The organism is Sphingobacteriaceae bacterium (genome assembly GCA_002319075.1).
Taxonomy (GTDB): domain Bacteria; phylum Bacteroidota; class Bacteroidia; order B-17B0; family Aurantibacillaceae; genus Aurantibacillus.
On the sequence record NVQB01000001.1, the window covers coordinates 4,148,580 to 4,206,250 of the forward strand.

Here is a 57,671-nt window from a genome sequence, read left to right on the forward strand (position 1 = left end):
ACGCTCGATAAAAAATCGGGTGAAGGAGGCATAACATTGGCTTTGTATGATTTAACCGGTAAAATCCTTATCAATAAGCTTATAATCACTGACGGAGAAAGAGAAACGTCTGTTAGGCTCGACAACTACGGCATAGAGAAAGGTATTTATATTCTTAAGCTTGACAACGGCACCAATAGTGATTTTAGAAAATTGATCATCCGATAATAGTGTATCGCTTTTTGCAGCGTTCAGGCATTCTCTCTTACTGAATATTATTTTTATTTTTGCAAAGCATACCAATCAGTATCTTTATGAGCAAAGCAGATTCCACCCGTTTAACCATACTTCATAAAGCTTTCGAACTTATTTACAAAAATGGTTACCAGGCTACCAGCATTGACGATATTCTTGCAATGACCAAGGTTACAAAAGGCGCCTTCTTTTACCATTTTAAAAATAAAGATGAAATGGGGCTGGCACTAATTAATGAAGTAATGTACGAGGCGATGTACCCGTCTCTCATTTTTCCTTTATTAGATGCCAAAGATCCACTCAAAGAAATTTACGCGATGATGAAGGAGCTGCTGCTGGCAAATCCATTTATGCAGGTAAAGTATGGATGTCCCGCCAATAACCTCATCCAGGAAATGGCACCCTTGAGTTTACGGTTCAGTAAATCCCTTTCAGTACTGGTAGATCAATGGGAGAAGGCCCTGCAGGCTGCTCTAACGCAGGGTAAAAAAGCAGGACTCGTTCGGAATGACATAAATACAAAACAAGCCGCTAATTTTATCATGTCAGGTTACGGAGGCGTTCGTATTCTTGGACGACTCCATTCAGATAAAAAAACTTACACCGTTTATCTGAAAGAACTGAAGCGTTATTTAGAGGAAATGAAATACTAATTCAATAACATACTAATTGGTATGTTTTGTTTATATTTGTCCGGTAATTAAAATTTCATGTACACCGGACTTTTATTTTTTCATTCGTTAACGCGTTGGTTTTTACTGATAAGCCTTGTGTATGCTATCTTAATAGCATTCAGAGGTTATTTTTTTAACAAAGAATTTTCGAAATGGCATAACGCGATAAGGCACTGGACGGCCACTATTGCGCATATACAGTTAATTTTGGGAGTTATTCTTTTTATTAAAAGTCCTATCATCCAGTATTTTTTTAAGAATTACCAGGACGCAAAGACCAACGAAGAAATTTCCTTTTTTGCCCAAATTCATAGTCTATTGATGTTAAGTGCTGTAGTGCTTATAACCATTGGTTCAGCAGTGGCAAAACGAAAAAATACTGACAAAGCGAAATATAAAACTATGTTAACCTGGTTTTGTATTGCTTTATTTATTATTCTTGTAGCACTACCATGGCCCTTTTCGCCCCTGGCAAGCAGACCTTATTTAAGACCACTTTAAAATGACAGATTTAATTAAAACTCCCTTAGGCCGTTTGCGCATCATCGCTTTTTTAGAAGGCGTATCCTTATTGATACTTGTGTTTATTGCTGTTCCAATGAAGTATGCTTTAAAAAACCCGATTGGTTCTGAAGTAATAGGACCTATACATGGAGCACTATTTTTACTTTTTGTATTTAGTGCCCTAAGTGTTGGTTTAGAGCAAAAGTGGCAGTTCAGAACCACTACCTGGAAAGTTTTATTGGCCTGTGTGGTTCCGTTTGGGACATTTTACATTGACAAGAAAATTCTAAGGAAACTTCCTGAAGAACTTGCTTCGGAGAGGGACTAAACGCCCGGATAGAGGTAAGCGTTGGCGGTCTAATATTTTTATATTAGTTGTATATTTAGCATTACATCCTGGCGCATGAAAAATAAATTCATGAACCAACATTCAAATTAAACATGAGTAAAAAACTAATTTTAATATCCGGAATTTCTCTGATCGTAACTTTATTAAGCTCGTGCTACCGCGTTAAACCTGATGCCGGCGAAGAAAGTGTTTTGGTTTACAAACCTATTATATTTGGTCACGGGGGAGTAGACGATACGCCGGTTTCTACAGGTGCTACGTGGGTTGTATTTACTACAGACCACAAAGAGTTTCCCATAACTCCTATCACCATTACAGAAGATTTCACCAATATGATTCCGTCAGACAATACTCCGGTTTCATTTATGGTGTACTTAAAATGCCAGATCAGGCAGGGGCAGACGCCCATTCTCTATAAAAAATTTGGAGCAGATTGGTACATACATAATTTGCAGGCCAGTTTTCGCACTATGGTGCGCGATAAAGCCAGTGTATTTAAAATGTTTGATCTTGCATCAAAAAGAGAAATCTCATCGCAACTGGAGAAAGATATTTTTAAAGATATTTCCCAGTACGCTGCAAAAATAAATCTGCCGGTAGATATTATGCAGGTTTCGATAGGAGCCGTAACTCCACCAGAGCAGGTGCTTACAGAGACTAAAAATACAGCAGCACAAAATCAAAGCATTCTTACGCAAAAAGCACGGGCAGATGCCGAACTATCAAGAAAACAAGCTGAGATCAATAAAGCTATTGCCGACATGGCGTATCAGAATCAGATGAAAATGACTATCTCAGAATATTTGCATCTCCGTCAGTTAGAAATTGAAAAAGAAAAAGTAGAACTCATAAAGGATAATAAGAATGTTTCTATTATTTTCGGCGGCAATAACCTGCCTATAACTTATCCCGCTAAATAATACTCTAAAAGCGCTGTAATCAAAATCTTTCTTCCAACCAGTACTTTCAAAAATCTGCTACCTTTATGCAGATAAAATTGAAAGCATGATAGATAGCAATAAAAAGATCGCCGTATTAATTGATGGCGATAATGCAGAAGCAAATCTTATAGACCAGATTTTAAATGAAGCATCTAAATTTGGTCGTGTAACCGTGAAGCGGATTTATGCTGATTTCACTATGCCACAAATGAATTCGTGGAAAGACAAATTGAATATTCATGCCATTCGCCCGATTCAAAAATTCGCCTACACCAAAGGGAAAAACTCTACCGACAGCGCTATGATCATTGATGCCATGGATATTATGCATTCAAAAACGGTGGATGGTTTTTGTATTGTATCCAGTGACAGTGACTACACCGGTATAGCGCATCGTGTTAGGGAAGAAGGTTTGTTTGTTATGGGCATCGGTAAATCGCATACGCCTGAGGCTTTTGTTAAAGCTTGTGATAATTTTACCTATACCGAAATTCTTGCGCCAAAACATTCTAAGGCGAATCGTAAAGCGGAAGAAATGCAGAGAGAGGAAAAGCGTCCAGATAAAAAACAAAGTCCAAAAAATATAAAGCAACAAAAATCAACTGCTGAACCAAAAAGATCGGGCTTGACAAATCTCGTTACAAAGGCGCCCATTGATATTGATTTGGTAGACAGTGCTTTTGAGATGGTTTATGATGATATTACCGGCCAGGCTTTAGCCAGTCAACTAGGCGCAGCGCTTAAAAAGGTAGATCCCACTTTTGATATCCGTAATTATGGTCATTCCTCGTTCCGTAAGTTTTTAGAAGCTCTGAAACCTAACTTTGACATTGTTTCCCGCGATGATAAAAACGGGCAGATCTCCGTGAAAAGAGGTCATTCTGGTTAAAGTCTTTTGCAAAAAAAAGTCGAAAGAACACTGATATTGGTCAAGTATACCGTATTTAATAAAAAAAACGCAAATAAAACAACAGGCATTCAAATTGTAAAGTCTTATTTTTGAATGCCGATGAAATTTATCTTTTCGCTTCTCTTTAGTGGGAATAGACTCATTATTTGGATTCAGCACAAACTGAGTCCAAAACAATTCCTGATCTTCAGTGCCATTCTTATTGGTTTAACTGCGGGGTTTGGCGCTGTATTGCTAAAATTGTTCGTGCATTTTTTATTGCAGCACATTGCTGTAATTTCCGGGAACAAACAAATTTACATTGCGATGTTTCCCATTGTGGGTATAAGTTTATGTGTACTTTATATACATTACTTAAACGGCAATAAACTTGGAAAAGGCATTGCGAATATTTTACATGCCATTGCGAAAAAGTCGAGTATTCTTCCCAAAGATCAAACTTACAGTCATATCATTACCAGTGCGCTAACTGTTGGCTTTGGAGGATCATCCGGATTAGAGTCTCCTATTGTTACTACCGGTGCATCTATTGGTTCAAATTTTGGACGCATTTATAAACTAAGCTATAAAGAGCGCACACTGTTATTAGCCTGCGGCGCGGCGGCGGGAATTGCCGGGGCTTTTAATACGCCTATTGCCGGTGTTCTGTTTGCCCTGGAAGTTTTAGTGGTAGAAGCAAATATCACTGCCTTTATCCCTATTCTTATTTCTGCTGCTTCGGGAGCCTTGTGTTCGAAAATTATTTTGCAGGAAGAAATTCTTCTCAACTTTACACTGCGAGAGCCTTTCGATTATAAAAACGTGCCCTTTTATTTAATGCTCGGACTGCTTTGCGGCTTTTTTTCATACTACTACGCGCGTACTTTTTTAGCAACTGAAAAGTACTTTAAGCGCTTTGAAAATAACAAGATTCTTAAGGTGGCTATTGGAGGCACGGGACTTTTCTTTTTGATTTGGCTGGTGCCGCCATTATTTGGTGAAGGGTATAACAACATTAAACTTCTGGCTAACTATGATGCGGTAGATGTATTCAAAAATTCGGGACTTTCTTTTATTCGCTTTACGAAGCCCATTTTATATTTGTCTTTAATTGTAGTGGTACTCCTAAAGCCTGTAGCCACCGCTTTCACGGTAGGAAGCGGAGGCAACGGGGGCAATTTTGCGCCCTCTTTATTTATGGGGGCCTTTGTAGGCTTCCTATTCTCTTCTCTTATTACCGATCTTGGCATTCCTTTACCGGTAAGTAATTTTACCTTGGTGGCGATGGCGGGAATTTTGAGTGGGGTATTTCATGCGCCGCTTACCGGAATTTTTATTATTGCTGAAGTTACCGGTGGCTATGAGCTTATTATTCCTTTAATGATTGTATCGGCTTTAAGTTATGCGGTTTCCATTTATTTTATGCCCATGAGTATCGACATGCAGAAGCTGGTAGAGAAAGAAAAAATTATTACCACAAATATGGATTCCTACCTGTTAAGTAACATCGATCTCGGTCAATTTGTAGAGAGCGATTTTTCGGAGGTGAACGATGGAGCAACCCTACGTGGTCTGGTTGATTTTATAGCCGTTTCGAAGCGAAATATTTTTCCGGTGTTAGATAAAAATTCGGGCTTAAAAGGATTAATCACGGTAGATGATATTCGTGAAGTAATGTTTAAACAAGAGCTTTACGACAAGATAACCGTGAGGGAATTAATGCGCAGGCCTTCTTATATCATCACGGAGAAAGACGACATTCGCTCTGCTATGAAATTATTTGACGAGTCGCATCTCTGGAATATTCCTGTAGTAATTGACGGGGTTTATAAAGGATTTATTTCGAAAAGTACTATTCTTGAAAAATACCGTGAGGTTTTGATTAAAAGTTCTTTAGATTAATAGTGTAACCTTCTTAAAAAAAATGCGTTATTGCAGCACAAATCAGATTATGAAGCTTCTTTTAAAACTCTTACTAATTCTCTTCACTTTAACTTCCTATGAAGGGTATTCACAGGATGGTATGGGGGGAGGAAAGAAAAAACACTTTCGCAGACATAGGAAATATAAGAACTCTTATAATCCATATCTTGAAAAAAAAGGGAAGAATAAACCCAGCGCTAAATTAGCCAGGGAAAACAAAAAAGATCTTCGCAAAAAAAATAAGGCAATCAAAAAACAAAAGCGGCAAAACCGGATCAATACAAAACACGGTAAGCCTGCCAGGAGGCCTTAAAACTACTTAGGCAATTTAGTTTTTCTTTTTTTTAGGTGTGGCGCTTAGTTTACCGCTTCTCCACGCAGAAATAAATTCAGCCCATTTAATTGGATTCAGGAGATTGTTCATGGGTTGTTGTCCCGATGTATATATTTTGGTGTAATAAGCATTCATCACATACTTATAGTTTTCAGAAGCGCTGGCAGTTTGGGTTCTCTCAAGATAAGACAACTCTTCGCGGGTAAGATTTTTGTCTGCGCGGTCTCTATCAGTATCATTCAGATCAAGAGCAAGGAAAGCGCGTTTAAAATCTTCTTTTGATGGCCATGAATAAATTTCAACCATAGGCAAGTCGACTGTATCTTTTGTAAGTACTTGTATGGCGTAGTAATATTTTTGGCGAAGCGTGTCCGAAATTTTATAAGATCTGTTTTTATGCGTGATTGAAGAAAATTCAAGTTCGTCGCCGGGTTTAATTATCATGCTGAAAAAACCATTCACCAAACTTACCGTGCCACGTTCTGTTCCTTTCACAACAATAGAAACAAAAGGAATAGGAGTAAGACTATCCTGGTCAAGAACCATTCCTGAAAATTGAATTAACGGAAGAGTAGAAGTAGCAACAGCTTTGGTTTGCGCCTGACTGATGGACACCATTATACAAAATGTAAGTAATAAATTTAATCCGCTTTTCATTTTAAAATAGTTTTTGTAAGGCTTGGTTTTGTTAGTAGTATGGTGGTATTCTATCGGTGGTTGTTGTTGCTGCTTAGGTGGCCGGTCTGGCTCTTTACGTGCTATAAAAATAATCATAGTTTTGAAGGGGCAAAAACTCTTAACAAATTTTGGGCGCACCCTTTTTTTAGCTTATCTTTAGAGTAACTTTGTAAATAATGTTGAGATTTTTTTTATACCTGGGCTTTATAGTTTTGCTTAAGCAGGGTGTATTTGCGCAGAGTCCTCAGCGCACAGGCAAACCACTTGCCAAACCCCAGTTAAAACCGGCACCAAAAAAACATTCTCGCACCACCAATCTTGCATTTGGTTTGGGCGTTACCCGCAGTGTGGTTTATTTAGCCCGCAATGTAAAACCCGACAACGATGCTACGGGATTGCATAGCTCTGTGCTTTATGGCGGAAAAAAACTGTTCCGTGTCAGTCTGGAATACACGCGTTACAAAACGATTAATATTGAACCTACCTGGTATAATATCAGAGCCAGTGTTATAGAGCTGAACGGGCATTTGCTCGCAAGATTTAAAAGTAATAACGCCTATTTTTATCCCTTGTTCGGCATTAGCTACAATCTTTTTTCAGGAACATATACCGGTATAAATGATTATCTGAACTTAAGTAGTCTTTATGCAAAGAACCAAAAAGTAAACACGCGCTGGTGGGGCTTTAATATTGGAACCGGCTACGAATTTTATTTTAAGCCAGGGAGTTTGTTCCTTGATTATAAAATGCGTGTAGGTATAACAGAAGGCAAAAAACAATTGAATATTCAGGACGTTTGCATTACCGCGGGTTTGAGGATTAATTTAAAAGTGCGTTCACTCTACGGGATTTTTATCTACCGTGGAACACGCAGCCGTTACATGCTCGATAAAAGCGACGAGGACTGATTTTTTTATGAAAGCATTACAGGAGTATTTATACACACTCAATCAATTTTTCAACGCTTATCTCCCCTTAAAGAATCCGGTGCTTATTCTGGCACTTACGCTTCTCATAATTCTTTTCTCGCCCTTATTATTCAGGCGTTTTCGTGTGCCAGGCATCATTGGTTTAATTCTTGCCGGTGTTTTTATTGGTCCGCATTGTTTTCACATTATAGAATCCACCAACAGTTTCGAACTGCTTTCAAAAACAGGCTTGTTATACATTATGTTTTTGGCGGGGCTGGAAATTGACATGCAGGAATTTAGTCACAACCGCTCTAAAAGCCTGGTCTTTGGAACTTTTACATTTTTAATTCCAATAGTGATAGGCTATTTTGTTTGTGTCTATATTTTCCACTTTCCCATCTGGTCATCGGTTTTATTAGCGAGCATGTTTAGCACTCATACTTTGTTAAGTTATCCTATTGTAAGTAATATGGGTATTGTAAAGAACCGTGCAGTACAGGTAACATTTGGAGGTACTATCATAACCGATTCTGCAGTACTTATTTTACTGGGAATTATTACGAATGTTGTAACCGGAGAAATAAATGGGGCCTTCTGGTTTAGAATTGCCGTGTCTTTGAGTCTCCTTGTCTTTTCAACCTTATATCTTTTGCCCCGTATCAGTCGCTGGTTTTTCAGGAATATTGAAGCCCAGGCTAGTTCACATTATATTTATGTATTAGCGGTTGTGTTTATTTCTGGATTTTTAAGTGAGTTGGCAGGAGTAGAACCCATCATCGGCGCTTTTCTTGCCGGGTTAGGATTAAACAAAGTAATTCCGCACACCGGCATCTTAATGAACCGGGTAATTTTTATTGGAAATACTTTATTTATTCCTTTCTTTTTAATTAGTGCGGGAATGCTGGTAGATCTGCGCCTGTTTTTTAAAGGAACAAACGCTTTAGTGTTTGCAGGAATTTTATCTGCGGTGGGCGTTCTTACCAAATACCTTGCAGCCTGGTTAACCGCTGTGATTTATAAATATACCAGGTACGAACGCAATATTATTTTTGGATTAAGTGTATCGCATGCCGCTGCAACACTCGCTATTATTAAGGTTGGTTTTGATATAGGACTGTTTGATCAAAACGTTATCAATGGAACCATTATTTTAATTTTGGTTTCCTGCCTTGTCAGCTCTTTCGTTACAGAACGTGCCGCCCGTAAAATTGCTATTCTTGAAAAAGAGGTGGTAAAAAAAGGGAGCGATAGAATTGAAAGGATACTTATTCCGGTAAGTAATCCTGACAATATTCAACGTCTAATAGATCTTGCACTTCTTATTAAGGATCAGAAATCCATTGAGCCTATTTATCCTTTGTCGATTGTGGAAGACGATGCTGATGCTGATGAAAAAATAAATCTGGTGCGTAAAGTCATCGAAGGCGTTGCTGAACAAATAGCGAGTGGCGATAAAAAAGTAGAGGTCCTGAAAAAGGTTGATTTAAGTATAGTTGACGGAATCGTCAGAACATCCAAAGCCTACAATATTTCTGATATTCTTATCAGTTATAAAGCGCAGCAGGGCTCCGGAGGTATCTTCGGAAATGTAGCGTCTAGTCTTTTGGCAAAATCAAAACAGGCCATTTTAATCTCCAAGATTTTGCAGCCTCTTAATACTTTTCAAAGAATAGTGGTAGTCTTATCTCCCAATGCAGAGTTGGAAAATGGGTTCTCTCGTTCTGTAAATAAAATCAATGCGCTTTTAAAACAATTGGGAAGCAATGCTACTGTTTATGGAACGGTGAGCACGCTGGATGCGTTTGCAACAGTGATATCGGATCGTAAAAAGGCCTTCTACAAGTACATTAACCTGGAGGCTTTTGACGACGTTCAGGAGTTAAATGCAGTGAAGGAAGATGATTTGTTTGTGTTTTTGAGTGCACGTAAACAAACCCTGAGTTATGATTACCATGTAGATGAAATGTCGAAAAAATTACATAAAACGAATGAGTTTACCAGCTTTATTGTGTTTTATCCCGACATCTCAAAAGCCTTGCAGGAAGGTCGCTTAAGCGATATTACTTCTACTTCCATCGATCAGCGTTACGTGCAGGTGAAACAATTTACAGGTAAAATTACCGGGATCTTTAAAAAAGATGAAGAAGAGGGTCAGGGCTAATACTGGCATACTTTTCGCTTGAAATTATCTTTTGAAATAACTAGTTTTGCCAGCCCTATGCATTTTGACTATACATACATTATTCTTTTCGGTTTCCAGATTTTTGAACCGATGGTATTGGTAACAAACACTATCTTCTTTATTTTATGTGTACTCTATTTTGCAAGGCTCAATAAGTTACCACATCTTTACGCGAAACAAATGGCCTGGTTCATGTTAATGCTGGGAACAAGCAGCGTATTTGGTGCTGTGGGACACGCCGTGCATATGCAGATGGGGGACATATTTTTTAATGTTATAGTATTCTTCATGAATGCTTTTAGTTTATTGTCTATCTATTTTTGTTTTCGGGCGGCCTATACTTACTTTAATCTTCAAAGGCTACCTAAAAAAAAATATATCTACGTAGCAATGGCTTATGTTTTAATCTTGCTGGTTGTAAGTGCTATCGTTCGTGATTTCACTATCATAAAAGTTCACGCCGGAATAGTATTGGTTTATTCTTTAATTGTGCATTACCTCGTTTATAGAAGGTCACAGGAGAAAGGAAGTCAGCTTGTTGTTCTTGGAATACTTCTTTCTTTTCTTCCCATCATTGTACATTCTCTCCATTTTTCCATTGACGAGTGGTTTAATTATAAAGATATAGCCCACACCATCATGATAATTTCGCTTATAGTAATCTATAAAGGTGCTTATAAAATTTCCAGGGGATTGCCTTCTAACACGCAGCCTGATCCTGCTTCAAGGTCAGCACTAAAGGTTTGATTAAGCCAGAATTAATTCGCTTTTTTGGCGGCTTCTTTTCTTTTTAGTTTCGCTAAATAACTTCTATAGAGGGTGCCTACCGTTTCAAATTCAACGCGGTAAAAGATCCCTACCCCCTGCGTATAATAACCTCCGGCCAATGCGCTTTGCAGGTTGTCGTTGGTTTTATTAAATCCTTTTAATCTCAAGCGGCCATCCGGCGATAATTTATAATCGATATTCACATCACCAATAAGAGCATTGGAGTTGTTTTTATTCGTGTTATTGTTTACTCCAAAATTGCCGTCAACACTTACTTTATTGTCTAAAAATTGTTTGCTAAGGGCAAGATCAACAGACTCGCCACTTGTGGTATTTGCAGGTCTATAGTTTAATCCCAATTGTAGATCGCGGATACCGGTAAGTGTTCCAAAGTAGGTATTTAGAAATTCACTTACCCTGTTACTCAACAACTCGCTACCGGTTGAGGTTGCAGCGCCTCCTGCGGTAACGCCTCCACCGTTGGCGTTATATATAAGAGGAGTGGTAAATGTTCTGAACAAAAGAAAAGAAAATACCTGCCTGTTTAACTCGGCTTCGTCACTTAAAACACTTGCAATCTTTGTGCGTTCGTCGGCTGTTATGTTTGGAAAGTCGATCTGAAAATTAATGTTCGGAGTGAATAATTTTCCTGTAATAATAAGCTTGCAATCCACCGGAGTTCTTGTTTTTGATGAGTCGTTTGTGAGTGGCGCAACTGAAGCTCGCTGACGGTAACTGGCAATTACGTCGATGTCGGCACCCAAAGGGTTGCCGGCCCACGAAATGCTACTTCCCGCTTCAATATCAAATTTTTTGTTGATCACATTTTCAAGGGTGAATAAATAATCGCCGTCTGTAAAAATATAATCACCTGTCATCTCAAATTTACCAAGGGTGTTAACCGTTAGTAGTAAATCGCCCTGGCCCTGTACGTTTAAAACATCCCCGGTTGCTTTATCAATTATAATTTGTACCGCTGCATCAGGGGTTGCATGCAACTTCATCTCCAGGTTAAATCCACTTAACCCCGTTTCCTTTTTAACCACATTGGTGTCTTTTCTTACAAATTGAATAAAATCGCTTTCACTTATTTCGGCAGGACCATCGAGCGGAAGATAAAATTTACTGCCGCGGTTAGTCGTGTTTTCAATCTTCATAAAAATATTGTTCAGGAAGCCGTAAACCTCTACTCTCCCGGTTCCAAACACTCTTCCATAAAATGTGGAATTTTCTTTTTCGGAAGTATTCAGGATCAGCATATTATTATAGCTTATATCATAATCTATTTTGAGCTTGCTGAAATTCTGATGGAAGATATTTCCGTTTATCATCCCTTGCGAAACTTTAGTTCCTTTTTCGCGGATAGACATATCTGAAAAACGGATCTGATCGGGCATTACTTCTATGTCACCAACAATATTATAACTTACATTGGTGTAATCAACCTTTACCTCACTTCTGAATAACCTGAATTTTCCGTCAATTTTAATGTCATCAGGAGTGCCATGTATTTTTCCGGCACCATTTACAAAACCATCTTTTATTTGAAGGATGCCTTCCAGCAGAGGGTTTAAGAGTCTCAGATTGGCCGGCTTGGCGGCGAAATCAAGGTCGATGGATTCAGGTCTCTTATCTAAATAATAAGTTCCTTTAAAAGAAATGTTTTTTGATGCTTCACCGCTTTCATCTATAATTCCCAAAGAAGTAAAACCACTAAGTTTGATAAATTTTTCAGCAGTATAATACGTAGTGTTTACCTGCAAGCTCCCAACAAGATTGTCGTTTATTTTTAGTTCGGAAAGGACCAGGTCTCCGTTAAATGCAAAATTATTATTAACGTTAGAAAGTGTAATGTTTCCATTCATCTTACCAACCATCTTAAGGCTAATGACCTGCAAAAGGGGATTAAACTGTTCGAGAATGACGTTTTTTGTAGCAACCAGTAAACTGTCGCCAACGAAAGGAGAAAGATTACCTGCAACATTTATACTTTGCTGTTTGTTGACAATTGACATCGGACCAACAAAGAGGCTTCCGTTTTTTGCTATGCTGATGGTGTTGGGGGCCGACAAACTCCATGTGCTATCGTTGAGCGTAATAGAAAGTTGTTCATTCGTAAGATTGATACTTTCGTTTTCAAGCTTTACCTGGCCTTTTATCTGACCTTTGTTAGAAGGTGATTTTAAATTATCCCAATCAATGGCGTAATTTGATTCTTTGTCAATGGACTTTACTGCGAAATTAAAATTGTCCATATTTAAACTATCAGCCAGGTGTAAGGCCTTTCCAGAGGCTTCGGCAAGAACCGTGTTTTGATTTTCATTCAGAATAAAAACAACATCGGTCATAAACATAGATTTATAATCCAGCCGCGAAGAATTAATTTGTACGTTTAATTTATTTTCAGCCGCATTAAAATTACCATCCACAATACTTCCGGTGCTCACCATCAAATCAGGAATAAAGAGCTCATTGATAGTTTTGAATTTTTTGATTTTAATCTGGAAGGAAAGCTCATCGCTGTATTTTTTATCTGTCTTAGGCTTAGCAAAGTAACCGGGATAGTAGTAGTAAAGAAAAGCTTCAAAAGCAGGTTTGAGATTCGTTACCTCGTAGCGGCCATAAACGGCAGCGTTGAGATATTCTGTACTTAACCTGACTTTTTTGTCAGGCGTATTTTGCTCCATTTGAATGTTGAAAGTACTGAGCTTAAATGTTCTTGTTTTGGTTTTATAAATGGTATTATCGAAATTAATTTGCCCGCTTAAATTATCAAGATTATCACCATTTATATTTAAGAGTATTTGTGACGATAAAATACCACTGTCGTTTTTATTGGTGAAGTGGAGCGCATTCAGATTTAAAGCATTGATAGTAGAAATGAAATCCATTTCCGGAAATTTGTCTTTAAAGTCAATGGTGCCGTTAAAATCAAAATCAGCATTAGGATCTTTACTTGTTAGCAGCCCGCTAAACAGGGCCTCAGAGATTTTTCCATTCAGGTCGATGTTAGTATAGGTGTAATTATTGAAATTGATACTCGCTACTTTTCCTAGGAATTCTGCTTCCAGGTTTTTCACATCTATGCCTTTTCCTTTTATCTCTGTATTTACTGTCAGGCCGTTAAAATCGCTCTGACCCAACAGTGTTCCAAGATTAAAGTTTTCAGTACTTATTTTTCCGTGATAGGCAAGTTCTTTTGCTGTTTCACCAAGCTTAATACTAAGTTGGGTGTTTACTTTTCCTAAAGCTGTATTAAACTTTCCGTAAGTAGTAAAGTCGCTGATAAAGCCGTCAAATTTTCCTTTATAGTTTACGGTACCTAATCTTTTTAACTCTTCAGGAAGGCTGATTTTGTTATGATCAGAAAAGGGGTAGGAGGGAATATGAATAATATCGGAATAATTTGTCGCTAATTCCTTGGCATCAAAATGCAGGAAGGTGGAATTAATGTCTGGCAGGCCGCTAAGCGTTAGATTGCCTTTAAATTGTGTATGCGCTCCGTAAGACAGATGGATGTTTTTTAAAATCATATCGCTCACGAACCCTTTTACTTCACCCGAAAGGCGCAGCGTTTCATCTAATCCATTCAGTTCGCTGGTAAAACTCGAGATATCTGTAAAACTTACAAAGGTGCTGTCTTCCAGTTTACAATTCATCTTAACTTTATCAATAAAATCCGGATAGTCGTCCCAGCTGTTATAGGCAAAATCTATTTTTCCTTTTACAAATGTTCTTGGGGTTTTAAGATTTATGTTTTCGCAAAGTAGCCGGTGATCGCTGATTCTGGCGCGCGTAGAAAGATGGGAAACTTCAAAACCGCTTTGTTCCTTTGTTCTGAAATCGGCAAGCGTGAGTGCAATGGTGTCTTGATCTAACTTAAAGTCCGAGACTTTTCCATACGTTTGTTTTAACCAAATGTCATCGAAATTGATGTTGTGATTCACAGGAGTTACATACTTTTCATTGCGGTAAACAAAAGCAACATTATCGAGAAACATATCTCCAAAGCTAATGTCCCATTCTGCTTTAGAGGTAGTATCTGCTACGCCAGAATCAAAATAGTCTATAAAATGCTGATAATTATAAGTGGAGTCCCCCTTGTATTTTATGAGTTTTGAAGTAGCGTTTTTAAGAGTGATTTTATCAAGACGAAGCGAATGGTTTTTAAAATCAAAATTTTTAATATCCACTAAAATGTCTCCGCTAAAAATGGTATCTTTTCGTTTATCCAGAATAAAAACACCTTGAAGATTGGCGTTGGAAAAAAATTCAAGACGGATAGTGTTAACATAAACTTCGCTTTGCAGTTCTGAGCTAAGGTAACTCGTGGCTTTACGGCCTAACCAGGTTTGAAAAGAATAGGTTTGAACGCCAAAATACAAGCCTGTAACTACCAGAATAATGAATAGCAGCAGGAGTCCCGATGTTTTAAAGAATATTCTTGTAACTTTGCGAAGCATACGGCTTTGGATAAAGATAAGGCAAAAAACCAGCTGGCATGGGCTAAAAAATGCAAAATGTGAACACCTATATATTAGCAATTGAGAGTAGCTGCGACGACACCTCCTGCGCTGTATTGCGCAATGAAGCTGTATTGGCGAATATTACCGCAAATCAAAAAATACACGAGCAATACGGTGGAGTTGTGCCTGAACTTGCCAGCCGCGATCACCAGAAAAATATTGTGCCAGTGGTGGACGCTGCACTTAAAAAAGCTGGAATTGGTTTACACGAGCTACAGGCGATCGCAATAACGCGGGGGCCAGGTTTAATGGGCAGTTTGCTGGTTGGATTGTCGTTCGCGAAGTCTTTGTCGCTTGCTTTAAATATTCCACTGATTGAAGTAAATCATATGCAGGGCCATATTCTTGCGCACTTCATAAGGGAAGAGAGTCAGGAGCCTTTACTAAAGGGAGGTATGATAGATTCGGTTCATCACACTGCCACTAAACCCGAAACAGAAGATAAAGAACAAGAAATGGTTCCCCAATTTCCTTTTCTCTGTCTAACGGTTAGCGGGGGACATACACAGTTAGTGAAAATTACGAATCATTTAAGTTTTGAGGTGATCGGGGAAACCATTGACGATGCCGTTGGTGAAGCCTTTGATAAAGCTGCAAAAATTTTAGGATTGCCTTACCCGGGTGGACCGATGATTGATAATTTGGCAAAAGAAGGAGATGCAACAAAATTTGTTTTTGCCCACACAAAAGTCCCGGGACATGACTACAGTTTTAGCGGAATTAAAACATCGTTTTTATATTTCATTCAAAATAATTTGCAGAAGAATCCTGATTTTATAAAAGAAAATCTCCAGGATATCTGCGCTTCTTATCAACACCACCTCATTACGGTATTACTTAAAAATGTTAGAACTGTTTTAAAAGAAACAGGAATCAAAGAGTTAGCAATCGCTGGTGGAGTGAGTGCAAATTCAGGCTTGCGGCGCGAAGTAAAAAAACTGGAAGCGGAATTAGGAATTACTGCGTTTATTCCAAAATTTGAATATTGTACCGACAATGCGGCTATGATTGGTATAACGGCTTACTATAAATTTTTAAGACAGGATTTTTCTGATCTTGCAATTACTCCTTTAGCGAGGATGTCTCTTTGATTTCCATAAAAAAAAGGAGCTGCCAGGTCAGCTCCGATAATTTAATTGGGTAAAAGTCCTGGGTTAATGCTTAACTGATTTGTCTATCAATTTTAAATGTTGATTTCGCTGTTTGATAACGGCAGAAATTGAATTTAGATACAAACTCTCTTATTTATTTTTTGCGTTAAATCCTATAGATATTCCCAGGCGAGATCCATGTCTTCCGGGAATATAGAAGAGATTCACAGGCATATTTAATCTTCCCGATTTAAAGGTTCGTCCTATGGCGAACACAAATCCCGTGTGGGCAGTAAACTCACCTCTACTATCCAGACGTTCCATCACAGGATAAGGGTTTTTGACAGAACCATTATTTGTTTCCCAGGAGGATTGCAGTTGCCAGTTATTGTTTTGATCATAGTAACCTTTCGAAGTCGTTATAAGATTAATTGTTGGGCCCAGTGCGAATTCCCAACCATGCACATTATCTCTGAATCCATGTAATAATGTAAGACTGGGAATAAAATAACCCTGGTCGACACCGGTGATCATGGGAATAAATTCAAACAAGGCCTGAAATCTTCCTTCATTTAAATATTGTTTTTCGAACTGGTAACCAAATTGAAACATCAGGGGGATGGCGTCAAAACCTCCGCTGGTCTTACTTTCCATTAACCGTGCAGCCATCTCACCTGTGTAAAATACGCCGCCAAGCCTCGGTCCATCCAGGCAAAGTCGGTCCTTGCCCGGATTATTGATAGTATTATCAAACTCCGCTTGTTCTGTTAGTTTTGCTATGAGATCTTTGCTTACAGGGTATCCAAACATTTGTCTCATGGCAACACTGATGATGTTTTGTATTTCTTCGGGAAAATTCAGAAACTCTTTTACGTAAGTTTTTTCTATGCTTTTCGATCTTACATCTATCAAACGTAAGGTCACAACAATGGTTTTACCATAACGCTCCACACTTCCGCTTAACATCTTCTCTGAACCAATGGTGTTGCCAATTTCTACAAGACATAATTTTCCGAAGCAGCTATTTACAAATTGTTTATTACGCTCGGCAAAAAAGGTACTGTTGTATTTATCTACCAGCTCAAGTGTATCTTTTCGTTCAAACAAAGAGTTGGGTGTTCCGCTGATTTTGATCACTTTGTAACGGTTTTTGGCGGCTAAAGAGTCGCTGTACGCTACAGAAGCAAATCGTGTTTTCTCCAATAAATAAAGAATGTCGTACTTATCGGTTACAGCAAAAGTATCCAGCTTTTCAAGCTCTGTTCTCACAAGGCTTCCCATAGATTGCGTGCTCATATTTAGTCCCTGCACATCGATGTTCAATACGGTTAGACTTTGTTTTTTGTTCTGCGCTTCCGAATATAACGTTAAGCTAAGAAGAAAGCAGGTCATTATTTTTTTTAGAGGTGTTTTCATTTGTGTTGGTATTAGTTATCCGGCATCAAAAGTAGAGCGTTTAAAAGAAGGGTTGTAATTGATAAATGCAAAGGAGTTTTGAACGATAGTAATTTTTGTCGTTGACGATTTTTTAGCAAGAATTTGTTGAAGAATTTGCGTTTATTCAGGAAGCTTTTCCTGGTTTTGCGTTTTTTGCAAATATTAGTAGCTTTAAAAATTGAATTTTAGCTAAGTAATTGCGCTCGTTTAATGGCCAAAAGCTGTGCTATTGTACAATTACTTCGAAAGCATTAAAATTTGTAATATTACTTATGGAAATCAAGGAGCTTAAAATACAGAACTATAAATCGATTAAGGATATTAGCATCAAAAATCCCAACCCATTTACGGTATTTGTAGGTCCTAATGCTGCGGGAAAGTCTAATATATTTGAGGCGTTGGAATTTTATACTACTATTTCACAAAACGTTGGAAATAACGTCACAAGATTATTTGGAGATATTAATCATTACAATCATGAAAAATCTGGCGGGCCTTGGGAAAATGTTTTTCAATCGAAGTTTGAGCGATTTGAAAGCGAGATAAGTCTGTCTGTTCAAGACAATGGAGTTATAAGTTCCGGATCTAAAAGTTTTTTTAGTACTCAATTAAATAAGCAAATATTTATTGAGAAAAAATTATATATCTATTGGGAAGATAGTAATTATATCCAATTTTTTAATGCCTTTTCAAGGATTTTTGTAGCCAATACGAAAATTGAAAAATTTGCTTTTGAAGATGATAAGAGGCTTTCATTATCATGTGGTAACTTAGAACAAGTTTTAAAAAGGATATTATTTAATAAAATTAAAAACGAAGAAATTGTTGAGTGGCTGGAACTTTTAATCCCTGGATTTAAAAACATTGAAATAAAAACAGAGGAGTTAAGCGGTTCCACAAATTTGTTGATCTACGAAAAAGGAATTCAAAAGCCTCTTACCAAAAAAATTATTTCCGATGGAACTTACAATATCATCGCTATTCTTACAGCGCTCTACAAATCAGACGAGCCACAGTTTTTGTGTATAGAAGAGCCTGAAAATGGTTTAAATCCAAAGGTGGTTCGTGAACTCGTTAATATTTTTCGCCAGCAGTGCAAGGAGAAAGGTCATTTTATCTGGTTAAATACGCACTCGCAAACAATAGTCTCTGAATTAACCAATGATGAAATAATTCTGGTAGATAAAATAGACGGCGAAACAAAAATCAAACAAATTCAGGGAATGGATTTGCATGGTTTGCGTATGGATGAAGCACTTCTAACAAATGCTATCGGAGGAGGAATTCCATGGTAAAGTTCGGTTTTATTGTAGAAGGCGAAACAGAAAAGGTTCTTCTGGAATCCCACGCTTTTCATCAATTAATTTCGGAATTAGGAGCGGAGTTTATTCCCGAAATTATAAACGCCGATGGAAATGGAAATTTGCTTCCTCGTAATATTGAAAAACACAGTCAAATTCTAAAAGATAAGGGTGCGACGCACATACTAATTCTAACAGATCTTGATAAAGATTTGTGCGTTACAGAAACTAAAAATCGAATTCAACCGGCACAGAATCATTACTGCGTGGTTAGTAAAAAAGTTATTGAATCTTGGTTTCTTTCGGATATAGATGCGTTAAGAACTTTCGTAAAGAGTAACATTGATGGGTATCTGGATCCTGAGACTATCGACAATCCCTTTGAGGAAATTAGAAGGGTCAGGTTTCAAAGAATTGGAATAGGATTTAATAATAAGAGAAAATTAGCGTACTCTATGTTGGAAAATGGTTTTCCTTTTAAAAGAGCCGCCGCTCATCCCAACTGCTCAAGTGCAAAATATTTTATAGATAAACTTACTTTATTAGCTAAACAAAACTAAAAGATGGAACAATTAATTGAATGTGTACCAAACTTCAGCGAAGGCGTTGACATGAATGTCATTAAGCAGATAACAGATGTTGTTGAAACAGTTGAAGGCGTAAAATTATTAAATGTTGATCCGGGTAAAGCCACGAATAGAACAGTGGTGACTTTTGTTGGAAATCCAAAGGCGGTAATTGAAGCTGCATTTCTAGCTATTAAAAAAGCGGGTGAACTCATCGATATGAGTCGCCACAAAGGCGAACATCCGCGGATGGGTGCTACTGACGTTTGTCCCCTAATTCCAATCAGTAACATCTCAATGGAAGAAACTGCTTCTTACGCCGTGCAGCTGGCAAAAAGAGTGGGAGAGGAATTACAAATTCCAGCCTATTTATATGAAGAAGCTCAAAAAGATAAAAGCCGGAGCAATCTTTCTGTTATCAGGAACGGGGAGTATGAAGGGTTTTTTAAAAAGATAAAATTGCCGGAATGGAAACCGGATTTTGGTCCTGCCGAGTATGATGCAAAACGCGGCGCTACCGTTATTGGTGCGCGCGATTTTTTAGTGGCCTACAACGTTAATCTAAATACAACGTCTACACGTCGTGCAAATTCCATTGCATTTGATGTGCGTGAAGCGGGACGTGTTATGCGCGAGGGAGATCCAATTACCGGGAAAATCATAAATGACGCAAATGGTAAACCGAAATTTATACCGGGCAGTTTAAAATCTGTAAAAGCGATTGGCTGGTACATTGAAGAATATGGGGTTGCCCAGATCTCGATGAATCTTACAAACATTACTGTTACTCCTGTTCATATTGCTTTTGATGAAGTTTGTAAAAAGGCAAACGAAAGAGGTATTCGTGTAACTGGTTCCGAATTGGTAGGTCTTGTACCTTTAAAAGCTATGCTGGATGCCGGTAAATATTTCCTTCAAAAACAAAAACGGTCTACCGGCGTAAGTGAAAAAGAATTGATTAAGATTGCTGTAAAATCCATGGGCCTGGATGAACTCGCTCCTTTTAAACCCGAAGAAAGAATTATCGAATATCTTTTAAAGGATGCTGCTGATTCCAGGTTAGTCAGTATGGATCTTGTAGCTTTTGCAGATGAAACAGCGAGTGAGAGCCCTGCGCCGGGCGGAGGTTCTATTTCAGCCTATGTAGGAAGTTTGGGTATTTCGTTAGCGACCATGGTGGCCAATTTAAGTTCACATAAAAAAGGTTGGGACGACCGTTGGGAAGAATTCTCTCAGTGGGCTGACAAAGGACAGGCACTAAAAGACCAGTTAATTAAAATGGTAGATGCCGATACAACAGCATTCAATAAAATTATGACGGCCTTTGGTTTACCAAAGTCTACAGACGAAGAAAAATTAGCACGAACAAGAGCTATACAACAAGCAACGCGCTTTGCCATTGAAGTTCCTTATAAGGTAATGGAGTTAAGTTATGAAAGTATGGAAGTGATACAGGCAATGGCAGAACATGGTAATCCTAATTCGGTTACGGATGCTGGAGTTGGTGCGCTTTGCGCCCGTACCGCTGTGATGGGCGCTTTTATGAATGTAAGAATTAACGCTTCAGGATACGACGATAAGAGTTTCGTGAATGACATTTTAAAAACCGGGAAAGCTCTTGAGGAGGCTGCTATGGCTAAGGAAGCAGAGATCCTTAAAATTGTGAATACGAAGATTGGTTTGTAAACCGCATGTATTTTTTTGGTTGTATTATAATAGTTGTGATAGTGGGATTTCCAATTTATTACCTCTGGTTAAGTCATGAAGCAAAGGTTACCAATACACTTCATAATATACCCGAAAAAAAAATTTCGGAAGTTATCGGTGGTGAAATCGTTCGTATTCGAGGAAAAATAAAATATTTTGACAAGCCTATGATCGCCCCACTTTCGGGAAGCGAATGTGTTTATTATCATGTTACACTGGAAGAAAAAAGCAATGATCGGCACAGCACAGAGGGTGGTATTAAGTTGTGGTCCACAATCCTGGACGAGGAATTTGCAGAAAGTGTAGTTATTCATAATGGTAAAGACTATGCATATATTGACACAACTATCGTAAATAGTTATCTTGTAATGGATAAGGAATGGAATTCGGGCTATAATAGAAATGCAACACAAAGGATGGAAAAATTCCTGGAAAGCTATAAGGAAAAGAGTACTGATTATTTTGATCGCAATAGAGAATTACGTTACAGGGAAGGTGTTCTTCAAAAAGACGAAATTATTTCTGTAGCTGGAAAAGCTACTTGGAAAAATAAAAACGATTTCAATTTTGATATTCCGGTAGAAAGAATACTAGTGATAAGTGCCCATGGTTCTGAGCCGGTATATTTAAGCAATGAACCTTTTGCGACGGGAACCGGGTGAGTACTAGAACTCAGATAAAAGATTAAACACATCTACATTTAAATAAATAATTTCTTTTCCGACTTTTCAGGTACAAGAATTTTTAATTTTTGAAGGAGCTAATAGAACTAATTTATAAGTGTCAAGAATGATTATTTTTTGACATTTAGAGTTTTTTGCTGTCAAATGCTAGTCAGCTTGATTTTGTGTTTTTGTTTATCGATTTTTTTGTCAGACACTATTTTCTTTACAAGTTCTTTAATAGTTGCAAGATCCTTTGATTTACTAAGAAGTTGTATATTTATCCATCCAAAAAATCCAAGTATTTTATGAAGCTCGTGCCACCTCCATTTCTTTTCAGGAATTTTTTTCTTGCATGCTTAGTTATTTTCAACGTTACTTACCAAGCTCAGGTATCGGGAACTGCCCTGCTTACCGGGCTAACAAATGCCGGTGGTATCAAAGTGAAATTTACCGCTAACTCCGGCGGCGCTGTCACCGATTCTTGTATGACCGATGTAGCGGGGCATTACTCATTAACGATCACTCCGGGTGTCTATAAAATTGCTTATTCTAAATTCGGATTTCATTACGTTTATAATAATGCAAGCGCCCAGGTTTTAACCAATACTTCTATTCTTCCCGCAATAACTATGGAAAAAGGCCACGCAACTTTTATTAGCGGTAATGTGAGCGGTGCATGGTCAGACACAAGCGTATATTACCTTACCGGGGATATGGTGGTAGCAAATAATACGACTCTCACCATTCCGCCCGGAACAAAAATAAAATCTCTTGGATTCTATAAAATCATTTCAGACGGCGTTTTAAAAGCAATAGGCAGTTTTACCAACAGAATTACCTTCACACTCCAGGACAGCGCTATTTATTGGGATAAACTAGATCTTAACAACGACGCCTGCGTTTTACATTATTGTACGGTTGAGTATCTGATGACAGGAATTGTGATTCATGAAAACTCGGAAGTATCTGATTGTATTGTTAGAAAGATTGTGGGTGACGGTATCTCCGTTTATTCGGGAAGAGCGAAAATTGTAAATAACGAGATATACGATTTTAAAAGATACGGCATTTGGTCAAGCACAACAGCTTCGCTTATATGTAATAACATACATCACGATAGGTATCAAAGTCCCAATGAATATTCTGCCGGCATAAAGTCTTATGACAGCACTTTCGTTCTTAATAATAATATGCATCACCTGTATACTGGAATAAGAGCCCAGCATAATAGCACTATCCGGAATAATTTTATACACGATAATTTTTATGGTATTTATTGTACCATTCTTGCTTTTCCTTACGAAGGAACTCAAATTGTAAATAACACTTTTAGTGATAATACAAATATGGCCATGTGGTATGATGGTGCTAACTCTACAAGCACCAAATTCATTAATAACATTGTTGTTAATTCTCTTTATGGAGTTAAAAATATTACCGGCACCTGTGAAAATAACCTGGTATATAATTGTGGAGTTTCTTTTAATACTGTTGCCGCAGTGGGTATTGGTCAGCTCGTTGCGAAGAATGCTAATGGCGATTCTATAGATTCTTATTTCAATGTTTTTCTTGATCCGAAATTTACAAGCAGTAAACCTTTTCTCCAGCAATCTAGTCCGGCTCTGAATGCAGGCAATTCAGCCTACAATGCCAACATTGGTGCCGATGCCTCTTTAATTTGTTATCAGAATATAATTACAGGTATTGCAGTATACGCAGAAAAGCAAGAGCAGATCAGTCTTTTTCCAAATCCTAACAATGGAATATTTACACTTCGCTTAAAAAATAAAGCGCTGATTTCCATTTACAATTTGCAGGGAAAAGAAATACTCGCTAACTTTTATGACATGGGGGAGCAAACGTTAGATGTAAGCTTCTATGAACCCGGACTTTATTTTGTCAGAATAAAAGAGGCAAATAAAACTTACTCACTCAAGTTTATAAAAGAATAGAAAAATCAAAGCACGTTATTGGCCTGCTCTTTTATTTTTTCGAGCTCATCTTTCATCAACACTACAAATTTCTGCATGTTGGCATCGTTGGCTTTAGAGCCAATGGTGTTGATCTCGCGGCCTATTTCCTGGCTGATAAAATTTAATTTTCTTCCAGGAGAGTTTTCTTTGCAGGTATCTATAAAATAATCGAGATGTGTTTTTAGACGTACTTTCTCTTCATTGATATCCAGCTTCTCGATGTAATAAATCAACTCCTGTTCAAAACGGTTCTCATCAATTTTTTCTTTTCCAATTACATCCGCCATGTTATTACGGATTCTATCTTTAATAGTAGTAATGCGGTGAAGATCCAGTTTTTTAATTTCTTCCAGATGAGCTCCGATTTTATTTAAGCGGTCTTCGAAATCTTGTTGTAAAGATCTTCCTTCAGTATCTCTGAATTCATTTAGTTGCTTGATGGCTTCATTTAAACAGTTCTTAATAAGTTTCCATTCATTCTCATCCATTTCCTTACGTTCACCCTTCATAATATCCGGGAACTTCAGAATGTGTTTGATAGAATCCTCCATGGGTTCGTTTAAGGTAGCCGCCAACTTTTTTAGTTGCGCATGATAAGCTTTTGCAAGCTCAAGATTTATTTCAACGGGTGTTTCGGCCTGGCCCGATTCAATAAAAATACTGAGGTCAATTTTACCGCGTTCCAACTGCTTCGAAAGCTCGTTGCGCAATTCAAGTTCGTAATTACGCAAACCTGAGGACAGACGAAGACTGATATCAGCGCTTTTACTGTTGAGTGAACGAATTTCTACTGTAATGGTTTTGTCTCCCAATTCAGCTGTGGCTTTCCCAAAGCCGGTCATCGATTTAATCATGTGGTATTTTTTTTGTTTTTTTATTCACCAGGAATAAGCCTAAAATTATCAAAATCCCCGACAATAACTTAATTGGCGTTAAATTATCTCCCCCCATTAGAATGGCAAATACAGAGGCTAAAAAAGGCTGCAGGTAGATATAAGCGCTAACCGTGTTTGGACTTAATTCCTGCAATCCATAAACATTTAAAAAGTAAGCCACGAAGGTAGTCATAACCACCACGAAAAAAAGTGCAAAGGTAGCATGACCTGTAAAGGCCGACCAATCGGTGTGAAGGGTTTCTACAAAACCTATTGGCAGAATATAGAGACTACCAAACAAAAACATCCACCGCATGGCAGTAGCTGTATTGTATTTTTGCATGATAGTTTTTACCATAACTATAAAAATCGCCCAGGAAGCGGAATTGATAAGAGTCATTAAATCTCCAACGATGGTATCACTGCCTACTTCAAAATTCCCCCGCAGACTTAGAATCATGATGGCTCCCACCACAGCGCACGTTAGTCCTGTTACTTTTAAAACAGTAATGCGTTCTTTTAAAATAAATAAAGTGAAAATGAAAACCATGATCGGATTCGAGATCATGATAATAGAAGAATTAATGGGCGTTGTTTTACTCAAACCATAAATAAAAAAAATCTGGTTGATGACCACGCCGAACAGGGCCAGCAAAGCCATACGTTTCAAATCCTGTTTTTCTACCTTTTGTGTTTTTACAAAAAGGGAAAAGATCCAGAATAAAAGACAAGCACCTGTTATACGCAAAAATACAAGCGCAATGGGGGAGATATACCCAGGCATTAAACCTTTGGCAATAGAATAATTTAAAGCATAAATTATCTGAGCTATAAAAAGGGCAATATGTCCTTGGAGGGCTTTTGACAAAACGGTGCAAATATAGCGTTTTACAAGGTTATTGCGGATAAACAATTATTTTTGCAGTACAATGCAATATAAAGATCAGATCGGAAACAGAGTTGACTTAGCAGCTAAACCGCTGCGGGTTATTTCACTTGTTCCTTCGCAGTCTGAATTTTTATGGGATTTGGGTTTGCGTGAAGAATTAATCGGCATCACCAAATTTTGCATACACCCTGATGAGATGTTCAGAAGCATCAGCAGGATAGGGGGGACAAAAAAGCTCGACTTAGATAAGATTCGAAGTTTAAAACCAGATCTGATCATTGGGAATAAAGAGGAGAATCAAAAAGAACAAATTGAAATTCTGCAAAAGGAATTCCCTGTATGGATGAGTGATATTTATACGTTTGAAGATTCTTTTCAAATGATGGAAAACCTGGGACAGATCCTGGAAAAACAAAAAGAAACGCAACTAATCCTTGAGAAGCTAAAAGCATCGCTATTAAAAATCAAAGCACTTTTTAAAGATCAGGAGGTCGCTTATTTTATTTGGAACAAGCCTTATATGTGTGCCGCGAAGGATACTTTCATAGATCACGTACTAAGTTATCTGGGACTTGAAAACGCGTTGGGAGAATTTACACGCTATCCCGAACTAACGGAAGAAGATCTTAGAAGAATAAATCCGGAGGTTTGTTTTTTATCCAGCGAACCCTTTCCTTTTAAGGAAGAACACATAAAAGAGCTACAGAGGTGTTTACCAGAGGCGAAAATTTTAATTGTAGATGGTGAGGTTTTTAGCTGGTATGGCACTAGGTTGTTGCATCTTGAAAAATACGTGCAAGGGTTACCACTAAGACACTCAGAACACTGAGAAGCACAAAGTCAATAGATGAAACTCAATAGTATGTATGATGTATGCTGTGATAAACTAAGTGAACCTAAGTGCTCTTAGTGGCTTAGTGGTTCAAAGCAGCAAGCGCATCTCCTACCACAAATGTACTTCCACCAATAAAGATCAGGTCTGTTTTATTCGCCGCTTTCTTCGCTGCTTTAAGCCCTGCCTCAACTGTTTGGTAGGCAGACCCTTTTAACTTGAGTTTATGTGCCTGACTTGCTAATTCGTTTTCATCCAGCGCCCTTGGAATATCTGCCTTTACAAAATAATAAGTTGCTTCTTTAGGTAACATGCTTAAAATTTTAGAAACATCTTTATCGTTCACGGCGCCAAACACAAAATGCAAATGGGTAAATGAAAGGTCTTTTAAATTTTCGAGAATTTGTTTAATACCGTCTTCATTATGCCCGGTATCGGCTATTATTAAAGGCTTCTCGCCGAGTTTCTGCCAGCGGCCACGAAGTCCTGTTATTTCACAAACATTTTTCAGGGCTACTTTTATATTTTCTTCTTGCAACAAAAATCCTGCTTTCTCTACAAATTCAAGTACATTCAAAACACCCAATAAATTTTTGAGTTGATAGATACCCGTAAGATCAAGTTCGTAGGTCTTTTTAGAATCGTCTTTTTTATTCAGAACTTCTACTTGCATCAAACCCTTAGAAATTGCGTGTTTGAGAATCTTATAATTTTTGTCGGCGTATTCTATAGGCGCTTTCTGTTCTTTGGCTATAGCATTAAAAACCGGAGCCGTTTCGCTTTGGTACTGGCTAATAACAACCGGTACGCGATTTTTAATGATACCGGCTTTTTCTTTGGAGATTTTTTCTAATGTGTCGCCCAATAAATTCATGTGATCAAAACTAATGTTTGTGATCAAAGATGCTTTTGGCGTGATGATATTGGTCGAATCTAATCTCCCCCCTAATCCAACTTCAATAATGGCTACATCAACTTCTTCATTTGCAAAATAATCCAGAGCGAGTCCAACACTCCATTCAAAAAAACTTGGTTCTATCTGTTCAAAGGGTTCTTTGTATTTCTGTACAAAATCAATCACGTAATTTTTCGGAATCATTTTCCCGTTAATTTTAATACGTTCTCTAAAGTCAGTAAGATGTGGAGAAGTATACAATCCGGTTTTATAACCACAGCTTTGCATAACCGCCGCCAGCATGTGACTGCTTGAACCTTTGCCATTTGTTCCGGCAACATGAATGCATTTTAATTTTAAGTGTGGTTTGCCAAGAATTTCGGCTATTTTAATGGTATTGACCAGGTCTGCTTTGTAAGCCGCTGCTCCAACCCTTTGGTACATGGGTAAACGCGCGAATAAATACTCCAGCGTTTGTTGATACGTCATTTTAATCGAATAAATAAATTATCGTAATAGTACCTCTTTGTTCTTCAAATGTTTGATCAGCACTAAATTTAGTGGCGAACGCGATTTTAGCGGCATCACCTTTAAGTGCAGGATTGTTTGTTGTAGTTCCTCTTCCGTTTGGATTCGCATCAATTACTTTTCCGGTTTTATCTACAGTAATATCTACTACCACTGTACCTTCATCCTGCGTGGTAGTTGTTAATGCAGGTCTTCCTACAATACTGCGTTTTCCAAGACTAAAAAGCATAGAGGGACTCACCATTTGAGGACCTGCAGGCAAAGTACTATTAAGGTCGTTAGCTTTTGAAGTGGCAGGTTCTGAAATATCTGAAGTTTCATTCGGGACAGTTACAAAGTGTGCATTTTTATACCTGTCAATAGCACTTTGAACCCCGTTTTCAAAGGGGATTTCAGCATCTGTCGTTTTGCTAACAGAAGATAATTTGGGGTTTGATGATAAGGTGTTATCTCCCAGGTGTTTTGTATCACTTAGAACTTCAGAGCTTCCGGCTTCCATACTTAAAAGAATTTGCGGAGACGCTACAAAAGCAGATGATGCGAGAGCTACAGGATTAGCCGTTATAACATTGGTAAAAATAAAAAAGAGCAACATTACTACAAAGGAAAGAAGCGTTACTCCTAAAGAGACTTTTTTATTTCTGTATGTTTCTTTTTTGCTTAGCTCCATGATCTTTAATCGAATGCAAACACTATGGTTATAGTACCGCGTTGTTCTTCAAATTTTCCATCCACATTAAATTTTGTAGCAAGGGCAGCTTGTTTAGCTTTGGCCTTTAACAAAGCGCTACTTGTGGTAGTGCCGCGACCGTTAGGACTCGCTTCAATCACATTTCCTTCTGAATCTACGGTAATATCCACAACTACTTTTCCTTCTTCCTGAGTATCGCTTGGTAATTTTGGTGGTTTAATAACAGCACGACCTTTTAAGTCGACCCCAATTCTTCCACCCGGACCGCCGCCACTCCCAGGACCAGGTCCACCCGGCCCAGTACCTACGCCATTTCCGCCACCATTCCCTGTTCCCGAACCACCTGTTCCATTTTTAAAAGGATCTCCATCTGGGGAACCATTTTGTCCGGCTACATCGCTGTTGCCAATGCCGCCGCCATTTTGTCCTGTATTCTTTTTAAATTTCTGCGCTAATTTTTCAGCAGCTGTCAATTCTCGTGGTTTCTCCTTTACCGGTTGAGGCTCAGGTTGGGGTTTCGCCGGTTTGATTATGACTTTGTCTTCTTTAATTTCGGGTTTTGATTCTTGTATGTCAACCACTTCACCGTTTTCAGCCGTTACAATATTTTCTTCGGGAGTTTTTTCCGTTTCCACGCGCGTAGCTTTTCCCATATCGGAATAGTCTACGTCACCCGTTCCTACATTCATCATTCCCAGTGCCATTTCTTGTCCGCCCCCACCGCCAATTTCAGGAAAGGGAGGATTAGGAGTAACAAGGTTATAAAGAATCAGGAATAAAATAAGCAACGCCATGATAGCGGAAGTCATTATTCCCGAAAGCAGTTTTCTTTTATTTTCTTCCGAACGTGTTAACTCCATTACTTATTGGTAGGCGCTGTTGCTAAAACGGTTTTACATTTTAATTTGTAGCAAATCGTCATGATATCGATCTCATCCTGAATCGCTAATTCTTTATCCAAATGCATAATAACAGTAGGTTCAATAATAGCATTCGAAAGTTTTGCAATTTCTGATTCGAGTGTTTCAGGAGTTACTTCCGTCGTATTCACAAAATACTTTTTATCTTTTGTTATAGCTACGTGAATCGGCTTAACAGCATTACTAATCTGATCTTTCACAACCGAATTGGGCAATGCGACCTTAATAGCATTTGGACTCACCATTGTTGAGAGTATTAGGAAAAAGAGCATGAGGAAGAACATGATATCACTTAATGAATCGGTGCTTACTTCTGCTTCTCTGTGTTTTTTGCGTAAAGCCATTTCTTTTAAATTAATAATTGAAAATTGAAAATTAAAAATGAGCTTGCTTGATCTCTCTTTCTAATTCTTCATTCTTAATTTTACATTTTTAATTACTTCGTCGGTTCATTCAACATATCCAAAAACTTAATCTGCGTATCTTCCATGTTGTGTGCTATTTTATCAATACGGGCATTTAACCAGTAATAAAATATGAAAGCGATAACACCAACAACCAGACCACCTGCAGAAGAAACCATTTTCTGATACAGACCATCAGATATCTGTACGATCTCAACAGTTCCGCTTTCACTGATTTTTCTGAAAATGGTAATTACCCCGATAATCGTACCCACAAATCCAAACATAGGAGCAATACGCCCGATAATACTTAAGATATTCATGTTTTTTTCAAGTTTCGCCAATTCGTTGGTTCCACTTTTGTCCATGGCTGTGCGAATTTCGAGAACAGGCTGACCAATACGTTTTACACCTTGTTCGATCATAGCACTTTCAGGTGAGTTTGTGTTTTTACACATAGCCACAGCCCCTGAAATATTGCCGTTGTGGATCATTTCCTTTAAGCTTTGTACCAGGTGTTCGTTGCGTTTGCTTGCTCTGCTTAAGATTAACAGACGTTCAATTAAAATATAAATCGAAATAATTAATAACAAACCAATCGGATACATAATAGGTCCACCTTTCATGATCAATTCAAAAAGAGAGATCTTTGTTTCAGTTATTTCTGGAGTGGCAGCGGTTTGTATTCCTGTTACCGCGTTTGTATCTGCTGCTAAGGCAACATTGGCAGCTTGCGCGCCGGCTTGTAAGATGAAATTCAGCATCGTTAGATTTGATTTAAGTACGAAAATAGACTTTAATAAAGCAGGTATATGTTACGCCATAGAAGGATTTTAAACACAGGAGTGTTTATTAGCATAATGAGAAAATGAGAAAAAGATACCTAGCGACTACGCTCGAAGTGACATAGTGCCTGTTGACCTAAGCCAAAGAGATAGTTTATTTGAAATTAAAAGATAAAAATTGGAGCCCGCAGGGGTCAATTCAAGATTAAAAGGATGTCTGTCAGTTCTAACTTTAAGGATGTCGGTTCGAGCAGGATCAATAACCTTTGGATATTGATGCCAGAAAGCGCTGAAGGTTTGCAGGAGTCGAGAACTAAAGCCTGTGTTTCATGTTCTCTGCCACCATCTTCTGCATTTCAGATTTCAGGAGGGCGACCTGCGAAGAGCGAATGCCGAAAAGGTTCAAGGCTTCCATTTCATCGTCATTGTAAGTGATGTAAATTTTGCCGGTTTTAGATTCGCTGACGCGTTTTAAATCAACAAAATATCTGAATTTATGATGTAAAAGCGATTGTTTGATCTCCAGTTTATCTTCATAAACCAAAGCAAAGGGATGTAATAACCACCAAAGCGTCTGAAAGGACAGAATTGCACCCGGAACTAGAACCAGGAACCCGAAAGGATTCATTTTCTGCAACATGTTATAGCCGGTATAAATTATAACGGCACAAATAAGAGCGGAGATTAGTAAAAATAAAGGGTTGCGTTCGATGTGTTGCAGAGGAAGTTCTTCTTTTTCGATGTTTTTCACAGTGCAAAGTTAAGAATTATAGGTTTGAGACCTATTTTATTCGTTTTTTAATTTATAAACTTGTTAAAATTGGCTTACAACGTTAAAAAAGGAAATTTAATTTTTTATATTGTAACGTTTTAAAGCTAATGACGTTTAATAAATCTAACCTTGTTTCACACAAAAAATGACGATGAGATTCTTAAAAAAACACCTCATTTTACCAGCCTTGTTACTAAGTGTGGCGGTAAAATCACAGTCCCTTTCCGTTGAAACGCCCTTTGCGGATATGTTAGATAGTTTGTCGACTCAGAAAATGTTCGAGACGGCTTTTTCTAAACCCGTTTTTCCAAAAAATAATAAATTCAAGTTTTCGCACGACAGTATTCCGCGCTACGATGATTATACTTACCAGGCCCGTTTAGCAAAACTGGATGCGGTTTCTCCTTTCGATCTTGTGTATAACGAACATGTAAAGGGGTTTATTAATCTTTATACGGTGCGTAAACGCGAAAGTGTTAGCCGTATGATGGGTGTAGCCCAATTATATTACCCTATGTTTGAAGAAGTACTGGATAAATACAATATTCCTTTAGAATTAAAGCATTTAGCCGTTATTGAAAGTGCTCTTATTCCGTATGCCCGCTCTCATGCCGGAGCAACTGGTTTATGGCAGTTTATGTATCCTACAGGTAAAATGTACGGACTCAATGTTACGTCTTATATCGACGAACGTTGCGACCCTTATAAAGCAACAGTTGCTGCAGCAGAATATTTAAAATCTCTATACAACATGTTTCACGATTGGCAAATGGTTCTAGCTGCATATAATGCCGGTCCGGGAACTATCAGCAAAGCTATTCGCAGAAGTGGCGGTAAAAAAACATATTGGGAAATCAGACCTTTTTTACCAACGGAAACTCAGGGTTATGTGCCGGCCTTTATTGCAGCGAATTATGTGATGACTCACGGCGCGGAGCACAATATCTATCCTGCTGTTCCCCGTAAAACTTATTTCGAGGTAGATACGGTGGTTATGAAGGAGCAAATGAGCTTCGAACAAATTTCTCAGGCTTTGGACGTTACTACAGAAGAGATTCTTTATTTCAATCCTCAGTACCGAAAAAATATTATTCCTTCGGGAGGAAATTCGCTTTGCCTTCCAAAAAATAAAATCGGCATTTTCTTAAACAATGAAACAGCAATTTATTCTGCTATTAAAGCACAGGGTAAAGAAGCCGAAGTGGTTGTGGCAGAAGTAAAACGTACGCACACTGTAAAGTCGGGCGAAAAGTTAAGTACCATTGCCCGAAAATACGGCGTTACGGTTGCTGAACTAAAAACATGGAATTACGTTGGTAAAAAAGGCATTCGTCCGGGTAAAAAACTGGTGGTGTACGTGCGTGAACAAAAAGCTTCACCAAAACGTCCTGACGCTGCTGAACCTGCATTAATAGCAGCGGCGCCTGCCGATAAGGAAAATAAGCAGTTAGCTGAAAATGCGGTTAAAAAAGAATTCATTTCGCATAAAGTAAGAAAAGGGGAAAGCCTTTTTGGGATAGCTAAGAAATATGGTGTCGACTACAAAGACATTAAAGAGATCAATAATTTAAAAAGCAATAATCTGCAATTCGGACAAGTTCTGAAAATTAAGGTGAAAGGCGAATAATAGTTTCCGAAGTAATGAATTAGAAAATTTGTTTTGCTTAATGCAAAACAAATTTTTTTATTTGGGAATAATGGTACAAATTTAAGTTCCGCAGATTACCTTGGAAAATTTTAAACTTATGCAATCAAAATTTTACTTTCTTTTTTTTCTTGCACTTGCCTCGTCTCTTTCTGCTCAGATTACCCAAACTGTTAAGGGGAAGGTTTCAGACAGGGTAACGGGCATTGGAATGCCTGGTGTAATAGTCCAGTTAAGATCTTCAACAACTACACTAGTTGCAACTTCCGATAACAATGGTTTTTACAAATTATTAAATGTGCCGGTTGGACGCCAATCTTTTTTATTTACCTACACTGGCTACAAAGCGGCTCCCGTTAACGATGTAATAATTACCTCCGGTAAAGAAGCGGTGTTAAATATCGATCTTGAAGAAAGCACCGTGAGCATGGAGGAAGTAGAAGTAAAGGCTTCCTCTGATACAGATGTTGTAAATACTATGCAGATTTCGAATATGAAATCCTTTAGCATTGAAGAAACAGAACGCTATGCAGGTTCACGACAAGATCCGGCAAGAATGGCTCAAAATTTTGCAGGTATCCAGGGCACAAACGACTCGCGAAATGATATCGTAATCCGTGGAAATAGTCCTGCAGGTTTGCTATGGAGATTAGATGATATCGATATTCCAAATCCGAATCACTTTGCTGTAGCGGGCTCTGCCGGGGGACCACAGAGTATCATTAATAATAAATATTTATCCAACAGTGAATTTTATACCGGTGCTTTTCCGGCGAATTATGGAAATGCTTTAGGTGGTGTTTTTGATTTAAAAATGCGCAATGGAAATAATGAAAAGCACGAACGCACCTTTCAATTAGGAGTTTTAGGCACAGAGCTGGCTCTGGAGGGACCACTGAGTAAAAAATCAGGTGCAAGTTATTTGATTACTTACCGTTATTCTACCTTAGCTTTGTTTGGAAGTGTGAACTTTAAATTGGGAACAAGCGCCATTCCTAATTACCAGGACATGGGTATCCGGTTGAACTTCCCAACCAGGAAAGCCGGCGTGTTTAGTTTTACAAGTATTGGCGGTTTAAGTAATATTGCCATTAAGTTAAGCGATGTGCACGAACGTCCGAAAGAGCTTTATGGCGATCAGAACCGCGATCAGTATTTTGCCACTAACATGGGTGTAGGAATTTTAAGTAATGTTTATACATTGAACAGTCGCACCGTTATGAAAACAAGTCTGGCATTTTCTTTATCCGACATCAGTTCTAAACATTACCTGGTGATTCGTAACAAAGATTTTGTGCCAAACGATACACTTCCCAAAATTCTGGATTATGCTTTTACCGAAAAGAAAACAACTTTAGCCTGGTATATTAAAACCAAGATCAATGCAAAAAATAGTGTAAAAGCAGGTTTTTTCGTGAACCGCTTTGATGTTAATTACAATGATGATGCACGCATCAGCTCTTTGTATGATACCATCGCGCAGAGTGTGGAGAACAAACCGTTCAAGAACCGTGAAAATATTCAGACGAATTTTTATTTGATTCAACCTTACATTACCTATGTGCATAAATTCAACGAGAAGCTGAGTTTAAATACAGGCTTGATTTCCCAAATTCTTACACTTAATAATAAAATGACTATTGAGCCCAGGGCGAGTCTGCGTTATCAGTTAAAACCCAAACAAGTTATCAGTTTAGCGTATGGATTACACAGTCAAATGCAATCCACTTATTTGTACTTTGCTATTCCTGATACCCTGGTAAGAAATGGTGTATTAAGTCCTAATACGCAAAGAGCTTCAGATCTGACGAATCTCGATTTCAGTAAAAGTCAGCACGCCGTTTTAGGTTACGATTTTTTTATCAGTAAATATTTTAAGATGAAAACGGAAGTCTATTACCAGTATTTATGGAATGTTCCGGTGTATGCGGTTCCTTCGAGTGTGTCAACGCTCAACAGGGGAGCCACTTTCAACAGATTTTATCCTATCTATTCTATGGTGAATACAGGAACGGGTGAAAATTACGGACTGGAATTAACGCTTGAGAAACTATTTCACAAACATTATTTTTTTATGGTGAATGGAAGTTTGTTTGAAAGTAAATACACAGCAAGCAATGGCAAAAAAGCCAATACCGATTTTAATGGCAATTACATGATGAATTTTGTAGGTGGTGTGGAATATGGGGTCGGCAAGGATAAAAAAAACAGTCTTAGCTTCGGAACAAAAATTACTTACGGTGGAGGAAAACGGTATTCGCCGGTTAACATAACAGCGAGCAATGCTGTAATGGACGTAGTAGCGCAGGACGACAAAGTAAATACCTTGCAATTTAATCCATACAACCGTGTTGATCTTCGTGTATCGTATAAAATTAATGGCAAAAAGGCCAACGTAGAACTCGCACTTGATCTTTTGAATATTTTCAGTGCAAAGAATATTTTAGCATTGAGCTACTCGCCAGATCCGGCCGACAGAACAGCTGATCCATTAGTGAAAAATTACCAGTTAGGATTTCTGCCGTTGTTCTACGTTAAGGTCGACTTTTAATGCACATTAACCACTAAGGCCCTCAGAACACTTAGTTGCACTTAGGTTCTTGTTAGTTGTCTGGTGGTTCGAATATGTTAACCACTAAGACACTCAGAACACTTAGTTGCACTTAGGTTTTTGTTAGTTGTCTGGTGGTTCGAATATGTTAACCACTAAGGCCCTCAGAACACTTAGTTGCACTTAAGTTTTTATTAGTTGTCTGGTGGTTCGAATATGTTAACCACTAAGGCACTCAGAACACTTAGTTGCACTTAGGTTTTTGTTAGTTGTCTGGTGGTTCGAATATGTTAACCACTAAGGCACTCAGAACACTTAGTTGCACTTAGGTTTTTGTTAGTTGTCTGGTGGTTCGAATATGTAGTCTTAGTGGTTAACTAATAAAATGTTAATTTTGTTCTATGACAAAGATCCTCATTATAGGTGCCGGGCGCTCGGCCACCTATTTAATAAAGTACCTTATTGAAAACTCTACTGCCAACGATTGGAAAATTACGGTTGCTGATGTAGATATTGAGCTGGCGCGTCAGAAAACATCCTGGCACAGTAATGCAAATGGAATCAGCTTTGATATACGAGATGAAGAAAAAAGAAAAGAAGTCATTAAAGAACACGATTTAATTATTTCGATGCTGCCTGCTTTTATGCATGGCGATGTGGCGAGAGACTGTGTAGAATTTGGCAAACACATGGCTACAGCAAGTTATGTGAGTGCAGAAATGAAAGCACTGAATGATGAAGCCATCAAAAAGAATGTCCTGCTTCTAAACGAATGTGGACTTGATCCGGGACTCGATCATGCAAGCGCAATGAAAGTAATACATGAGATTAGAGAGCAGGGTGGGACAATTACCTCTTTTAAATCTTTTTGCGGAGGTCTTGTGGCTCCCGAGAGCAATGATAATCCCTGGGGCTATAAGTTTAGCTGGAATCCAAGAAATGTTATTCTCGCGGGTCAGGGAACAGCGCAGTACCTGGAGGAAGGCAAAATAAAATTCATTCCTTATAACAGACTTTATACGCAAATAGACAGCGTTATTGTTGATGGCTATGAAAAATTTGACGCTTACGCCAACCGTGATAGCATAGGGTATATGGACAGCTATGGGCTGCAAAATGTAAAAACGATGTTACGTGGAACGCTTCGTGAGGACGGGTATTGCAAAGCCTGGAATGTTTTTATTAAACTGGGTTTAACGGATGATAGCTCGAAGATTACACATGCCTCGTCTTTAACCTATACGGCTTTACTCGATGCCTTTTTACCTGCTGGAAAGGGCAGTGTAAAAGAACGTCTCATCAAATTTATGGGTAAAGACTGGAATGAGGGGTTGGACGAAAAACTAGAATTTCTGGAATTATTTTCTGATAAAAAAATCACTTTGGCTGAAGGCACACCCGCGCAGCTATTACAGGCTTTATTGGAAGAAAAATGGAAACTCCAGGAAACGGACAAAGACATGATCGTAATGCAACACCAGTTCGAATACCAAATGAAAGGACAAACTGAAGTAAAAAAGTTAGAATCCTCCCTGGTGGTTATCGGAAAAGACCAGCAGTATACAGCCATGGCGCTCACTGTTGGCTTGCCTCTTGCAATTACGGTTAAGAATTTCCTTACCGGTAAAATTAAATTGAGTGGCGTACAAATTCCTATTCATCCCGAAATTTATGAGCCTATGTTGTCTGAGTTGGAAGAACATGGGGTTATCTTTATAGAAAAGCAATTAGCATGAAGGTGACTAAGGGCAATTCATTTGTTACGAAACTGAACCGACCTTATTATCTTGAAATGCGCGTCTCTAAACGCTGGTCAAGTTGCTTTTTCTTTTCTTCGTTTGTTTTTTTATTCCTGCTCATCTTTCAACCTTTTGGTTTAAGCAGTCTGCTTCAAGGAATTAATGAAGCTGCACTGGCTTTCGGACTTACTACCTTTATATTGATGGCTTTTCTGAACGTACTTGTTGTGCCTTTATTTCCAACCTATTTCAGCGAGGAAACATGGACGGTTCAAAAAGAACTTTACTGGAATGTTTTGAATGTTTTAATTATCGGGCTTGGAAACGCTTTGTGTGCAGCTTCTCTTAAAATGATCGTTCTTAGTCCCTACAGTCTTTTGATTTTTGAATTGTATACCATTACCATTGCCATTTTCCCCATAGCCTTCATGGTCTTTGTAAAGGAATCGCGCTTACACGCAAAATACTCCAGGCAATCGGCAGAGCTTAATGGTATTATTGAAGAGCACAAAGGAATAATTTATAAGCCAGAAGAAAGTCCTGCGGGCGCTAAAACTGAAATTCCTGAACCAGGGCAACCTACTTTCACAATTTCTTCTGAAAATCAAAAAGAAAACCTGGAACTTCGTTTACAGGATTTAATTTTCATACAATCTTCTGATAATTATGTGGAAGTTCATTATACTGATAAAAATCAAAGTCGTAAAAAATTACTGCGTACTTCGTTAAAAGCTGTTGCTTCAGATCTCGAAAAGCATAAGGAGCTTTTTCGTTGCCATAAAAGTTATCTTGTAAATGTCGCAAGGGTAAAACATGTTTCGGGAAATGCCCAGGGCTATAAATTACATCTGTCGGGAACGGATCTTTTACTACCAGTTTCAAGACAGTATAACGCAGAATTGAAAGAACGTCTTAACCTTTAGTCCCGGCCCTTACCATTCGTCCCGAATCGCCGTGCCGATGCTCCCAGCCCTTCCTGTTTGTCCCAAATAGCTTGTAATCTGCTTTTTAGCTGGCGAACTTTGGAAAAAAAATCATGGAAATCATTTACAAAGCAACTTTAGGTTTGCACATAGGCTCGGGATTTTTAGCCCTCCTTTGTGGACTTATTTCGATAGTCAGCAAAAAGGGAGGCAAAATGCACCGGACTTCGGGGAAAGTATTTTTCTACGCCATGCTCGGCGTTTGTTTTACCTCTGTTTATATTTCCCTGGTTAAAGACAATTCTTTCTTATTAGTGGTGGGCATTTTTTCGTTTTACCTGAATTATTTTGGCTTTATGGCCCTTAAGAATAAAACGTTAAGACCTAAACTGCTAGACTGGCTTGTTATCGCCATTACGGCGATAAATAGTTTCTTTATGGTGTATTCTATGAATGTGGTACTGATGGTATTTGGAGGAATTGGTTTTTACGCCATCGTTCTGAATCTGAGAACATCCATACATGTACTACAAAACAAAGAACTCCCGGATCTTTTTTGGTTAAGGCGGCACATAGGAATGATGACAGGAGCCTTTATCGCAACCGCTACAGCATTTTTAGTGGTGAATAGTGATTCTTTAAAAGTATTTGCTTTACCGGGATGGCTCTTATGGTTGCTTCCTACCTTTCTGCTTGTGCCTTTGATTTTTTATTACAACAAGAAATATACCGGTAAAAAACAAACCCCAAACTCTTTTAGAGTTCGGGGCTAATAGTTTAAGAGGAGATGGCAAAAACTAACGGCCTTGACCCATCATTGATTTTTGTTTGGCCTGCATATCTTTGTAGCTTAACATAGTATAGCCATCTGTGTTCAAGATAAAAACAGAGTCGTCAATGTTTGCTGTAGAAATTTCGGTTGTCGTCATTAGAATTTTAATAGGCATACCGTTGGCATTCTGGTTCATTTCCATAGCCAGGGGATATCCTTTTAGTTCGCTAAGATCCATCATTCCTTTGCCTGCAGCTCTGTTGGCTTCGGGGTGACTGTACTTCACTTTGTCCGTTACCCATAAAATAACAATGTTATCTTTTTTGTCAGCATCAGTTGTAGTCATAAGTACTTTCGTACATTCATAACCAGCAATCATTTTTTTCTCTGAAGTATATTCAATTTTTGGTTTTTCAGTCTTATTGTTTTTATCGGGAGCTTCTAATTCTTCTTTGGTTGCTGTGAAACCTGTTTTTTGTCCCATGGCTTCTGAAAGTGAAATCATCTTTTTACCATCATATACACTGGTACTTGACTCCATCATACCATTACGCTCCGTTTTTAGTTTCTCGCCTTTAATTGTAGTGATAATGTCCATTTCGCCCATAGCTGCGTATTCAGCAGGAAGGCCTTCGATTTTTACGCCCATTTTAATAACGTAATTATCCTGTGCAGAGGAAATCGTTGCAAGCATTAGAAGAGCAGCAACGCTCAAGGATTTCAGAGATATTCTTTTCAAAGCAGGTTTAGTCATTTCTAAATTCATGATCTGGATTTTTAGTTTAATTCAAATATACACAAAGCGGTGTAAGGAAAAAGACCGCTTGTAAAATTTTAATAAAAAATACGGAGTTATTCTCAACTACTGCAAACCTTCCGGGCTTTCTGGCCTCAAGATCCACAGGATATTGATCCTGCTCGAAGTAACTTATTGCAGGTCACGAATAAACTTTTCCATTTCTTCCTTCGGAACAATTTTCATGGAAGCTGGAATCTGGAAGTCTTTATCAGGAATTTCTTTGCTGGTATAAGATTTGGCTTTAAAGTGTAATTCCATGCCTACTTTCTTAATGCGGTAATCCAACAGTACACCTTTTAATTGTGCGTAAGGAGTAAGTTCATTGACGTTTTCCATACCGAGATCTTTCGTGTACCAAACGTCGAATTTATCATTAGGATCTTTCACCTTGCTTACATGCGCCTTGTATGCCTTTAAACCAATAATATCTTTGGTTTCACTGGTTTCTTCAATGTTCAGCGCATAGTCAGCGTTCTCAACTTGCAGATCTTTTTCATTTTCTATGCAAGCCTGTTTAATGTCAAGAAACTTTACTGTTTGAGCCATTGTTTTTGCTTTAGCATCCACAATTACAGAGGTATTAAACATACCCATGGTACTCATTTCAATAATAAATTTGTCTTTTTTAAATTTACATGTAGCTGAACTGGGCGCAAAACCATATAGAGGATGGTTGGGATCAACGCCTTTGGTGTCAAACTCAATGAGGCCTTCACCTTTCTTACTGGCAGTTCCTTCGCCACTACATGCAGCAAACAGTAAAGTGAGCAGAATGCATCCTGCAGCAAAAATAGATTTTCTTATAATAGGAGTATTATTCAAGTGTGGGTGCTAAGTAAGTAATAAATTTCGAATTAATTTATAATTAGCATTTTTTTATTGTAGGGTTATGGTTCTGCTTGCAGTTTTTCCTTCTTCAAGCTTTATGATACTTGTACCGCTAAAAGTTTTAGCCCCTACTAATACAGAAGCATTTACATTGAAAATTGCCGGAAGTTTAAAGGTAAATTTGACTTCACCCCCAGCATCGGTAACACCTTCTGCTTTAACATCAGCGGGTTGACTGGCTATGCCTTTTGGATCACTAGGGTCTTTTACCTGAGCATACAAATATACAGACGCGTTAGCCAGCGCTGCTCCTGACTGATCTACACATTTGATGGTGGCTTTACAGTCTGTCTCTTTCTGGCAGGAAGTGCCCGTAAAAACAAAAAGAGAAAGTAAAAGCCCGGAAAGTAAGAGCAGGAGTGATTTCATATAAATAATACTATTTTTTAATATGTTTGAGAAAAACCGATCAAAATCTGTTAAATTCTAATCTTTTTCCACCTTCAGTAATAATTACGGATATTAGCCTAACAAATATAAAAAAATTGTTTTACATGCAAAATTTTATTTCTCTAATCCTCATTTTATCGGGCTTTTTGGCCAGTTTATCGGCACAAACACTTAGTAAAGAAACTATTGTTATTGAAACCACTTATGGTAAGATGAAACTTAAACTTTATGAGGAAACGCCCATTCATAAGGCAAACTTTTTAAAACTGGTAAGGGAGCACTATTTTGATTCTTTACTCTTTCACCGGGTTATAAATAATTTCATGATTCAGGGTGGCGACCATCTGAGTAAACATGCTAAAGCTGGTGATAGTTTGGGGCACGGGGAATTAGGGTACAAACTTCCAGCCGAATTTAACGTGAAACTCATTCATAAAAAAGGCCGGTTGGCTGCAGCGCGTGATGGCGATGATGTTAACCCGAAGCAGGAATCAAGTCCCTCGCAATTTTACATTGTACAGGGAAAAGTTAGGACCATGGAAGATCTTCGCAAATATGAAGACCGTATTAACAAAACGCATTATGCAAAAATGGCGCGTGAATTTATGCAGAGCGAGAACGGTAAAAAAATGAAGCAAAATTACAACAGGCTGAAAAACGAAAATAAGTTGGATAGCGCGGCCCTGGTAAATGCCGCTATTGAGGCAGCAATTCAAACCGAACACTTAAAAACTCCCGAGTATAAATTCAATAAAGAACAAATAGAAACGTATACAGGTATCGGGGGTACTCCGCATCTGGACGGTACTTATACGGTTTTTGGAGAAGTGATTGACGGTTTGCGGGTATTAGATAAAATAGCGGCGGTAAAGACCGATAAGAGAGACCGGCCTCTGGAAGACATTCGTATGAAGGTTTATTTACTGGAGTAAATTTTTTTTTCTTAAGTAACGTTAATTACCGGTGCAGTACTTAAACTTTTTCATTTTTGTCTCATCCAAAAGAAAAAACAGATATGAAAAAAATAGTTTTAGCAATTTGTCTCGTTTCTTCTATGATGTTGAAACTGGAGGCTCAAAGTTCAAATCCTGTGCGTACAACAGAATCTTCCCGGCAGGAAAAAATAAAAGTATCGCCGGAACAAAAAGCTAAAAAAGATGCTGAGCGGGCTGAGAAAAAACTTGGTCTTAATTCTGATCAGAAATCCAAATGGGAAATTGCAGCCTTGGAAAGAGTAAGGGCTAATGAACCTTTAAGAACAAAGATGGAAGGGTGTACTACCCCTGCTGACAGAAACGCTATTCACGAGCAGATGAAAATTAACAAAACAAAGTTTACTACCACGGTTAGCGCCATGTTGACTCCAGAGCAAAAAACAAAATATGAGCAAATGAAAAAAGACAAGCATAAACACGCTGGCAAAATGAGAGGCAGACATGAGGACACGCCTGCAGGGCCCCAACAACATAATGCGAATTAATTTAAAAGGAATCCGAAAGGATTCCTTTTTTGTTGTTGATAGTTGGACACTTTCACCGATTACATCACTTACTGGTTATCACTGGTTGAAATAACGCATAGGTTATAAGCTTATACAATAGGATTTGTGTTCAGCTAGTTATCGGGAGTGCAATTCGTCTTTAAATTTAACCGATCGCTTCTTTAGCGGCCTGTACATTGGCTTTGCTGTTGCCGATAAAGATTTTCCCTTTGGTAAGAATCACAGGTCTTTTCAAAAAAGTATATTCAGATAAAATCAGTTTTTTGTATTCAGCTTCTGTTGTTGGTTTGGGATCAAGTGTTTTGTACTTCAAAGCTACACGACTGAACAAAGATTCAAACGAACCACTCAAAGCTTTCATCTCTTCCATCTGATCTTTGGAAATAGGTTCTGATTTAATATCCTGCATTGCGAATTTTTTCTCTTTCAATTTGAGTTCTTCTATAATGCGGGCGCAGGTGCTGCAGCTGGAGAGGTAATAGATCTTGTTCATTTTTTGCTAATTTTGAATGGCGAAATTAAATAATTCTAAAGGCTTAACAAACCAAAGAAGTATTTGTTTATAAAACAACATGTATGCGAGCTAAATTTATTCTAATCCTGTTTTTAGTTTTTGGAGGTCTCCATGCACAGACGTATGAAAAAGATTGGGCAATTCTGTTTAAAAAAATGGATGCCGGTGAAGCTATATCGGTGAAAGATGGGGAGGGGTTTATTTCTAAGTACAAAAAGAAATTAGCTGAGTACCCTGATAATTCGACACAGCTATACAGCATGCTTGCCAACGCTTTTTACGCGGAGAAAAATTACGCTAAGGCTGAAGAAAGTTATCTCGAGTCCTATAAATATGCACAAACGGCGCAGGATACAACTTTAAAACACATAGTGGAATTAAGTCTGGCCATAATAAATTACAACGCAAATCACCTTTTAGAAGCAGAAAAGTACTATCTGAAGTGTATGGTAGGAATGGCGGCCATCTACGGTCAGTCGAGCCGTGAATACACCGGAATTTTCTATGACTATACACGCTTGCTGATTGACCTGGAGAAGTACAATGATGCCAAACCTTATGTGGAAGCATTACTTTATTATTATAAAACACTGGATGGTGAGAAAAATGTGCAGTACATACAACTTTTAAATTGCAAAGCAATTATTTTGCAAAATCAAGGGGATTATGAAGAGGCGATAAGCATTTATAAAAAAGTGGTAGAGGCCGGCGATCTTCTGCCATTGGGCGATACCATGGGATATGTTATTTCGATTGCCAATCTGGGAGACATTTACCGGGAGACCGGACAGTTCGAAACTGCGCTTTATTATCTTGAAAAATCAAAAGCCCTCTATTCTGAATTTCACTTAAATAATAAAGTCACGGAGGCGAGCAGAGAAAATAATTTGGCATTGTGTTATAAATCTCTTGATCAGTTAAAAAATGCGGAAGACGCTTATAACAGAACGCTGGCTTTATATGTGGAAGCTAAAGAGGAACGATCGGAAGCTTACTGTTCAACATTAAGTAATAAAGCTGATTTACTACGAATTCTGGGAAGGTATGGTGAAGCATCGGAATTATTAATTAAAGCACTTCAACTACGGAGAGAAAATTTCGGTACGCATTCTGAGAACTATGCGAATGCACTTTCTAATCTAGGGAATGTTTATTTTGATACAGGCCTTAACCGGGATGAAAGGTTTTTTCCTGAAGCACTGGAGAAACATTTGGAAGCAGAGAGAATTTACAGGGAAGTTGTAGGTGAGAATCATCAGAGCTATGCTAATTGTATGAACAGCCTTTCTTTGTGTTATTTGCAGTTAAAAGATTACAAAAAAACAGAAGAGTATAAATTAAAAGCTTTAAAAATTATTGAAAGGAGTGTTGGTAAGAACCATTACCGCTATGCGTCTTATTTAATTTCAACTTATGGTTTATACCGGGTGACCAATCAGTTAGATAAGGCAGAGAAAAATATGAAAGAGGCATTGCTTCTCACCGAAAAAAACTTTGGAAAAAATCATGAGCTCTACGCCAATGCTGAAATGGCTCTTGCAGAAATACATACCTTAAACGGAAAGTATGAAGAGGCCGGTCCCTTGTATTTTAACTGCCTGGAGTATTATGCCAATCAACTCAATGGTTATTTTGACGCCATGAGCGAAGAGGATCAGCAGAGTTTTCTCGCGTGTATAAACGTGGTTTTTGAGAGTTATAATTTATATGTGATCAACTACAAATTAAATTTTTCAGGAAAGGATCTTTCGCAACATATACGTTTGATCCTGAAATACCAGATGATGTTAAAGTCTTTGTTAGCGAATAAATCGGCGCGCGTGAAAAAAGCAGTTGTTACAAGTAAAGACGAAAATTTAAAGACCATTTACGCTGAATGGTTAAGTCTTAAAAATGAACTGCTCAATAAATACAAATCGGCTGATGCGGCTAACGAAGATAATAATGCGTTATACAAAAGAATTTCAGAGCTTGAATCTCAATTAAAATCAAAGCTGCCTGATTTTACGAAGGAGAAAGAGGTGAGCTTCGAACAACTCAGAGAAAAGCTCCTGCCTGGTGAAGCAGCCATTGAACTATTTAAAGTTCACGAATTGGTTAACGATACGCAGAGTCTTGCCAGGTATGGTGCCTTGATAATTACGAAAACCAGCAAAGAGCCTGAGCTAATCGTTTTTAAGGAGGGAAATAAAATGGACAACCAATCTTTTACTTATTATTCAAACAGCGTGGATAATTTGAAAAAAGATACTTTAAGTTATGCGGTTTATTTTAAAGCTTTTCAATCTTCTTTGCAAGGAATTACTAAAATTTACGTTTCGTCAGATGGAGTGTTTCATAAGATCAATTGGTTAAGTCTTTACGATCCTGCAAAGAAAAAATACCTGGTAGATTCTTACGAAATTTACCAGACCTCTAACCTCGGATCTTTTTCAAAAGGCACGGCTAAAGCCGAGGCCGGATTAAGCGCCAGTCTTTTCGGGTATCCAGACTACGACTATGATTTTAAGTTAGACAAGGCAAAACTAAATGTCAAAAACTCGCAGTTGGTTGCAAAACGCTTCGGACTCACAAACCTTGCGAAGCTCCCAGGCACTAAAACCGAAGTAGAAGAAATCTCCAAAGAGCTAAAAAATAAAAACTGGAAAGTAAATACCTATACGGAACAATTTGCAAGCGAAGAAAATTTAAGAAAATTAAAATCTCCGCGCATTCTCCATATTGCTACGCATGGATTTTATCTAAAAGATGTTGAGAGCGAAGACAAACTATTTTTGGGTTTCGAAAATTCGATGATTAAAAATAATTCTTTGCTGAGGTCCGGCATTATATTGGCAGGTGCTGGTCCTGCAACGGAAGACAGTACAAATCACAATTCAGAAAATGACGGCATTGTTACGGCTTACGAGGCTTGTTTGCTGGATCTCGATAAAACAGAACTTGTAATACTTTCTGCTTGTCAAACCGGCCAGGGTGATGATATGGGGGCAGAGGGCGTTGCGGGATTACAGCGGTCGCTTACCATTGCCGGGGCAAAAAATATTATGATGAGTCTTTGGCCGGTAGATGATTTTGCGACGCAATACCTCATGACCCAATTTTACAAGCATTACGCTGTTTCTCAAAATGTAGAATCGTCTTTTAAACTTGCGCAACTGGAAGTCAAGCAAAAATATACGGAGCCACTTTATTGGGCTGCTTTTGTTTTGTTGAAGACCTTTAACTAATTTGCGCGACAAACCCATTTGATATTGACCAGTATGAAAAACCCAAACATCTGTTTTAGCCTGATTTTCGCATTCTTTATTTTTACCGGATTAAAATCGCAAAGCGATACTCTTGGCCCAATGCGTAAAGAATTTTATCTTTCTTTTGCAACGAGCTCACCTTTGAGTATTACCCTTAAATATAAAAAACAAATAGCACCCAAAACATATTTTAAAATAGGATTGGTTAATCTTTCAGGGGCATACAGTGAATCGGGAAGTGGTTCGGGTACTTTTCCAATAAGTAATCTGTTTTATTCTGGTGGCGTTGAAATTGGATTTGAGCGACGCAGAAAGGTAACAACTAAACTGAGTTTTTTTCATGGACCCGCAGTCAGACTTACAGCTGATTTTAACCAAAGGCGCAATTTAAATCCTGCAATTCCCCAGGATCAGCAAAAATCTACTTCCACTAATTACACGGGCGCAATCCCTTATTCATTAGGGTTACTGTTCCAGGTTTACGCTAACTTTCACGCTGCAGTTGAAATAAATCCCTCCGTGTACGCTACTTATCAAACCGGGACCAATAGTGCGCAAAATTATAAAGGCTTTACCACAGGAATAGGATTCGACAACCGTTTCGCACTTTTCTCTTTAGTTTATCGCTATTAGTTGGGAATGTATAAATCGAAAAGGGGTGATTTCTATTTGAACGCACTATTTTAAAGATGAAAGGTAAGTCTGTTTAATTTAATTCTATTTATTTTTGAACGTGATTCAATTAAGCGGAATTCGAAAGTCATATCAATTAGCAGAAACCTCTTTCGAAGTTTTAAAAGGCATAGACCTCCATGTTCGCGAAGGTGAATTTGTGTCCATTATGGGATCTTCGGGATCAGGAAAATCCACTCTCTTAAACATTCTTGGAATTCTCGATAACTACGATTCGGGCGATTATTTATTAAACAAAACCTTAATAAAAGATCTTTCTCAAAAAAGAGCAGCTCAATTGCGAAATCAATTTTTAGGATTTGTATTTCAGTCTTTTAATTTATTGTCCTTTAAAAATGCGATGGAGAATGTGGCTTTGCCACTTTATTATCAGAAAGTTTCACGCAAAGAGCGTAATAAAAGGGCTTTGGAATATCTGGAAAGAGTGGGTTTGCTGGACTGGGCCAATCATTTACCAAGTGAGCTGAGCGGTGGACAAAAACAACGCGTTGCCATTGCCCGGGCATTAATAGGAGATCCGAAAGTGATCTTTGCTGACGAACCAACCGGCGCTTTAGATTCGCAAACTTCCATTGAAGTGATGGATATTTTTAAAGAGATTAATAAGCAAGGAAAAACTATTGTGATTGTAACGCATGAAAATGACATTGCTGCCTTGACGGATAGAACGATACGTTTGAAGGACGGTTTAATAGTATAGAATAGTTAGTAATAAGTAATGAGTACCGCAAACAAAGTAAATCTAAGCAGTAAACTATAAACTATTGACTATAACCTTCGTGTATGTTCGATCTCGATAAATGGCAGGAAATATTAGGTACGATTAAGAAAAACAAGCTTCGTACTTTTTTAACCGCGTTTAGCGTGGCCTGGGGAATATTTATCCTAATAGTACTTTTAGCGGCAGGCCAAGGTTTAAAAAATGGCGTGCAAAGTCAGTTCGGGAATGATGCAGCAAATAGTATTTGGATTGAAGGAGGTATGACCAGCATGCCTTTCCAGGGCTACAAGCCAGGAAGACAAATTCAATTGACGAACGCTGATTTTTATTTTGTAAAAAATGATATTCCTGGTATAGACAATGCGAGTGGCATCTACCAGGGTTGGCAAAGCAAAGTTTTGTCTTACAAAAAAGAGCATGTGGCTTTTATTGTGCGGCCCGTAGCACCTGACCATCACAACCTCGAAAAAGCTAAAGTGGTAAGTGGTCGTTTTATAAACGAAATTGATTTCAATGAATTCAGAAAAGTATGCGTAATCGGACTACCGGTGCGTGATGCCTTGTTTAAGAAAGAAGATCCCTTGAATAAGTTTATTGATGCGGCGGGAACACAGTACAAAGTGGTAGGTGTTTTTAATGATCCGGGGCGGGGAGACAATGATAGAATTTATGTTCCCTTGTTAACAGCTCAAAGAATTAACAGTGGAAAAACGGATGTCAGCACACTTTGGGTTAGCACGGGTAGTGTGAGTGTGGAGCGCAGTGAACAAATGAGTGAAGAGATCCGGCAACATCTGGCAAAAAAATACCATTTTGATCCCAAGGATAGAAATGCACTGGGGGTATACAATAATAATGTGGAATACAAAAAAGTAATGGGAGTTATGACAGGCATTAAATGGTTTGTGTTTGTGATTGGCGTTTTAACTCTGATTGCAGGGGTTGTGGGAGTGAGTAACATTATGATGATTGTAGTGAAGGAAAGAAATAAAGAAATTGGAGTACGTAAAGCTTTGGGAGCTACACCGTTTTCCATAGTTTCATTAATAGTGCAGGAAGCTGTGTTTATTACATTCATTGCTGGTTACAGCGGTTTAATGGCGGGAATCGGCCTGATCGAAGTGCTAAAATTCTTTAAGTTAGAAAGCGATTTTTTTAAAGATCCGGATGTGGATCTGGAGATTGCTATCTATTCAGTGATTTTAATTATAGTAGCAGGTGCATTGTCGGGTTTATTTCCGGCCCTAAAAGCCGCTAAAATTGAACCTATACACGCCTTAAGAGAAAGCTAATGATTTTTGAAAGAGATAATTGGCAGGAAATTTTCGCAACCATTCGTAAAAATAAACTACGGACCTTCCTGACCATGCTCGGAGTTTTCTGGGGAATTTTTATGTTAGTGATCATGCTCGGCTCTGGTAACGGTTTGCGCAATGGCGTACTACACGGTTTTGCAGGAACAGCCACGAATAGTTTTTTTATGTGGACGGAGCCAACTACTAAGGCCTATAAGGGAATGAAACCTGGAAGACAATTTTTTTATAAACTCTCTGATATCAACGCACTAAACACTCTACCAGAGCTTGACGTAGTTTCACCGATGTTGCAATTGGGAGGTTACGAAGGCGCCAATAATGTTGTAAGAGGTTTAAAAACTGCTGCCTGTGAGATCCAGGCCAATTATCCCAATATTGCAAAAATACGTCAAGTCGTTATCCAGAAGGGCCGCTTCTTAAATGATCTGGACATAAAAGAAAAAAGAAAAATTTGCGTGATTGGTCCCCGTGTAGCGGAAATGCTTTTTAAGAAAGGAGAAGAAGTTATTGGTGAGTACGTTCGTATTAACGGTGTCTATTTTAAAATAGTAGGCCTCACAAAAGTTGCTTCTGAAGGCGGAGAAGGAAGAGAAGATGCTCAAAAGATCAATGTCCCTTTTACAACTTATCAAAATGCCTTTAATTCTGGAGATAGGGTTGGCTGGTTCGCTATTAAATCTCGCGATGATGTGCCTGCAGAAGTTGCTGAAAAAAAAGCCATAGCGCTTTTAAAAGAAAGGCATAAGGTAGCTCCGGAAGATAAAAAGGCAATCGGACACTGGAACATGGCCGTGGAATTTAAAAAAATGAGTGGACTTTTTTTTGGAATTGAATTGTTGGTTTGGATAGTAGGCTCCGGAACCTTGCTGGCAGGAGTTATCGGCATCAGTAATATTATGTTGATCGTTGTAAAAGAACGTACAAAAGAAATTGGCGTGAAACGTGCTTTAGGCGCGGTTCCCGGTCAAATTATCGGGCAAATTGTTTTGGAGTCCGTTTTTTTGACAGCGATCTCGGGTTATTTTGGTTTGGTTTTAGGAATCGGCTTGATGGAATTATTGAATATTGCTGTGGGAGATAGCGCAGATATGTTTCGAAATCCTACCGTAGATCTTTCGGTTGCCATCACCGCATTAACTATACTAATTGTAAGCGGTGCAATAGCAGGATTAATTCCCGCCAACAAAGCGGTTTCTATTAAACCGGTTGAGGCTTTGAGAAGTGAATAGTGTATTAAATGATAAAATTTATAGAGTATGTTTAGAAAAATTAGAAATATAGTATTAGTAGTTTTATTGGGTGGTCTATTTATCTGGACCTTTTACTTTCTTTATCAAAAATCACAAAAACCACCCGAGGTCTTTAAAACCCTGAACCCATTTGATACGGCTATCGTTAAGAAAACTGTTGCAACAGGTTCTGTGACCCCGCGCAGGGAAGTCAACATGAAGTCGCAGGTGAGTGGCATTATTGAAAAGCTGTATATCGTGGCGGGACAGGAAATAAAACAAGGTGATGTTATTGCAAAGATCAAAATTATTCCGAATATGCTTAACCTGGCGAATGCCGAGAATAGGGTAAGTGCAGCTCAAATCAATTACGATAACTCTAAGTTAGACTACGATCGCAATAAAGTATTATTTGATCAGAATGTTATTTCGAAGTCTGATTTTCAGTCTATTGATCTGAGAATAAAATCAAACAAAACAGAATTAGACGCAGCACTCAATCAATTACAAATCATTAAAGAAGGAGTTTCCAAATCGGAAGGGTCTGTTTCTAATACCATGGTAAAATCCACTATAACGGGAATGGTACTGGATGTGCCGGTAAAAGAAGGTGGACAAGTGATCGAAAGCAATACGTTTAATGAAGGAACAACTATTTCTTCTGTTGCAAATATGGGAGAGATGATCTTTGAAGGTAAGCTTGATGAAAGCGAAGTAGGGAAGGTGCAACAAGGCATGGATATAGTGTTGACGATAGGTGCAATAGATAAAGAAAGTTTTAAAGCGAAACTAGAATACATTGCTCCAAAAGGCATCACAGAAAATGGAGCGATCCAGTTTTTGATCAGGGCTTCTATTAATAAAGATAATTCGGCTTTCTTAAGGGCTGGCTACAGTGCTAATGCAGACATTATTTTGGCTAAGAAAGAAAAAGTACTGGCAATTCCTGAAAGTGTTTTACAATTTGAGAAAGAAAAAGCTTACGTGGAAGTTGAAACATCCACTCAAAAATTTGAAAAACGTTTTATTAAAACGGGTTTATCGGATGGGATAAACATCGAAGTACTGGAAGGTTTGAAAAAAACAGACAAGATTAAGATGTTGCAGGTTGAGGAAAAGAAAGAAGAGGATTAAGTAATAGTTTATTGATTGTAATAAATTGATCAACCTCAAGAATCTATAGTTGATTACCCATAGTTGGTAGTGTTTTCGTTGGATTTTTCTTCTCAACAAAGTGTGTTCTGTTAAATAAAAATTTATTTTATTTCTTTTCCAAAGTCATAATGTTCCACCTTAGTAATGTTTCCGTTAGCATCGTAATACTTCCATTCTCCGTGTTTGCAATGGTCTGATTCCTGCATCATTGACTTTCCATGTTCCGTTTCAATTTCGATAGGTTTCTTCTCTTTTCCTGATGGACAATGAATGTAGAGTGTTCCAGCATCTAACAAAACATCATCAAGTGAATAATTCTTCATATAACAAGGATTACACTTTTGTATCGCCTTATTCACATCCTGAATCTTTTGAAAATACTCTTTTGTAACAACCTTATCATTTATTTTATAGGTCGCCGAATCTCCCCTCAGGGATCGGCTGTAACTGCAATGGTATACTTTTACAGTATCCAATTTTGTTTTTTTATTTTTTTGAGCCTGCATCATATAAGGCAGGGTAAGCAAAAGCATGTTTAAAATGACTTGTTTCATTGATTTTGGGTTTTAAGTTTATTGATTTGTCTGTCCTGCAATTTAGAAAGAAAAATCAACATACAGGTGGCTCCTATAGTTGCGTAAAGCATATCCGATTGTGTATCCCAAACATATCCCTGCGTTCCTAAAAATGAATCGGCTGACTCTCCTGATGCTACGGCCACAAACCATTCTAAAAATTCGTAAAATACGCTGATAAACACACATACGGTTACCGTTAGAAAGGATGTCCATCCTCCTTGTTTTACCACTTGTAATCTTATAAAAAGTTCCCTTGTAATAAGCGCCGGAACAAACCCTTGAGTGAAATGTCCAACTTTGTCATAATTATTTCTTGTTTGATCGAACGCCTCTTTGATCCAGTTAAATAAGGGAACTTCTGCATAAGTATAATGTCCGCCAATAAAAAGAACATAGCAGTGAAAAAGAATAAAACAATAAGTGAGGTAGGTGAAAGTAAACCGCTTAAACGTAAACAAGAGTACGAAGAAGCCTATGATAGCCGGAAAGACCTCCAAAAACCAGGTAAAGTAATCATGAGGTTGAATGCCTGAAATGATGAGACCTGCAAAAAACAGGATAACTAATAGGTAGTGTTTTCTCATGTTCATATTTTATAACCAGCGTTTTATGGCGACGTCGCTGTCTTGTGGGCTTGTATTAAACATTATTTTTGAATGAGGAGCATGTTCATGCAGACAATTAATAAGTTTTTCGAAAAAGATAAGATTTGGTGGCGGAATACGAATACCAGCGCCAATCAATAAACCATCGTACTTCGTTGTTTTCAAATGCGCTTCCAGTTCACTGAGATCTGAATTTCCAAGATCAAAGAAAAAACGAATTACTTCGAACCCCAGACCCTTTAATTTTTTAATCTCAGCAGCAACGCCGGCTTCTATTATTTCTGCTGTTAAGCCGGGAGGAAAGCCGGGCTGTGAAAAATCTAACGTTTCGGGATTAAAACCCAGGTATAAAATGGTTTTCATATGTTTTATTATTTTTTTCCATCTGCTCCAAAGCCAATGAGTTTGTAAAAAACATCTTTGTACGTTTCACTGATGGGAATATAAGTTTCTTTTATGCGTATGCGGCTGCGTTCGATCACTTCTATTTTGTCGAGACTTACAAGATAAGATTTGTGCACACGGCAAAATTTAGAAGTTGGAAGTTCTTTTTCCAGCTCTGTAAAAGTTTGTGCGGTGAGGATTCTTTTCGCAGGTGTGTGTATACAACGGTAGTCGCGCATGCCCTCAATAAAAAGCAATTCACTTAAAAGCACTTTTTCAATTTTATAATCTGATTTTACAAAGAAAAAATCGCGCTCTTCGGCCGCCAATCGGTTCATCTGAAAAAACACTTTTTCTACAGATTGAATAAATCTTTCGATACTAAAGGGCTTTAATAAATAATCGGTCACATTTAGTTCATATCCTTTTAAAGCGTAACTGTCGTATGCAGTTGTAATAATAACGTGTGGTTTTTTATCAAGTGATTCGAGGAGTTGAATGCCATTGAGTTCATCCATTTTGACATCCAGGAAAATCAGATCCACTGCCTGTGTTTTTAGAAATCCAATCGCTTCGAAGCCATTATCAAAAGCCCGTAGAAGTTTGAGATACGGGATTTTCTCCACGTAGCTCTTTGTGCGTTTCAAAGCCAGGGGCTCATCTTCTACCAGGATGCAATTAATTATCATCTAACTGAATTTCGAGTGTTACAAGATACCAATTGTTTTCTTCTTTTGTAAAAAGCCTGTATTTACTGGAATAGAGAAGATCTAACTTTTGTTTTAGAAGTTGGCTGCCAATTCCGCTTTTTTCAGATTTCTCTGCTGATCTTTCGTTGATGTGATTTTTACAGTGAAAGACTAATTTAGTTTCTTCAGTTTTGATTTGAATAGTGATGGCATTTTTAATTTTTTTATTACTGGCATATTTAAAAGCATTTTCAATAAAGTGAATCAGGATCATCGGCGAAATGGTTTTATCACTTGTATCTCCAGTTACCTCCAAGGTCACAAAACTCGCATTGGCAGTTCTTATTTTTTGAAGATCGATGTATTTTTGAATGTATGCTATTTCCTGAGCAAGCGCCACCTTATCGGCATTTGATTCGTAAAGCATAAACCGTAAAATGTCAGAAAGCTTTTTGAGATAAACAGAAGCTTGTTTTGGATCTTCTTCTATAAAGGCGTCAATGTTATTGAGATTGTTGAATAAAAAATGCGGATCTATTTTTGATTTTAAAAGCTCAAGTTGGCTGCTTACCTTATCTTTTTCTAATTCAGCTTTTAATTTTCTATCCTTCAGCCATTCAATAAAGATTCTGAACAGAAAACCGAAAACATTGAAGTACAAGACCGGACCAAGGATCGTAAAAGCCCGGGAAGATACGGGACTGGCTGGAAGCGAAATAATCAATGTGAAAGAAATATACACAGATGCTACCCAAAGCAAACGTAATGGCCGTTTTAAGAAAAAGTTTAAAGAAAAATACGAAGCGTAAAAAACACAGGAGCCAATAGAAAGTATAAATAGAATTACGGGAAAAGTTGTATGCACCTCATAAGTACCTTTTGCTGGATGAGTGTAAAGAATAAACCAGGCCTGTACCGCAGCCCATTGAAATAACTGCTCTATGAAACAAGCAGTAAAAATCCAGAAAAAAAGATGAAACATTACAAGAACAGACTTGTTCATAATTTAAAATATTAAGTTAAACAATGATGTAAAGGTCTGGCTTCATGCTTTGGTAAAAAAATAAGTTCTGCGTAATGGGGTTTTTTGCCTGCAAGAGCTGAATTCCCGAATTAATTGTAACCGTGTACAATCATAGTTAATGAGTTCTTTTTTAGATGGTGTTTAGCGCCTCTCTCAAATTTTACAAAAAAATACCTGTTTTAAAAATGTTATCTATGCTAAAAGTGATTCAGAACTTTTTTTTGTTTTGGTTCTGCGATTTAGAGTTTATAGTGTCTAAGTTCATTTCTCGACTACGCTCGAAATGACAATTATTGGTTAAGCCTCTTTCAGCACGGGCAATGTTAGTTTGATCGCGATTAACATACAGCGGATATTAAGGCCCGCAAATCGCGCAATAAGTGCCAGTTCAACTTAGAGACCGTCAGTTCAACCGAAGACTGTCAGTTCGAGACAGAGACTGTCAGTTCGAGACAGAGACTGTCAGTTCGAGCGTAGTCGAGGACAGTTCAACCCATAGACTGTCAGTTCGAGCGTAGTCGAGAACAGTTCCACCAAGAGACCGTCACTTCGAACGATAGAGTGTCAGTTCGAGCGTAGTCGAGAACAGTTCCACCGAGAGAGACTGTCAGTTCGAGCGTAGTCGAGAACAGTTCAACCGATAGACTGTCAGTTCGAGCGGATCAGGCGCAAAATCTGTGGAGTAAAATTTAGGCAAATAGTTTAGAGAGTCTAAATAGGAAGAAATTTACATCTGTAACTCCTCGGTATTGCGCTCTAAAAGCTTTGATTTTCGCATTAAATGATTCGGCTGAGGCATTAGTACTTCTGTTATTAAAGTAGTTTAGTATTCTTTTGTAATTGTTTTCAATGGTTCTGGATAGGGTATTGAAGGTCTTGAACCCAGATTGGGCAACCTCTTCATGCCATTTGGCTAATCTTGTAAACGCATATATTTTCTCTTTTGTATTGCTGTAGATCCAGGATAATTTTTGAGCCAGACCATACGCTTTTTTAATATCAGGATAACGATCAAAAAGTATGTTAGCTCTTTGGGATTGTTCTAAAGTCCAGTTGTGTTCGGCTTTGTAGAGTAAATAGCGGCTTCTTGCGAGTAGTTGTTTGAGAGTCTCACCATTACTTAAAATTTCAGGGACATAAGCTCTTTTGTTTTTCCGGGATTCGTCAATGCCATTATTTTCAGCCTCTATAGCTTCCCAACGATGTCTTATTCTTATTTCCTGGAGTGCTTCGGTAGCTAACTGTTGAACATGGAAGCGATCAATAACCATACTTGCATGAGGAAAACATTTTTTTACGATTAACCCCATGCTACCCGCAAGATCCAGTGTGACTTCACGAACTCTCTTTCTAAGATGTAAGGGGATACTTTGTAGCAATGAGATTATGCTCTCCGAGTGAGTCCCCTTTAAAATCGCAACTATGGTACCCTTCTTCCCTTTTGCCGCTTTGTTGGAGAGGATTGTGTAAAGCTCTGAGTGTGATAAACAGGTCTCATCAATGGATAAATAAGGACCAATGTTTTCAGGAAATATAATTCCTTGTTCGGCTTTATTCTTGTATTTCCAATCGTTATAATCACTTAATTTCTTACGATAGTAACGCTGAAGCTTTTTGCCATTAATGCCGTAAAATGAGCCTATAGTTTTAATGCTATGCGCATGCGTATCAACTAATTTCTTTTAAAAAAGCCGCAAAATCGTTTGTGATTCGCGTCCCTTTTGTAATGATATCCCAATTACGAAAAACTACACTTCCGGTCTCCTCATTAAGCCAGCGACGACGCTTGACATGCAGAAAAACATTGTGCCCCCGAATCGGAAAATCTTGTATAGTTACCTGATCAAAAAAACCTTTTGAAGTTAATCGGACAGTCGCGTACTCAGCAGGAATAGTGCTTATCTCTTGTAAATACAAATCAATGCGCTCGCTTTCTGAGTCTTTTTTATAACCTGTGAGTTCAAAATAATCGCAAATCCCCTCAGGTAATACTATTTTTAAAAAGTCATTGTAGGATGGGTCCATAGTTAGTTTTAGTCCCCGTAAAATTCAGATTATTTTTTCTTCCCCACAACTTTTGCGCCTGATCCGTTCGAGCGTAGTCGAGAACAGTTCAACCCATAGACTGTCAGTTCGAGCGTAGTCGAGAACAGTTCAACCCATAGACTGTCAGTTCGAGCGTAGTCGAGAACAGTTCCACAAATCCCCAAAAAATAACTTTTCTACTTCGTTACCGGAATGGTAAAATTAATTGTAATCGTATCAGACACCATTTTAGCAAAGCCTTTCATCTTGCCAACATTATAATCTGATCTCCTAACCTGGAAACTTCCGAAGAATGTTTTGTCGCTAAATTTAAAGGGGATGGAAACAGTTTTTTCAACGCCTTTCATTTTTAGTTTTCCATCCACAACGTAGCCACTCGTTGTCTTTTTAAATTTTTCTGAAACAAAAGAGATGGTCTGAAATTGTTTTGCATCAAACCATTTTTTCTTTTTAGCATTCCATGTTCTCAATGAGTTTCCGGTCTTGATAGACTTTACATCTGCTTCCAGTTTTATACGTGCCGTTGAGAGTTTATTTTCATCAAAACTAATTTCGCCTTTAATGTCGTGAAAAAAACCGCTGATTCTTTTGCCGGTAAACCAAACAGAATGTTTGTCAGTGAGTTTCCAGTCTGGAGAATCTTTAAGCGTGAATGACGTTAAAATAAAAAGGACAGCAAGTGTCAACGAGTAAATAATTTTTTTCATGATAAAACGGGTTATGTTCATCCAAATCTACAAACTAAAAGCAAATTTGCAAGGGCGCAGTATTTGTTTTAACTATTTAATAGCAATGAATTCTTCAAAGATGACAGGCTTTTCGACCAAGACCATGTTATGAAAGATAAGTCTTAGTTTATTAACCGTTGATCAAAATAACCCGAATCTTGCAATAACTAGTTTGCAAGCATTGCTTGTATTTTTAAGGTGGCGAAGGAAATTCAACGAAATTGCATAAAATGAAATTGCTTCCCGCCACAGAGGCGGCGGAAAGCTGTTCAAACGAGGTTAAATTGTT

54 protein-coding genes (1 of these 54 only partly in view) are annotated in these 57,671 nt (G+C 38.1%); 31 read left to right on the plus strand and 23 right to left on the minus strand.

The genetic code is table 11. The features are described 5' to 3' along the window. The 8 genes from CNR22_17900 to CNR22_17935 all read left to right on the plus strand — a co-directional run. Window positions 1-207, plus strand: partial view of a hypothetical protein gene (locus CNR22_17900; GenBank protein ID PBQ33567.1) — the 3' end only. 1,662 nt of this gene lie to the left of the window's left edge; only the last 207 of its 1,869 coding nucleotides appear in the window; its start codon lies beyond the left edge, outside the window; its stop codon occupies window positions 205-207. Between the two features lie 86 nt (window positions 208-293). Then, the gene (locus tag CNR22_17905) at window positions 294-887 is read left to right on the plus strand and encodes a TetR family transcriptional regulator (GenBank protein PBQ33568.1); all 594 of its coding nucleotides are present in this window, start codon (window positions 294-296) and stop codon (window positions 885-887) included. A 57-nt stretch (window positions 888-944) separates the two neighbouring features. Next, a complete protein-coding gene (locus tag CNR22_17910) occupies window positions 945-1,409 on the plus strand; it encodes a hypothetical protein (GenBank protein ID PBQ33569.1) in 465 nt (154 codons plus the stop codon). A gap of 1 nt (window position 1,410) precedes the next feature. Continuing rightward, on the plus strand, window positions 1,411-1,740 hold the full coding sequence (locus CNR22_17915; GenBank protein PBQ33570.1) for a hypothetical protein: 330 nt from the start codon (window positions 1,411-1,413) through the stop codon (window positions 1,738-1,740). 113 nt (window positions 1,741-1,853) lie between these two features. Further along, complete coding sequence (locus tag CNR22_17920) at window positions 1,854-2,681, plus strand: hypothetical protein (GenBank protein ID PBQ33571.1); 828 nt, start codon at window positions 1,854-1,856, stop codon at window positions 2,679-2,681. 85 nt (window positions 2,682-2,766) lie between these two features. After that, window positions 2,767-3,591 (plus strand): Maebl, encoded by an 825-nt coding sequence (locus CNR22_17925; protein ID PBQ33572.1) that lies wholly within the window; start codon window positions 2,767-2,769, stop codon window positions 3,589-3,591. 114 nt (window positions 3,592-3,705) lie between these two features. Beyond that, window positions 3,706-5,493, plus strand: a complete 1,788-nt coding sequence (locus CNR22_17930) for a chloride channel protein (GenBank protein ID PBQ33573.1) — start codon at window positions 3,706-3,708, stop codon at window positions 5,491-5,493. 22 nt (window positions 5,494-5,515) lie between these two features. Continuing rightward, window positions 5,516-5,827, plus strand: coding sequence for a hypothetical protein (locus CNR22_17935; GenBank protein ID PBQ33574.1), 312 nt, complete (start codon window positions 5,516-5,518; stop codon window positions 5,825-5,827). Between the two features lie 15 nt (window positions 5,828-5,842). Here the strand turns inward: CNR22_17935 and CNR22_17940 are convergent, their stop codons facing one another. After that, window positions 5,843-6,622: a hypothetical protein gene (locus tag CNR22_17940; protein ID PBQ33575.1), complete on the minus strand. Its 780-nt coding sequence runs from the start codon at window positions 6,620-6,622 to the stop codon at window positions 5,843-5,845. An 80-nt stretch (window positions 6,623-6,702) separates the two neighbouring features. On the opposite strand from CNR22_17940, the gene CNR22_17945 reads away from it, so the two are divergent. The 3 genes from CNR22_17945 to CNR22_17955 are packed head-to-tail and all read left to right on the plus strand — an operon-like array spanning window position 6,703 to window position 10,366. Continuing rightward, entirely contained in the window at window positions 6,703-7,434 is a 732-nt protein-coding gene (locus CNR22_17945; GenBank protein ID PBQ33576.1) for a hypothetical protein, read from the plus strand. A 7-nt stretch (window positions 7,435-7,441) separates the two neighbouring features. Beyond that, window positions 7,442-9,598, plus strand: a complete 2,157-nt coding sequence (locus CNR22_17950) for a sodium:proton antiporter (protein PBQ33577.1) — start codon at window positions 7,442-7,444, stop codon at window positions 9,596-9,598. Between the two features lie 57 nt (window positions 9,599-9,655). Next, the gene (locus tag CNR22_17955) at window positions 9,656-10,366 is read left to right on the plus strand and encodes a hypothetical protein (GenBank protein PBQ33578.1); all 711 of its coding nucleotides are present in this window, start codon (window positions 9,656-9,658) and stop codon (window positions 10,364-10,366) included. Between the two features lie 11 nt (window positions 10,367-10,377). Here the strand turns inward: CNR22_17955 and CNR22_17960 are convergent, their stop codons facing one another. After that, entirely contained in the window at window positions 10,378-14,850 is a 4,473-nt protein-coding gene (locus tag CNR22_17960) for a hypothetical protein (GenBank protein ID PBQ33579.1), read from the minus strand. 50 nt (window positions 14,851-14,900) lie between these two features. Here CNR22_17960 and tsaD point away from each other — a divergent pair, with 50 nt between their 5' ends. Next, window positions 14,901-16,004, plus strand: coding sequence for a tRNA (adenosine(37)-N6)-threonylcarbamoyltransferase complex transferase subunit TsaD (gene tsaD / locus CNR22_17965; GenBank protein PBQ33580.1), 1,104 nt, complete (start codon window positions 14,901-14,903; stop codon window positions 16,002-16,004). Window positions 16,005-16,154: 150 nt separating this feature from the next. Here the strand turns inward: tsaD and CNR22_17970 are convergent, their stop codons facing one another. After that, a complete protein-coding gene (locus CNR22_17970) occupies window positions 16,155-17,420 on the minus strand; it encodes a hypothetical protein (protein PBQ33581.1) in 1,266 nt (421 codons plus the stop codon). Window positions 17,421-17,713: 293 nt separating this feature from the next. Between CNR22_17970 and CNR22_17975 the strand changes: the two genes are divergently transcribed. From CNR22_17975 to CNR22_17995, 5 genes are all read left to right on the plus strand, one after another. Further along, on the plus strand, window positions 17,714-18,736 hold the full coding sequence (locus CNR22_17975; GenBank protein PBQ33582.1) for a chromosome segregation protein SMC: 1,023 nt from the start codon (window positions 17,714-17,716) through the stop codon (window positions 18,734-18,736). Beyond that, window positions 18,730-19,302 (plus strand): hypothetical protein, encoded by a 573-nt coding sequence (locus tag CNR22_17980; protein PBQ33583.1) that lies wholly within the window; start codon window positions 18,730-18,732, stop codon window positions 19,300-19,302. Before CNR22_17975 ends, CNR22_17980 begins: the two co-directional genes overlap by 7 nt. A gap of 3 nt (window positions 19,303-19,305) precedes the next feature. Then, window positions 19,306-20,994 (plus strand): glutamate formimidoyltransferase, encoded by a 1,689-nt coding sequence (ftcD, locus tag CNR22_17985; protein PBQ33584.1) that lies wholly within the window; start codon window positions 19,306-19,308, stop codon window positions 20,992-20,994. 5 nt (window positions 20,995-20,999) lie between these two features. Next, the gene (locus CNR22_17990) at window positions 21,000-21,677 is read left to right on the plus strand and encodes a hypothetical protein (GenBank protein ID PBQ33585.1); all 678 of its coding nucleotides are present in this window, start codon (window positions 21,000-21,002) and stop codon (window positions 21,675-21,677) included. Between the two features lie 308 nt (window positions 21,678-21,985). Continuing rightward, window positions 21,986-23,632, plus strand: coding sequence for a hypothetical protein (locus CNR22_17995; protein PBQ33586.1), 1,647 nt, complete (start codon window positions 21,986-21,988; stop codon window positions 23,630-23,632). Window positions 23,633-23,637: 5 nt separating this feature from the next. Here the strand turns inward: CNR22_17995 and CNR22_18000 are convergent, their stop codons facing one another. Together CNR22_18000 and CNR22_18005 are read right to left on the minus strand one after the other, a co-directional pair. Beyond that, window positions 23,638-24,507: a YicC family protein gene (locus tag CNR22_18000; GenBank protein PBQ33587.1), complete on the minus strand. Its 870-nt coding sequence runs from the start codon at window positions 24,505-24,507 to the stop codon at window positions 23,638-23,640. Next, window positions 24,500-25,441, minus strand: a complete 942-nt coding sequence (locus CNR22_18005) for an EamA family transporter (GenBank protein PBQ33588.1) — start codon at window positions 25,439-25,441, stop codon at window positions 24,500-24,502. The genes CNR22_18000 and CNR22_18005 overlap by 8 nt, the downstream gene beginning before the upstream one ends. Before the next feature lie 16 nt (window positions 25,442-25,457). Between CNR22_18005 and CNR22_18010 the strand changes: the two genes are divergently transcribed. Next, window positions 25,458-26,246 carry a cobalamin-binding protein gene (locus CNR22_18010; protein ID PBQ33589.1) on the plus strand — a complete coding sequence of 263 codons (789 nt, stop codon included), beginning with the start codon at window positions 25,458-25,460 and terminating at the stop codon, window positions 26,244-26,246. Between the two features lie 85 nt (window positions 26,247-26,331). On the opposite strand, the gene CNR22_18015 is transcribed toward CNR22_18010, so the two are convergent. From CNR22_18015 to CNR22_18040, 6 genes are all read right to left on the minus strand, one after another. Beyond that, on the minus strand, window positions 26,332-27,633 hold the full coding sequence (locus tag CNR22_18015; protein ID PBQ33590.1) for a dihydrofolate synthase: 1,302 nt from the start codon (window positions 27,631-27,633) through the stop codon (window positions 26,332-26,334). A gap of 1 nt (window position 27,634) precedes the next feature. Then, window positions 27,635-28,342, minus strand: a complete 708-nt coding sequence (locus CNR22_18020) for a hypothetical protein (GenBank protein PBQ33591.1) — start codon at window positions 28,340-28,342, stop codon at window positions 27,635-27,637. A gap of 5 nt (window positions 28,343-28,347) precedes the next feature. Continuing rightward, window positions 28,348-29,223 carry a hypothetical protein gene (locus tag CNR22_18025; GenBank protein PBQ33592.1) on the minus strand — a complete coding sequence of 292 codons (876 nt, stop codon included), beginning with the start codon at window positions 29,221-29,223 and terminating at the stop codon, window positions 28,348-28,350. Next, the gene (locus CNR22_18030) at window positions 29,223-29,627 is read right to left on the minus strand and encodes a biopolymer transporter ExbD (GenBank protein ID PBQ33593.1); all 405 of its coding nucleotides are present in this window, start codon (window positions 29,625-29,627) and stop codon (window positions 29,223-29,225) included. The genes CNR22_18025 and CNR22_18030 overlap by 1 nt, the downstream gene beginning before the upstream one ends. 92 nt (window positions 29,628-29,719) lie before the next feature. Beyond that, window positions 29,720-30,451, minus strand: a complete 732-nt coding sequence (locus CNR22_18035) for a biopolymer transporter ExbB (protein ID PBQ33594.1) — start codon at window positions 30,449-30,451, stop codon at window positions 29,720-29,722. Between the two features lie 334 nt (window positions 30,452-30,785). Continuing rightward, window positions 30,786-31,223: a hypothetical protein gene (locus tag CNR22_18040; GenBank protein PBQ33595.1), complete on the minus strand. Its 438-nt coding sequence runs from the start codon at window positions 31,221-31,223 to the stop codon at window positions 30,786-30,788. A 166-nt stretch (window positions 31,224-31,389) separates the two neighbouring features. Here CNR22_18040 and CNR22_18045 point away from each other — a divergent pair, with 166 nt between their 5' ends. From CNR22_18045 to CNR22_18065, 5 genes are all read left to right on the plus strand, one after another. Continuing rightward, entirely contained in the window at window positions 31,390-32,871 is a 1,482-nt protein-coding gene (locus CNR22_18045; GenBank protein ID PBQ33596.1) for a lytic transglycosylase, read from the plus strand. Between the two features lie 100 nt (window positions 32,872-32,971). Beyond that, window positions 32,972-35,440 (plus strand): hypothetical protein, encoded by a 2,469-nt coding sequence (locus CNR22_18050; GenBank protein PBQ33597.1) that lies wholly within the window; start codon window positions 32,972-32,974, stop codon window positions 35,438-35,440. 401 nt (window positions 35,441-35,841) lie between these two features. After that, window positions 35,842-37,176, plus strand: a complete 1,335-nt coding sequence (locus CNR22_18055; protein PBQ33598.1) for a saccharopine dehydrogenase — start codon at window positions 35,842-35,844, stop codon at window positions 37,174-37,176. Next, on the plus strand, window positions 37,173-38,102 hold the full coding sequence (locus tag CNR22_18060; GenBank protein ID PBQ33599.1) for a hypothetical protein: 930 nt from the start codon (window positions 37,173-37,175) through the stop codon (window positions 38,100-38,102). Before CNR22_18055 ends, CNR22_18060 begins: the two co-directional genes overlap by 4 nt. 113 nt (window positions 38,103-38,215) lie before the next feature. Beyond that, window positions 38,216-38,875, plus strand: a complete 660-nt coding sequence (locus CNR22_18065) for a hypothetical protein (GenBank protein ID PBQ33600.1) — start codon at window positions 38,216-38,218, stop codon at window positions 38,873-38,875. Between the two features lie 24 nt (window positions 38,876-38,899). Here the strand turns inward: CNR22_18065 and CNR22_18070 are convergent, their stop codons facing one another. The 3 genes from CNR22_18070 to CNR22_18080 form a co-directional block, all read right to left on the minus strand. Beyond that, entirely contained in the window at window positions 38,900-39,640 is a 741-nt protein-coding gene (locus tag CNR22_18070) for a hypothetical protein (GenBank protein ID PBQ33601.1), read from the minus strand. 162 nt (window positions 39,641-39,802) lie between these two features. Next, a complete protein-coding gene (locus tag CNR22_18075; GenBank protein PBQ33602.1) occupies window positions 39,803-40,495 on the minus strand; it encodes a hypothetical protein in 693 nt (230 codons plus the stop codon). A gap of 54 nt (window positions 40,496-40,549) precedes the next feature. Next, complete coding sequence (locus CNR22_18080) at window positions 40,550-40,930, minus strand: hypothetical protein (protein ID PBQ33603.1); 381 nt, start codon at window positions 40,928-40,930, stop codon at window positions 40,550-40,552. Window positions 40,931-40,956: 26 nt separating this feature from the next. On the opposite strand from CNR22_18080, the gene CNR22_18085 reads away from it, so the two are divergent. Next, window positions 40,957-41,883, plus strand: coding sequence for a peptidylprolyl isomerase (locus tag CNR22_18085; GenBank protein ID PBQ33604.1), 927 nt, complete (start codon window positions 40,957-40,959; stop codon window positions 41,881-41,883). Between the two features lie 56 nt (window positions 41,884-41,939). Beyond that, window positions 41,940-42,431, plus strand: coding sequence for a hypothetical protein (locus tag CNR22_18090; protein ID PBQ33605.1), 492 nt, complete (start codon window positions 41,940-41,942; stop codon window positions 42,429-42,431). A gap of 166 nt (window positions 42,432-42,597) precedes the next feature. Here the strand turns inward: CNR22_18090 and CNR22_18095 are convergent, their stop codons facing one another. Further along, window positions 42,598-42,945 carry a hypothetical protein gene (locus tag CNR22_18095; GenBank protein PBQ33606.1) on the minus strand — a complete coding sequence of 116 codons (348 nt, stop codon included), beginning with the start codon at window positions 42,943-42,945 and terminating at the stop codon, window positions 42,598-42,600. Between the two features lie 83 nt (window positions 42,946-43,028). Here CNR22_18095 and CNR22_18100 point away from each other — a divergent pair, with 83 nt between their 5' ends. From CNR22_18100 to CNR22_18125, 6 genes are all read left to right on the plus strand, one after another. Further along, window positions 43,029-46,193, plus strand: coding sequence for a hypothetical protein (locus CNR22_18100; GenBank protein PBQ33607.1), 3,165 nt, complete (start codon window positions 43,029-43,031; stop codon window positions 46,191-46,193). A 33-nt stretch (window positions 46,194-46,226) separates the two neighbouring features. Continuing rightward, entirely contained in the window at window positions 46,227-46,847 is a 621-nt protein-coding gene (locus CNR22_18105; GenBank protein ID PBQ33608.1) for a hypothetical protein, read from the plus strand. A 100-nt stretch (window positions 46,848-46,947) separates the two neighbouring features. Continuing rightward, window positions 46,948-47,607 (plus strand): macrolide ABC transporter ATP-binding protein, encoded by a 660-nt coding sequence (locus CNR22_18110; GenBank protein PBQ33609.1) that lies wholly within the window; start codon window positions 46,948-46,950, stop codon window positions 47,605-47,607. A gap of 83 nt (window positions 47,608-47,690) precedes the next feature. Beyond that, window positions 47,691-48,920: a hypothetical protein gene (locus CNR22_18115; GenBank protein PBQ33610.1), complete on the plus strand. Its 1,230-nt coding sequence runs from the start codon at window positions 47,691-47,693 to the stop codon at window positions 48,918-48,920. Next, a complete protein-coding gene (locus CNR22_18120; GenBank protein ID PBQ33611.1) occupies window positions 48,920-50,173 on the plus strand; it encodes a multidrug ABC transporter ATP-binding protein in 1,254 nt (417 codons plus the stop codon). The genes CNR22_18115 and CNR22_18120 overlap by 1 nt, the downstream gene beginning before the upstream one ends. A 27-nt stretch (window positions 50,174-50,200) precedes the next feature. Then, window positions 50,201-51,307: an efflux transporter periplasmic adaptor subunit gene (locus CNR22_18125; GenBank protein ID PBQ33612.1), complete on the plus strand. Its 1,107-nt coding sequence runs from the start codon at window positions 50,201-50,203 to the stop codon at window positions 51,305-51,307. Between the two features lie 122 nt (window positions 51,308-51,429). Here CNR22_18125 and CNR22_18130 read toward each other — a convergent pair whose 3' ends face one another. The 8 genes from CNR22_18130 to CNR22_18165 all read right to left on the minus strand — a co-directional run bounded on the left by CNR22_18130 (window position 51,430) and on the right by CNR22_18165 (window position 57,382). After that, a complete protein-coding gene (locus CNR22_18130) occupies window positions 51,430-51,882 on the minus strand; it encodes a hypothetical protein (protein PBQ33613.1) in 453 nt (150 codons plus the stop codon). Beyond that, a complete protein-coding gene (locus CNR22_18135; protein PBQ34945.1) occupies window positions 51,879-52,490 on the minus strand; it encodes a hypothetical protein in 612 nt (203 codons plus the stop codon). The genes CNR22_18130 and CNR22_18135 overlap by 4 nt, the downstream gene beginning before the upstream one ends. A 9-nt stretch (window positions 52,491-52,499) precedes the next feature. Next, complete coding sequence (locus CNR22_18140) at window positions 52,500-52,874, minus strand: hypothetical protein (GenBank protein ID PBQ33614.1); 375 nt, start codon at window positions 52,872-52,874, stop codon at window positions 52,500-52,502. A gap of 8 nt (window positions 52,875-52,882) precedes the next feature. Further along, the gene (locus CNR22_18145; GenBank protein ID PBQ33615.1) at window positions 52,883-53,584 is read right to left on the minus strand and encodes a DNA-binding response regulator; all 702 of its coding nucleotides are present in this window, start codon (window positions 53,582-53,584) and stop codon (window positions 52,883-52,885) included. After that, on the minus strand, window positions 53,574-54,587 hold the full coding sequence (locus CNR22_18150) for a hypothetical protein (protein ID PBQ33616.1): 1,014 nt from the start codon (window positions 54,585-54,587) through the stop codon (window positions 53,574-53,576). Before CNR22_18150 ends, CNR22_18145 begins: the two co-directional genes overlap by 11 nt. A gap of 710 nt (window positions 54,588-55,297) precedes the next feature. Then, window positions 55,298-56,251: a DDE transposase gene (locus CNR22_18155; protein PBQ33617.1), complete on the minus strand. Its 954-nt coding sequence runs from the start codon at window positions 56,249-56,251 to the stop codon at window positions 55,298-55,300. A 25-nt stretch (window positions 56,252-56,276) separates the two neighbouring features. Continuing rightward, entirely contained in the window at window positions 56,277-56,633 is a 357-nt protein-coding gene (locus tag CNR22_18160) for a transposase (GenBank protein ID PBQ33618.1), read from the minus strand. 197 nt (window positions 56,634-56,830) lie between these two features. Then, window positions 56,831-57,382: a polyisoprenoid-binding protein gene (locus tag CNR22_18165; protein ID PBQ33619.1), complete on the minus strand. Its 552-nt coding sequence runs from the start codon at window positions 57,380-57,382 to the stop codon at window positions 56,831-56,833. Between the last annotated feature and the right edge of the window lie 289 nt (window positions 57,383-57,671).

Excerpts from the sequence above, each read along its gene's own strand:
- CNR22_17905 (PBQ33568.1), top strand. The coding sequence starts at position 294 with ATGAGCAAAGCAGATTCCACCCGTTTAACCATACTTCATAAAGCTTTC.
- CNR22_17910 (PBQ33569.1), top strand. The coding sequence starts at position 945 with ATGTACACCGGACTTTTATTTTTTCATTCGTTAACGCGTTGGTTTTTA.
- CNR22_17915 (PBQ33570.1), top strand. The coding sequence starts at position 1,411 with ATGACAGATTTAATTAAAACTCCCTTAGGCCGTTTGCGCATCATCGCT.
- CNR22_17920 (PBQ33571.1), top strand. The coding sequence starts at position 1,854 with ATGAGTAAAAAACTAATTTTAATATCCGGAATTTCTCTGATCGTAACT.
- CNR22_17925 (PBQ33572.1), top strand. The coding sequence starts at position 2,767 with ATGATAGATAGCAATAAAAAGATCGCCGTATTAATTGATGGCGATAAT.
- CNR22_17930 (PBQ33573.1), top strand. The coding sequence starts at position 3,706 with ATGCCGATGAAATTTATCTTTTCGCTTCTCTTTAGTGGGAATAGACTC.
- CNR22_17935 (PBQ33574.1), top strand. The coding sequence starts at position 5,516 with ATGCGTTATTGCAGCACAAATCAGATTATGAAGCTTCTTTTAAAACTC.
- CNR22_17940 (PBQ33575.1), bottom strand. The coding sequence starts at position 6,622 with ATGATTATTTTTATAGCACGTAAAGAGCCAGACCGGCCACCTAAGCAG.
- CNR22_17945 (PBQ33576.1), top strand. The coding sequence starts at position 6,703 with ATGTTGAGATTTTTTTTATACCTGGGCTTTATAGTTTTGCTTAAGCAG.
- CNR22_17950 (PBQ33577.1), top strand. The coding sequence starts at position 7,442 with ATGAAAGCATTACAGGAGTATTTATACACACTCAATCAATTTTTCAAC.
- CNR22_17955 (PBQ33578.1), top strand. The coding sequence starts at position 9,656 with ATGCATTTTGACTATACATACATTATTCTTTTCGGTTTCCAGATTTTT.
- CNR22_17960 (PBQ33579.1), bottom strand. The coding sequence starts at position 14,850 with ATGCTTCGCAAAGTTACAAGAATATTCTTTAAAACATCGGGACTCCTG.
- tsaD (PBQ33580.1), top strand. The coding sequence starts at position 14,901 with ATGCAAAATGTGAACACCTATATATTAGCAATTGAGAGTAGCTGCGAC.
- CNR22_17970 (PBQ33581.1), bottom strand. The coding sequence starts at position 17,420 with ATGAAAACACCTCTAAAAAAAATAATGACCTGCTTTCTTCTTAGCTTA.
- CNR22_17975 (PBQ33582.1), top strand. The coding sequence starts at position 17,714 with ATGGAAATCAAGGAGCTTAAAATACAGAACTATAAATCGATTAAGGAT.
- CNR22_17980 (PBQ33583.1), top strand. The coding sequence starts at position 18,730 with ATGGTAAAGTTCGGTTTTATTGTAGAAGGCGAAACAGAAAAGGTTCTT.
- ftcD (PBQ33584.1), top strand. The coding sequence starts at position 19,306 with ATGGAACAATTAATTGAATGTGTACCAAACTTCAGCGAAGGCGTTGAC.
- CNR22_17990 (PBQ33585.1), top strand. The coding sequence starts at position 21,000 with ATGTATTTTTTTGGTTGTATTATAATAGTTGTGATAGTGGGATTTCCA.
- CNR22_17995 (PBQ33586.1), top strand. The coding sequence starts at position 21,986 with ATGAAGCTCGTGCCACCTCCATTTCTTTTCAGGAATTTTTTTCTTGCA.
- CNR22_18000 (PBQ33587.1), bottom strand. The coding sequence starts at position 24,507 with ATGATTAAATCGATGACCGGCTTTGGGAAAGCCACAGCTGAATTGGGA.
- CNR22_18010 (PBQ33589.1), top strand. The coding sequence starts at position 25,458 with ATGCAATATAAAGATCAGATCGGAAACAGAGTTGACTTAGCAGCTAAA.
- CNR22_18015 (PBQ33590.1), bottom strand. The coding sequence starts at position 27,633 with ATGACGTATCAACAAACGCTGGAGTATTTATTCGCGCGTTTACCCATG.
- CNR22_18020 (PBQ33591.1), bottom strand. The coding sequence starts at position 28,342 with ATGGAGCTAAGCAAAAAAGAAACATACAGAAATAAAAAAGTCTCTTTA.
- CNR22_18025 (PBQ33592.1), bottom strand. The coding sequence starts at position 29,223 with ATGGAGTTAACACGTTCGGAAGAAAATAAAAGAAAACTGCTTTCGGGA.
- CNR22_18030 (PBQ33593.1), bottom strand. The coding sequence starts at position 29,627 with ATGGCTTTACGCAAAAAACACAGAGAAGCAGAAGTAAGCACCGATTCA.
- CNR22_18035 (PBQ33594.1), bottom strand. The coding sequence starts at position 30,451 with ATGCTGAATTTCATCTTACAAGCCGGCGCGCAAGCTGCCAATGTTGCC.
- CNR22_18045 (PBQ33596.1), top strand. The coding sequence starts at position 31,390 with ATGACGATGAGATTCTTAAAAAAACACCTCATTTTACCAGCCTTGTTA.
- CNR22_18055 (PBQ33598.1), top strand. The coding sequence starts at position 35,842 with ATGACAAAGATCCTCATTATAGGTGCCGGGCGCTCGGCCACCTATTTA.
- CNR22_18060 (PBQ33599.1), top strand. The coding sequence starts at position 37,173 with ATGAAGGTGACTAAGGGCAATTCATTTGTTACGAAACTGAACCGACCT.
- CNR22_18065 (PBQ33600.1), top strand. The coding sequence starts at position 38,216 with ATGGAAATCATTTACAAAGCAACTTTAGGTTTGCACATAGGCTCGGGA.
- CNR22_18070 (PBQ33601.1), bottom strand. The coding sequence starts at position 39,640 with ATGAATTTAGAAATGACTAAACCTGCTTTGAAAAGAATATCTCTGAAA.
- CNR22_18080 (PBQ33603.1), bottom strand. The coding sequence starts at position 40,930 with ATGAAATCACTCCTGCTCTTACTTTCCGGGCTTTTACTTTCTCTTTTT.
- CNR22_18095 (PBQ33606.1), bottom strand. The coding sequence starts at position 42,945 with ATGAACAAGATCTATTACCTCTCCAGCTGCAGCACCTGCGCCCGCATT.
- CNR22_18100 (PBQ33607.1), top strand. The coding sequence starts at position 43,029 with ATGCGAGCTAAATTTATTCTAATCCTGTTTTTAGTTTTTGGAGGTCTC.
- CNR22_18105 (PBQ33608.1), top strand. The coding sequence starts at position 46,227 with ATGAAAAACCCAAACATCTGTTTTAGCCTGATTTTCGCATTCTTTATT.
- CNR22_18115 (PBQ33610.1), top strand. The coding sequence starts at position 47,691 with ATGTTCGATCTCGATAAATGGCAGGAAATATTAGGTACGATTAAGAAA.
- CNR22_18120 (PBQ33611.1), top strand. The coding sequence starts at position 48,920 with ATGATTTTTGAAAGAGATAATTGGCAGGAAATTTTCGCAACCATTCGT.
- CNR22_18125 (PBQ33612.1), top strand. The coding sequence starts at position 50,201 with ATGTTTAGAAAAATTAGAAATATAGTATTAGTAGTTTTATTGGGTGGT.
- CNR22_18130 (PBQ33613.1), bottom strand. The coding sequence starts at position 51,882 with ATGAAACAAGTCATTTTAAACATGCTTTTGCTTACCCTGCCTTATATG.
- CNR22_18135 (PBQ34945.1), bottom strand. The coding sequence starts at position 52,490 with ATGAGAAAACACTACCTATTAGTTATCCTGTTTTTTGCAGGTCTCATC.
- CNR22_18140 (PBQ33614.1), bottom strand. The coding sequence starts at position 52,874 with ATGAAAACCATTTTATACCTGGGTTTTAATCCCGAAACGTTAGATTTT.
- CNR22_18145 (PBQ33615.1), bottom strand. The coding sequence starts at position 53,584 with ATGATAATTAATTGCATCCTGGTAGAAGATGAGCCCCTGGCTTTGAAA.
- CNR22_18150 (PBQ33616.1), bottom strand. The coding sequence starts at position 54,587 with ATGAACAAGTCTGTTCTTGTAATGTTTCATCTTTTTTTCTGGATTTTT.
- CNR22_18160 (PBQ33618.1), bottom strand. The coding sequence starts at position 56,633 with ATGGACCCATCCTACAATGACTTTTTAAAAATAGTATTACCTGAGGGG.
- CNR22_18165 (PBQ33619.1), bottom strand. The coding sequence starts at position 57,382 with ATGAACATAACCCGTTTTATCATGAAAAAAATTATTTACTCGTTGACA.